The organism is Caldicellulosiruptor acetigenus (genome assembly GCF_026914305.1).
Classification (GTDB): domain Bacteria; phylum Bacillota; class Thermoanaerobacteria; order Caldicellulosiruptorales; family Caldicellulosiruptoraceae; genus Caldicellulosiruptor; species Caldicellulosiruptor acetigenus.
Genome location: NZ_CP113866.1, coordinates 1807228 through 1864898, shown reverse-complemented (window position 1 = coordinate 1864898; position 57671 = coordinate 1807228). Strand labels below are relative to the sequence as shown.

The window sequence follows — 57671 nt, the reverse complement described above, 5'->3', positions numbered from 1 at the left end:
TTGCCGATGCTTTCAAACATTTTGGGAATTATCATATTTTCAAGTGATTGAAAAATCATTCCAAGGACACTGGCTGTGGCAAGCGGCACAGATACTTTGAATATATTAGAGGAAATCTGCACAATCTCAGAAAGCTTAATCGAAAATCGAATATTTTTGTATTTGAGCTTGTATGATATCCAAAGGAAACTCAGACTTGAAAGTTCTCCTATAAGAATTCCTAAGAAAGACAAAAATAGCTTTGTGTCAAGCGAAGATGACTTTGCTACTGTCAAAAAAATAGGACAGGTGACAGAAAGTCTGACAATATTTTCAAACACCTCTGCCAAGGCAGGGGGAGTAGGATTTTGAATGCCATAAAAAAAGCCTTTCAAAATAGCTGACTGGGTGACAACCACAATACACACAATAAGAGGGTAGACCATGTGTTTGAGATGTGGAGTAGAAAATACAATATCACAGAAAAATGGGTTTAATGTCAAAAACAATATGGAAATTATAACGCTCCAGAAAAAGAGTATCCTGCTCATCACAAAGACAACTTTTTCTTTTAGCCCAGCTGAATAGCAGTTTTCAGCAATATATTTTGAAATGGCTGTCAAAATCCCACCGCTTGATATGCTGTAGAATAGATAATAAAGTGTCATGCCAAATGTATAAAGTCCCATGCCAACAGAACCAATTCTGCGCGATATGAATACTCTATAAAAGAAAAATAGGCTATATGTTAATATATTACAAAGTGTAAGTATTACGATTTGCTTTAAAATCTTTTTATTCATCTTTCTTTCATCACAAGCTAATCTTTGTTCATTATTAAATCTTATGTACCAATTTCATTTGACATTAGCTTTAAATCTAATTTATAATTCCATATTGAGCACAATAGCAGTTTAAAAAGTAGGGGGAAGTAAGAATATGGCTGGACATTCAAAGTGGGCGAATATAAAACACAAAAAAGAAAAGACAGACGCACAGAAAGGGAAACTTTTTACAAAACTTGGTAGAGAGCTTATGGTTGTAGCAAAGATGTACGGCCCTGACCCTGAGACAAACCCGAAGCTCAGGGATGTAATCGCAAAAGCTAAGGCAAACAACATGCCCATGGATAAGATAATGGGGTTTATAAAGAGGGCAGCTGGTGAGATTGACACAACAGGGTACGAAGACATTACGTACGAGGGCTATGGACCTGGTGGAGTTGCAGTTATTGTTGAGGCAATGACAAACAACAGAAATAGAACTGCAGGTGAACTTAGACACATTTTTGACAAAAATGGTGGAAATCTTGGTCAAACAGGCTGTGTTTCATGGATGTTCAGCAGAAAAGGTGTCATAGTTATTGAAAAAGAAAGTTTTCCAAATGAAGACTTTGTGATGGAAAAGGCGTTAGAGTATGGTGCTGAGGATTTTACCTCAGAAAATGGTATATATGAAATAATTACATCACCTGAGGATTTTTCAAAGGTCAGAGAAGGTCTTGAGAAGGAAGGTTTTACATTTATAAGAGCTCAGATAGAGATGATTCCTCAGACAACTGTAAAGCTTTCAAGTGAAGATGCCCAGAAAATGAGAAGACTTATTGACATGCTTGAAGATAACGATGATGTAAAAGAGGTTTATCACAACTGGGAAGAAGATGAAGAGTAAACTTTATGTATAGCAGTGGGTTTGGCAGGGAATAATAGTAAAAAAAGTTTGAGTACTAATGGGGGCTACAAGAAAATGAAACTGTATTTTAAAACTGCCACGCTCACTGCTATTATTATTTTCCTGTTTATAGTGTCGTTTGCAGTGGGGTTTACTATAACATTAGAAAGAGGAAAAGTAAAGTCCGAAAAGGATATAAAAGGTAAGAATGTAACACAGATTGCATATATAAACAAGGATATAGAAGGCAGAATAGCTGATAATACTTTGTTTGTTGTAAGAAAATATTTTAAAGGATGTGGACACGTCATCGAAGAGAAAAAGTTAGTACCAAAAGAATATGTAGGGATGTCAAAACAGGACTTTAAAAATATGTTTGCAGAATGGGAAATAGATGCATTTAGCTCTAAGTATGTGGTGATAAGCCGAGTATTTGACGGCTTTTGTCCCAACCATTTTATAATTTCTATAAAAGACGGAAGAGTAGCTATATTTTATTCGCAACCTGTAGATGGTGATACTCTAAAGCTCATTACTCCAATTAGTATTGAGAACTTACCAGAACAAGAGGTCAATGATTTAAAAAAAGGAATCGTGGTCAACTCGTTTGAAGATGCAATAAAGATAATTGAGGATTTTGGAAGTTAAAAAATTTTATGTAACACAGTTTACCCATAATTCATATTATGTTAATGGAAGAAGACATAATATGAATTATGGGAGGTAAGAAGGTATGTCAGAAGAACTGGATTTGAGGTATGAAGGTCACGAACATCACTGCCACGACATCTGTGAACACATGAAAAGATATTTAGGAGAAACAGTTACAGTGTTCACAGAAAGCGGAGGAGAAAGCGGACAGGGATTTACAGGTGTTTTGGCACTTGTCACACCAAGGTTTATAAGGCTTATTGTAACTATAGGGACACCACCAGATGACCCCTTCTGGTACAGAGGCTATGACTCAAGAGAAGAGTTTGGTGAACATCATCGAAGAGAAAGATGTTGCCCGCCACGCAGAAGATTTTGTGGCCTTGGTTCAATAGTTGACATTCCATGCAGAAAGATAGTTGCATTTGTTCACAATGCTGTATAAAAAGTCTTGAGAGGCTGGCACAATTAAAACTGCCAGCCTTTATTTTACATAATTAATAAGCTTTCCAATCCCCTCAATTTCAACTTCAACAACATCTCCTTTTTTCATACTTCCAATGCCAGAAGGTGTTCCTGTAATTATCACATCAAAAGGTTTTAAAGTCATTATAGAGCTTATATAACTTACAAGCTCCTGCACGGTGAAGATGAAATTGCTTGTATTGGAATTTTGAACAAGTTTGCCGTTAAGATAAGTTTTGATTGGACTGTTGTTTGGGTCAATTTCATCTGTTATAATAGGACCAAGTGGCAAAAAAGTATCAAAAGATTTTGCTACAGTCCACTGACCGTTTTTTGGCTGAAGATCCCTTGCTGTCACATCATTTGCGCACGTGTAGCCAAGTATGTACTCATCTGCCTCTTGTGGTTTTACATTGCGACACTCTTTTTTTATAACCACCGCAAGCTCTCCTTCATAGTCCACCTGGCTACTCATGTGCTGCGGATAAATTATACTGTCGTTGTGACCAATCACACATGTCGGAGGTTTTAGGAACAGCACGGGACTTTCTGGAAGTTCAAGTCCAAGTTCTTTCGCATGGTCTTTGTAGTTAAGACCCACACATACAATCTTTGAAGGCTTGACAGGCGGCAAAATTTTCAACTCCTCTATGGGATAAGATTGGTCGCTTATTTTAAGTGGGTCAAGACTTTTCAAAACCTTCACTGAGCTACCTTCAACAAGTCCGAAAAATGTTTTGTTTGCATAAAAAAATCTTCCAAGCTTCATCTGCCTTTAGCACCTCTCAATAGTGTGAAATATAACTTAGTTAAGATTATATAATATCATGCCCAAAAACACAAATAATAAATTGCAAGTAGCCTATTGTAAACTTTCATTTTGGATGATATAATAAGATTGTTAAATTTTAAACGAAATTTGGACTTTGGGTGATTAAAGGTCTACTATTTTGGGTATTAATTAAAATAGTATTTTTAGAGGATTATAATTTGGGAAGTTTTAAAATATGATTTTACAGGTGGTGATTTAATTGCCAAAGGTTCTTCGAGCTGATAACATGAACAAGTGCCTTGGATGCTTTACATGTATGCTTACATGTGCAGCGGTGAACCATAACAATCACAACCTTGCAAAAAGCTCAATAAAAGTTAAGACAAGAGGAGGACTTCAGAGCAAGTTCGCAGCAACAATTTGTGTTGCGTGCAAAGAGCCAGCGTGTGCAGAGGCTTGTCCTACAAATGCGCTTGTAAAAAGGCCTGGTGGCGGTGTTAAGCTAATCGAAGAAAAATGTATTGCATGCGAAAAGTGTGTAGCAGCATGCATAGTTGGCTCAATTCACATGGACTATGACAGGAAAATTCCAATTGTTTGCAAGCACTGTGGAGCATGTGTGAGAATGTGTCCACACAATTGTCTTTCAATGGAAGAGGTGAGTGAGTAAGATGATAGGCAAAGACTTTATAAGAGTGCTTTATATAGACCTTACAAACAAAAAAGCAGACATTCAAGAAAGGAAGGATCTTTATAAATACTTAGGCGGAGCAGGTGTTGCAGCAAAGCTTTTAGAGGAAAATATGAAAAAAGGTGTTGACCCTTTGCATGAAAGCCAGCCGATCATCATTTCAATCGGGCCTCTTTCAACAATCTTTCCTGTTGTGACAAAAGCTGTAGCAACCTTTATTTCACCTCACACAGGCGAATATGGTGAAAGCCATGCAGGTGGAAGACTTGCAATGGCTATAAGAAATGCAGGATATGATGCAATAGTTATAACAGGAAAAGCTCAAAAGCCCACATACCTTGTCATTACAGATAAAAATATTGAATTTAAAGATGCAAGAGCTATGTGGGGACTTGACATAGAAGAGACAGGAAGGGTTATAAGAGAAAGAGAGCCAGGTCCAGGAAAAAGAAGCATAATCAGAATTGGCAAGGCAGGGGAAAACCTTGTAACATACTCTTGTGTCAATGTTGACACCTACAGGCATTTTGGAAGGCTTGGGATTGGTGCGGTCTTTGGCAGCAAGAACCTCAAAGCTATGATGATAATGGGAGAAGAGGACTTGCCAATTGCCAACCTTAAAGAGTACTTTAAGACTTATCAGGAGATATACAAAAAAGTTACACAGACAGATGCGATGGCCAAGTATCACGAGCTTGGAACACCTATGAATATCAAAGTGCTAAATAGCATAAGTTCTCTTCCAACTAAGAATTTACTTCAGTCTACATTTGAGCATGCGGACGATATCTCAGGTGAGACATTTGCCGAAAAGAACTTGGTCAGAAAGGTTTCGTGTGTAGGCTGTCCCATTGGATGCATCCATATAGGACAGTTCAGACGCGAGTTTGACAAGGGATATGAGTATGAGTCCATTTCTGTCTCATATGACCATGAACTTATATACGCACTTGGAAGCCTTTTGGGGATAAAGACAACAGACGAGGTTTTGCAGATTATAGAAGAGGTTGAACTTGCAGGACTTGATGCTATAACAACAGGTGTTGTATTGGCATGGGCAACAGAAGCACTCAAAAAAGGGCTTATCTCAAGAGAAGACACTCTTGCTGACCTTGAGTTTGGCAACACCATGGAGTATGTTAAAGCAATTGATAATATTGCAGAAAGAGTCAACGAGTTTTACTACACAATTGGCAAAGGTTTGAAAGAAGCTGTGAAAAAATATGGTGGAGAAGAATTTGCACTTTTGTATGGTGGAAATGAGATGGCAGGATATCATACAGGCTATGCATTTGCGCTTGGTCAAACAGTTGGTGCAAGGCATTCTCATTTAGACAATGCAGGTTACTCTTATGACCAGAGTGCAAAAGAATTAAAAGATGATGAAATAATAAATTATGTAATTAATGAAGAAAAAGAAAGGGCAGTGCTCACATCACTATGCATATGTCTGTTTGCCCGAAAGGTGTATGACAGGCCAACCATCTTGAAAGCGTTAAATGCTGTTGGTATAAACTGGACAGACGATGACCTCACACGACTTGCGAATGATGTATTTTTCACAAAACTGAAAATCAAAAAAGAGCTTGGATATTCACTTGAAAATTATAAGTTTCCAAAGAGAATATTTGAAACACCGACAATGTGGGGTAAGATGGATGAAGAGAGGTTAAATAGGCTTTTGAAAATGTATATCGAGAGGGTGGAAAAGGAATATGAAGATTGGAGTAGAGGTAAATAGTTTTTTTGGAAGGTACGGCAGCAAAATAGGGAAAATGGAAGTTGAGATTGACCCGAACACAAATGTAGAAAAGCTTCTTGAAAACTTAAACATTCCAAAAGACAAGGTTGGGTTTGTGATTGTCAATCAAAAAAGAGTTGACTTTGACTATGTATTGTCGGAAAATGATAGTGTGTATATAACTCCATTTGCAACTGGAGGCTAATTTGAGTATGCAAAAAAGATATTTAAAAAACTTGAGTGCCTTGACAGAAGAAGGGCAAAGAAAACTTCTTTCAACAACAGTTGCAGTTGTTGGAGTGGGTGGAATAGGTGGTTTTTTGATTGAAGGACTTGCGCGGCTTGGTGTGAAAAAGATTATAGCAGTTGATATGGACTCTTTTGATGAGACAAACTTAAACAGGCAGATAATTTCTAATGTAAACAACCTTGGAAAGTACAAAGTATTTGAAGCAGAGAAAAGAGTAAAAGAGATAAACCCTGCCGTTTCTTTTGAACCTATAAAGGAAAAGGCTTATTTAGAAAATCTTGATATATTTTTGATGGAAGCAAGTTATATATTTGATGCAACTGACAATATAGAAATAAGAAAGAGCCTTTCAAAGTTTGCACAAAAGATGGGGAAAATATTAATTCACGGCGGGTGTGCTGGCTGGTACGCCCAGATTGCCATCATCACAAAAGACACACCCGGGATAGAAAAGCTTTTGGGAGAGACAAATATTGAAGGTGCTGAAAAAGACCTTGGCAACCCAATTTTTGCACCAATGCTGACAGCAGCTTTAGAACTTTCTGAGTTTTGTAAGCTGATATCAGCTCAAGGTGAGAACTTAATCGGAAAGTGCATGGTTGTAAATCTTCTGACAAATGAATACAGAGTTTTTGAGTTTTAGAATCTTTCCGAGCCACAGCAGCCTAAAAAGAGGATGGTTTCCTCTTCATGGTGCTGTGGCCGATAGGGTGCAGATTTGGGAAACCACTGCGCCTCCCGCTTTGGAAAGGAAAGATTCTTCTAAAATTTAGCTTTAGAAGGATACTCTTTCCTATTTCAAGTTTCAAAGCGGGGGAGTATCCTTTTTTGTTTTTATAACATAAAAATTTTATGGAAAGGGAGAAAAAGCGCATGAAAACACAAAGATATTTAAAAAATGTCGTTGCATTTTTTGTTTTGATTTGTGTGTTTGGAGTTAGTATTTTCTCTGGGACTGCTTCTGTTAAATACAAGATAGCTACAACTACAAGTATATATGACAGTGGTTTTTTGGACTTTGTTACACCTGCATTTGAAAAGAAAAATAATGTGAAGTTCAATTTTATTTCAGTGGGAAGCGGTCAGGCGGTGAAAATTTTCAAAAATGGTGACGCTGATGGGATAATAATACATGAAAAGTCGTTTTTGAATGAGCTTAAAAAAGAGAAGCTGATAAATGGTTATACTGCGTTTGTTTCGAACTATTTTATACTTGTTGGGCCAAAAGATAAAAAAGATTTATTTAAAAAGGTAAAAAGTGTTCAAGAAGCTTTTGCACTGATAAGAAAAAATAACTTTAAATTTGTCTCGCGTGCAGACAACTCGGCAACTTATATAAGAGAGCTTGGGATATGGAAGTTAGCAAAGGTTCAGCCAGATTTTGGAGGCTATATAAAGTCAGGGCAGGGTATGGGAATGAGTCTAAATCTTGCAAATGAAAAGAAAGCTTTTATTCTCACAGATGAAGCAACCTTTTACAAGATGAAAGATAAATTAGAGAGCTTGGATGTAATTTATCAAAATCCGAAGGAGCAGGTGCTTACAAATATTTATTACTTTGCTTACTCACCTAAAAAAGCGGAGCTTTCTAAATTTGCTTCTTACTTAAAAAGCAAGGAATTTAAAAATCTTGTAAGTTCTTTTAACCAAAAATTCTTCAAAAAAGAAATCTACAGAATAGTAAAATGAGCGGTCAAGAGGTATAAAGATGCTGGCAAATGTAGTTCTTTCAACCCTGGTTGTATGTATTCCTTCGACATTCTTGGCAGTTTTGATAGGTGTTCCTGCAGGGTATTTTCTTAAAATCAAAAGATTTAAATACAGAAAGATGATAGTTAGAATAGTTTATACTTTATCGGGGCTCCCGCCAGTCTTGGCGGGGCTTCTGGTTTACATATTACTTTCCAGAAAAGGTCCTTTTGGTTTTTTGGATATACTTTTTACCAAATGGGCTATGATAATTACCCAGGTAATATTAATTGTTCCTATAGTGATGCTTTATACCCTGTCTGGACTTAAAAACATAGATAGGGTTCTTGAAAACTTGGATTATTTGAGTGTGAAAGGACGCAAGAGATATACAGCCATTGTGAGGGAATATTCAAAAGAGATAATATATGCTATTGTTTTAGGGCTTTCAAGAGCAATCTCTGAGGTTGGTGGAGTTTTGATAGTGGGAGGTAACATAGAGGGAAGCACACGGATTTTGACAACAGCCATAATTTTTGAAATTACTAAAGGTGAGTTTTCAAACGCTCTTATGCTCGGGCTAGTGCTGCTTGCCATCTCATTTACTTTTAATACAATTTTGCAAATATTGCAGGGTGATGTCTTTGATTGAAGTGGTAAATGTAAAAAAGAGTTTTGAAAACAGAGAATTGTTTGAGTGCAAAAATCTCACATTCGAAAAGAGGGGGCTTTATATTGTAAAAGGACCAAACGGTTGCGGGAAGACCACATTTTTGAAAATGCTGTTTGGAAAAGACAAAGAATATTCAGGGCGGATACACAATCTGTTTAAGAAAAACATTATGCTTCCGCAGCAGCCATATTTTTTTAAAGGGTCTGTTGAATATAATCTTGCAGTTGCTCTTTCGCATGAGAAGTTAAAGACTTCCCAGCAGGTTTTAAAGATGTTTGGTGTTCCTATTAAAGCCAACATAAATCAGCTCTCAGCTGGGCAAAGACAGCTGGTAAGTTTCTTAAGAGCGTTTTATGTACCTTCTGATGTACTTTTTTTAGATGAGCCTGATTCTTTTCTTGACAAAGATGTAAAAGAGTTTGTGTACAAACTTATAGAAGATGAAGCACAAAAAAGGTGTATAATAGTTGTAACACATCATCAAGGTGCAGCTTTGAAGGGCAATGTGATACGTTTTGAAAATGGTCAGATTATTAAAGAAGGGGAGCTCTACAAATGAAGGTATTAAAAACGTATTTTGAGGTTTTTGAGATACTCAAAAATGAGTTTTGTGATTTTAATCTTGAGTCAGAAAAGGTTTCTATCCAAGAAGCAGTTTTTAGAATTGTAGCTCAAAACATTGTATCAGGAATAGATGTTCCTCACTTTGATAAGTCCACAGTTGATGGGTATGCCTTGAGGTGTGAAGAGACATTTGAAGCAAATGATGAAAACCCGGCAGTGTTTGAAATAGTGGGCGAGGTGAAAACGGGTGAGGTACCAGACCTTCAAATACAAAAAGGACAGGCTGCAAGGATATTCACAGGAGGGTATGTACCGCAAAATGCCAATGCCATTGTGATGCTTGAAAATACCATTGAAGAGGATGGAAAACTCTATGTTTTCAAGCCAGCAAAGCCTGGCGAGAATATACTTAGAAAAGGTGAGGATATAAAAAAAGATAGCATTGTCATCAAGAAATATCAAAAACTTGAGCCTGCTCAAATTGGTGTGCTGGCTGCAATAGGGAAAAAGGATGTGGAGGTTTTTAAAAAAATAAGAGTGGGTATCATCTCAACCGGAGATGAGATAATATCGCAGGATGAAAAACTCGATAGTGCAAAGATTTATGATGTGAACTCATTTACATTGTACACATCATGCTACAAGGAATATGCTCTTCCAAAAATGTACGGGATTGTAAAAGATGATTTTGAAGCTTTAAAAGATGCCCTCTTTAAAGCTTTGCAGGAAAATGACATTGTTCTTATTTCAGGTGGAAGTTCTGTTGGCACATACGACAACACTTTAAAGGCTATTGAGAGCCTAAAAGATTCCAAGGTGCTTGTTGACGGTGTTTCAATAAAACCTGGCAAGCCAACAATAATAGCAAAGGTTGGAACAAGGGCAGTTTTTGGACTTCCTGGCCATCCTGTGTCTTGCCTTTTTATATTCAACTTTTTTGTTAAAAGGCTCATTGACATCATATTACATCAGCAGGACACTTCAAGAAAAGTTCTTGCTAAGATGAAGACAAGCATCGCAACTTCATCCGGCAGAACAGAGTTTGTATTTGTAAAGCTTCATTTTGGTGATGAGATTTTAGCTGAGCCTCTTTATGGAAAATCAGGTTCGATAAATCTTTTGAATAATGCAAGTGGATATATAAGAGTTGATGCAACAAAGACCGGTATCAAGGCAGGAGATATTGTTGAGGTGATATTGATATGAAAGATTATCATTTTTCTGCTGTGCTTCCCCAGCATGCAAGAGCTTGTATCCAGGAAATTCTAAAGAAATATCTGGTATTAGAAGAAGAAGAGATTTCATTGTATGATGCGAAAAATAGATTTGTTGCAGAGGATTACAAAGCTATTCACACATCTCCACCTGCAGATGTTGCTGCAATGGATGGATATGCTGTGATGGCTGAAGAGACATTTGACGCGTATGATACAAATCCAAAATATCTTGAAAATTTCAAAACTGTCCAAACAGGGGAAAGTGTTGAGAATTTCAATGCGGTTATTCCTTTTGAAGATGTCCAAGTTGAAGGCGGTAAAATAAAAATTTTTCAAAGCTACTATCCGCGTCAAAACGTTCGTTCACAGGGCGAGGATATAAAAGAAGGTGAGATGATAATCAAAAAAGGTGAGCTTTTGACATTTTTTGACAAGGTATATTTAAAAGCTGGTGGGTGGCTTGACGTCAGGGTTTACAAAATGCCAAAAGTTGCTTTTGTGCCAACTGGGGATGAGCTTGTTGATAGAATTGAAAAAGTTGGACAGCTTGTTGAGTTCAATTCGGTGATTTTTAGTGAACTTCTTTCCCAGTATGGCTTTGAAATTACCATTTTTAGACCGGTTGCCAACAATTTAAATGTTCTTAAAGAAACTTTGAAAAAACTTTTAGACGAGTTTGATATTGTGTTTGTAAATGCTGGGTCATCTAAAGGTGACAAGGATTTGACACATGAGGCAATTCAAAGTCTTGGTAAAGTCACTGTCCATGGTATAGCTATAAAGCCTGGAAAGCCAACAGTCATAGGTGAGGTAAATGGAAAGCTTGTAATGGGACTTCCTGGTTTTCCTGTCTCCATGTTTTTTGTTCTCAAAGAGATTTTTTTAAAGGCTTTCTTTGAGGCATATTTGCTAAATCCAAAAGAAAAAAGCTACTTTGCTGTACTGGAAAGAAGGATTGGGTCGGACGTTGGAGCTGAAGAGTATATAAGAGTACAGGTTGAAAACAAGGATGGCAAAAACCACGCAAGAGTTTTAAAAAGAGGAGCAAGCGTGATTTCAAGTTTGATACGGGCAGATGGATATATAGTTGTGCCAGTAAATGTGGATGTTGTGGAAGAGGGAAGTTTGGTTGAGGTAAAGATGATTTGAAAAAGGTGATGAAAATGTTTGATGGTTTTTCAAGGAAAATAGACTATTTAAGACTTTCGGTGACTGATAGATGCAACTTTTTTTGCATGTATTGCCGAACAAAGGATTTATGCTCTGAAAGCTCAAGTCAGCTATCAGAAGAAGAGATATTTAGAATAATCTCTGCATTTAAAAAGCTTGGGATACAAAAGCTTCGTATCACTGGCGGTGAACCTTTTTTGCGAGATGACATCTTTGGGATAATTGAGTTTGCAAACAAGATTGGTATAGAAAATATAAATATAACAACAAATGGTTGGTTAGATAGCGAAAAGATTAAAAAGATTATTAAAAGTCCGCTCAAATCAATAAATATTTCTCTTGATACATTAGATAGAGGAAAATACAAGTTTGTAACGGGAATTGACGGCTTGGATAAGGTTTTAGAGACTATAGAAGAGCTCAAAGAACACAAAAAAGTGAAGATAAACACTGTGCTCATTCGCTCTGTGAACCTTGATGAGATAAAAGATTTGATTTCCTTTGCAAAAAAGAATAATATTATTATTCGCTTTATTGAACTTATGCCAATTGGCGTTGCCAACCAAATCTTTAAAGACGAATTTGTGAGCAAAGATGATGTTATTAAAAGGTTTAAAAGGATAAAAGAAATAGGGACAGAGGAAGTTTCGGCTGCTAAATATTACTATATTGAAGATTTCGACTACACGGTAGGATTTATAAGCTCTGTGTCAGACCATTTTTGCAAAACGTGCAATAAAGTCAGAGTCTCATCAACTGGCGTGCTTTACAACTGCCTGTTTGATAAAACTGGCTTGAGTTTAAGAGATTTTCTGAATGATGAAGCTCTCCTGCTCAAAAAGATAGAGGATTTTGTCAAAAAGAAAAAGTTGATAAGAAGCTTAGAATCAGATATGCCGATGTTCAGAATAGGAGGGTAGATTGAAGATGGAATTTACGCATATTGACAAAGATGGTCTTCCTAAGATGGTAGATGTTACGTCAAAAGAGCCAAGTTTTAGGGTTGCGAGGGCAAGTGGGAAAATCTTTGTAGGAAAGGATGTTATTGAAGCAATTGAAAATGGGCTTTTACCAAAAGGGGATGTGTTTGCAACTGCCAAGATTGCAGCTATAAATGCTGCTAAAAAGACATCCGAACTGATACCTCTTTGCCACAACATATTTTTGTCTTTTGTTGATGTTTCGTATAAGATAAACAGAGAAGAAGGGTACATTGAAGCGGTATCAGAAGTAAAAACTGAGGCAAAAACAGGTGCTGAGATGGAAGCAATCACAGCCGTTGTCATTTTTTTAGAGACAGTGTATGACATGTGCAAAGCGGTAAAAAAAGATATGGTAATTACTGATATAAGGCTTATAGAAAAATCTGGAGGGAAATCTGGACATTACATTTTTGAGAGTGAAAATAAAACTGCAAAGGTTGTGTCAATCAACATCAGCAGACAAAAAGGGACTCCAAAAGAACCAGTAAGTGAAGCCATTTTGATTGAAGACTATGGGATTGAAGGAGATGCCCATGCAGGGTCTTCTCATCGTCAGGTAAGTCTTCTTGATATCTCAAGCATAAAGAAGATGCAGCAGTACGGTCTCAAAGGCCTTTGTTTTGGAAAGTTTGCAGAGAACATTACAACAGAAAATTTGGATTTTCAAAAAATTTCACTTGGGACAAAACTTAAAATAGGAGATAATGTGTTACTTGAAATAAGCCAAATAGGGAAAAAGTGTCACGGCAGTGGCTGCGAAATTGCAAAGTCTGTTGGGGTTTGCATAATGCCAAAAGAGGGTCTTTTTGCAAAAGTATTAAAAGGTGGCAAGATCAAAGCAGGAGATATTATTGAGATTATAAATGAATAAGAAAATTAGTTCTAATTAGCTTTCGCTTCCGCATTCTTTTTCATTTTCTAAAAGAATATTTAGGCCATGCTCTAAAATTGGCAAAACTGCTTCAAGGCACTCTTTTACTGCTTTTGGCGAACCTGGAAGATTTATTATCAAACTGTTTTTATATATTCCTGACACTGCACGGGAAAGGTAGCTTCTCTTGTTTATCTTTCCCGTTTCATATCTTATAAGCTCTGAAATGCCTGGTGTTTGTTTTTCGACAATTTCAAGTGTTGCCTCAGGTGTCACATCTCTTGTGTAAAATCCTGTTCCACCAGTTGTCAAGATTAGATTTGCTCCGCTTTCTTGTGCCTGGACTATGGCTTCTTTTATCATTTCCTTTTCATCGGGAACAATCTTATAAAATACATTTGTAAAACCCTGGGCTGATAATATATCAATTATTACTTTTGCACTCAAATCGTCTCTTTCTCCTCTTGATGCTTTGTCTGAACATGTAATTACTGCGAATGTGAAAGACATCTATTTCATCTCCTTTCTGCAGAGCTTGTGCACAAATTTTTCGGTTAGCATTTCAAACTGGGCATGAATTTGTTATAATTATATAAGATATTTTCTTGTATTAAAAGAGGGAAAATTCAATGATTGAGCTTAAAGAAGTGCCACAGGAAAAACAACAAGAGGTCAAAAACTTTTGTAATCTAAACAATGTACCTTTTGATGAAGCTGCAATTTCTCACATTGTGTTGGATAGTAGCAACATACTTGGAGTTTCCCAGCTCAAAGTTGAAAATGGCATAGCTGAAATCTTGAGCATCTTTGTAAAGGAAGAATTTAGAAACATGGGATTTGGTGATGGGCTTTTAAAAATGCAGATTAATTACTGCTATAGAAATTCAATAAGTTTTATTAAAGTAAAAAAGGGCCTCAATGATAACTTTTTCAAAAGAGCTGGATTTGTAGGAAAAGGAGATTATCTTGTTTTAGGTGTTCAGGCATTTTATGCCAATCTTAAATGTCAGCAATAAAATTTGTAGAAAGAGGGTAAGATATGCAGCTTGATTATGAATGGTTTAAAAAAAAGATTTGGGAGTATGTAGGGATAAATCTTTCGTATTATAAAGAAAAACAAATGAAAAGAAGAATTGAGTCGCTCATGAAAAAAAACGGGTTTGAAACTTTTGCAGATTATTATAATGCGTTGACAAAGGACCAGAAACTTTTCAACGAGTTTATAAATTATTTGACAATCAACGTCTCAGAGTTTTACAGAAACCCTCAACAGTGGGAGATACTCGAAAAAGAAATCATGCCGTATATACTAAAGAGGACAAAGAGACCCAAGATATGGTCTGCTGCCTGTTCCACAGGTGAAGAACCATATTCAATCGTAATGCTTTTGACAAGATTTTTCCCTTTGAGTGAGATAAAAATTTTAGCAACCGATATTGACGATGATGCTATAAGAAAAGCAAAAGAAGGAGTATATATGAAAAAGAGCTTAGAAGGACTGCCTCAGGAATTTGTAAGAAGGTTTTTTAGAGAAAATGGAGAATTATATTACATAAGTGATGAGATAAAAAGATGTGTTGAGTTCAAACACCATGACCTTTTAAAAGACCCATATCCAAAGGACATGGACCTGATTGTATGCCGAAATGTCTTAATATACTTTACTGAAGAAGCGAAGGATATGGTCTACAGAAATTTTAACAAGTCGCTTGTCATGAATGGTATTTTGTTTGTAGGTTCAACCGAACAGATAATAATGCCTCAAAAATATGGGTTAAAACCCATAAAAACCTTCTTTTATGAAAAGGTGATGAATATTTGAGTACGAGGAAAATTACATACGCAGGTATGATGGTGGCACTGACAATAATCTTTTTGATATTTGCTTCAATCTTGCCACGAGCAAATAGCATATTTTATATACTTTGCTCTGTAAGTATCATGATAATGGTTTGGCTCTTTGGAATTAAAGAGGGATTTTTAGTATATATTGCAAGTTCTTTGTTAGGGATATTTTTAATTCCTAACAAGCTTGTAGCAATGGTTTATATTTTAATTTTTGGTCTATATCCTATAATAAAGGCTTTATGTGAAAAAGGCTTTCCCATTTATGTAGAGTTTTTTTTAAAGCTTTTGTATTACAACCTTGCGTTAATTATTTTATATTTTATGTTCAAACTAATTATAAAAGAGATTCCGCATTTCAAATATGGAATACTTCTTACAGTTATTTCTTCAGAAGTTATTTTTATTCTGTATGATTATCTTCTTACGCTGATTTTACAAAAACTAAAGAGCCTCAAAATCTTTGGAGGGACTAACCATGGCTGAGCTTGTGATAAAAGACGCGCTTTCGTTTTTGGTAGCATTTGTCCTTGTAACCATCATCACACCGTATGTGCAGAAAAAATCTATTGAGCTGGGGTTTGTAGACAGACCCAATCCCCGAAAAATTCATTCAACACCTATACCGGTGACAGGCGGTATAGCTCTCTTTTTAGCTTTTTTCATATCCCAGTTTTTGATAAGAGGTTTTAGCAAGGAATTTTTAGGATTTTTTATTGCTTCATGTTTGATTTTAGCAATAGGTCTTTTAGATGACTGGTATAAATCCCAGGGGAAAGACCTCAGTGCCCTGCCAAAATTCATTGTGCAGATTTTGGCATGTTCAATAGTATTCTTTATGGGAATACAGATTGAAGGGATTACAAATCCTTTTACACATAAATTCATAAGCTTTCCTGTTTGGTTCCAGTATATAGCAACAGTTATTTGGCTTTTTGGAGTGACCACTGTTATAAACTTTATTGATGGGATAGACGGACTTGCAGCTGGTATTACCACAATTTCCGGGACAACCCTGTTTTTTGTTGCACTGATGAACCTGAGCATAATATCAACTGCAAGGGTTTCAACATATATGGCAGCAGCTTTAGTGGGTGTGTCTTCTGCGTTTTTGATATTCAATCGTCATCCGGCTAAAATCTTTATGGGCGACAGCGGTGCCACTTTTTTAGGGTTTGTTCTTGGGACAATTGCTGTAGAAGGGACTTTTAAGGTTGCAACGGTAGTATCACTGATAGTACCCATTTTGACACTTGGACTTCCCATTTTTGATAACCTTTTTGTCATATTCAAGAGAATCAAAGAAGGCAAGCCTATTTATCAGGCTGACAGAAGCCAGGTGCATTTTAGGCTTTTGGAAGCAGGTTTGAATCAGAAACAGACAGTCTTGTTTTTATATCTTGTGAGTATTTGTTTTTCATTGACATCGCTGATTATCATGCTTCTTGCCAGAAGATAAGATATCAAAGATTTTTTTAAGTTCTTTTTCTTGTTCTAAGCCGCCCAAAGATTAAATATTCTTCTTAATATGAAAGATTAACATAACTTTTTGAAAGGGTGGTTTAGAATGAGAAAAAGAATTATTTTTTTTGCTGTGCTTTCTTTTTTAATCTTCTTGGCAGGTTGCAGCTGGGAAAGTCTATCTTCCACCTCACAGGAAAGTACTTACGCTAACAAGACCTCTCAAATGGACGATAGTATCAAATTTGAAGTTGTGGAAAGTGATGTTTATTTTTCTCAACAAACTGGACAAAGTGAGAATCTTGCAAGTATTAAAACTATTTTTTGCGATAAAAATTACAATTTGGTGTTGACAGAAGTTTTCTCAACCAAGACACTTGATGTTGCAAAAAGAGGGCTTGAACTTTCCATTTTTTCTGCTTCTCGACAGCGTAATCTCAGAAGTTTTGGGCTTTTTTGTATCTTTCCTGACAGTGTGAAGATAAACTTCTTGAAAATTGAAAATGGCGCTGCAACCATCGACTTGAATAGCGAGTTTTACAAACAAAAGTATTTAGATTTTTACATCAGGGCAATAACTTATTACTTGACATCGTTTGAAAATATAGATAGAGTATACTTTTACAATGAAGGGAAAAGTTATACAAACAAAGCCTTTGAGCGAAAAAAGGCAGGACAGGTTATAATTTTTGTTCCTCAGAAAGTTTTGTCAGAGGTTTTTCTTGTTCCTAAGTGGATAGATATTCCAGAGAAATTCAAAAATATTCCCATGACATTTGCACAAAAAAGTTTAATCAATAGTCTTAGCTATAGATTTTCTAAGTTAAATGGGTTAAAATTGAATAATGTAAAGTTAAAAGAAAATACTTTGTATATTGACTTGTCAAAAGAACTTTTGAACCTCAAAGGAAGTAGCGAGGTAGATATCATTCTTTCTTCAATATGCTTTACTGCAAGGGAAATAGATAGAATGCTTAAATTTTTAAAACTATCAGTAGATGGAAAAGAACCTTATCTTGACCAGTACGACTTGAAAGAAAATATAGATATGGACCAGTTCAAGCTTAACAGTTTAAAAATAAGACTGTAAAAGGAAAGGAGCAAAAAGATAATGAGACAAGACCAGAGAGCTTACGATGAACTTCGACCAATAAAAATAACACGAAACTTCATCAAATATGCAGAAGGTTCGTGCCTTATCGAAATGGGCAACACAAAAGTGATTGTCACAGCAACGATTGACGACAAGGTACCACCGTTTAAAAAGGGAAGTGGGGAAGGGTGGATAACAGCTGAATACTCAATGCTACCCCGTGCAACCCAGCAGAGAAATGTAAGAGATATAAATAAACTGAGGCTCAGTGGAAGAAGTCACGAAATTCAAAGACTTATCGGCAGAGCGCTCAGAGCTGGTATAAACTTTAAAGCGCTTGGAGAAAGGGTAATAATCATAGACTGCGATGTAATTCAGGCAGACGGTGGAACACGCACAGCTTCCATCACTGGCGGGTTTATTGCCATGTTTGATGCGTGCAAAAAGCTTTACGATGAAAAGATAATTGAAAACTTTCCTATAACAGACTTTGTTGCGGCTGTATCTGTGGGAATTTGCGACGGTGTTGAAATGCTTGACCTTTGCTTTGAAGAAGACTCTAAAGCTGCAGTTGACATGAATCTTGTCATGAACGATAAAGGTGAGTTTATTGAGATACAGGGAACTGCTGAAGGGGCTCCATTTTCATGGGAGCAGTTCCAGAGACTTTTAGAGCTTGGAAAACAAGGTATACAAAAGATAATAGAAGTACAGAAAGAAGTTTTGGGTGAGGACTGCAATCTTGTTGGGAGTGTGCCGAAAGATGAGAAAACTTCTCGTTGCGACCAAGAATGAGGGAAAAGCAAGAGAGATAAAACAGCTCATTGAAAATTATTTTGACGACGTGGTTACACTAAACGATTTTGATGGCAATATAAACATCATAGAAGATGGCAGCACGTTTGAAGAGAATGCTCTAAAAAAGGCAAAGACTGTGTATTCACTTTACAGGCAGCCCACACTTGCTGATGATTCTGGGCTTGAGGTGGATGCTTTAGGTGGAAGGCCGGGTGTGATGTCTGCAAGGTATGCAGGAGAGAGAGCCACAGATGAGGATAGAATAAAAAAACTTTTGGATGAGCTAAAAGATGTGCCAGAAGACAAAAGAGGTGCGCAGTTTGTATGTGTTCTTGTCTTTATTGACCAGCAAGGTAGGATATATCAGACAAAAGGTATTTGCCGTGGCAAAATTGCATTTGAACCAAGAGGTGAAAATGGTTTTGGTTATGACCCTGTGTTTGTACCTGATGGATTTGACAAGACATTTGCAGAGCTTGACAGCCAAATAAAGAACCAAATATCTCACAGAGCAAAAGCTTTTGAAAACTTAAAAAAGATTCTGGGTGAGATTTACAATGAAGGTACTTGTGATAAGTGATACACATGGGATTGTATATGATGCAGAGAGAATTATAAAAAAGTACGAAAAGAATGTTCAGATGTGCATTCACCTTGGAGATTTGGTAAAAGATGCAATTTATCTACAAAGCAGGTTTCCCAATCTCAAATTTGAGATTGTAAGGGGCAACAATGACTTTACGAAGGATTTTCCGGCTGAGAAGATAATTGAGCTTGGCGGCAAAAAAATACTCATTACCCATGGTCATATGTACTCTGTGAAGTCAACATATGACCTTATTGTAAATCATGCAAAAGCATTTAGAGTGGATGCCTGCTTTTTTGGTCATACTCATCAGCAGGAGGAGTTTTATTCAGACAGCATCCTCTTTTTAAATCCGGGAAGTTTAGCTTTTTCAAGGGATGGTTCAAGGTCGTTTGCAATAGCAGAAGTTACTCCTTACGGGGTTGTAGCATATTTGGAAAAGGTGTGAAAGAAATTGGTAATAGCACAAGGTGAGCTTGTGAATATCAGAGAGGTTAGGTGGGGAGACTTAAAATATCTTCAAAAATGGGCAAATGACCCAGAAGTTGCCTACTGGGCAAGAGCAGAAACAAATATTTCAAATGTTACTATAGGTGAGTTTAGAAGATGGTATTACAGACGTTCATCCTCTTCTGTTAAAAGATTTATTATAGAAACAAAGGAAACAAAAAAACCTATTGGTTCTATTTCCTATAGAGATTATGATTCTGTCAACAAGGTGGTAGTTCTTGGCATACATATTGGAGAAAAGAACTACTGGGGAAAAGGATTTGGCACCGATGCAATTAAAGCGTTTGTGAAATATCTTTTTGATACCCTTGATATCAATAGAATAGAACTTGATACTTTCGATGAGAATGTAAGGGCAATTAAAGCATATCAAAAATGTGGATTTAAGATTGAAGGTATTTTGAGAGAGGCAAGGTTTATTGAGGGAAGATTTCACGATGTTATTATTATGGGAATGACAAGAAAAGATTATTTAAAAATAGCAAACAAAACTCAAATGTGATATAATAAAAACAAACATAAAGTAACCAAAACAGAATAAGGAGGTAAAAAGAAAAGGTGCTTGCGATTGAGCGAAGACAAAAGATTATGGCGATGTTGAATGAAAACAAAAGCGTGCTTGTCCCTGAACTTGCAAAACTTTTCAATGTTACAGAAGAGACAATAAGGCGTGACCTTGAAAAGCTTGAAAAAGAAGGACTTTTGAAAAGAACGTATGGCGGAGCAGTATTGGTTGAGAACTACAATGTTGATATTCCTTTTGAGTTTAGAAATGTTACAAACATAGAGGGTAAAAAGCAGATAGCACTGAGCTTAATAAAATATATTGAAGACGGCGATACTCTTGTGATGGATTCGAGCACATCTGCGCTTCAGGTTGCAAAGCTTTTAAAAACAAAAAAGAAAATTACTGTCATTACAAACTCAGAGCAGATAATCAATGAGCTAAAAGTTTTTGAAGACACAATAAAGGTTATCTCAACTGGAGGAACGCTCAGAAACAAATCTTTGTCGCTTGTTGGACCGATAGCTGAACAGACTTTGCGGTCTTTAAATGCAAACAAAGCAATAATATCCTGTAAAGGTTTTGATATTGAGAAAGGATTTACAGAGTCGAACGAGCTTGAAGCTCAGGTCAAAAAGCTCATGATTGAGATAGCAGATAAAGTCTACATGATAGCAGACCACACAAAGATGAACAAGACAGCTTTAGTGAACATTGCAACACTTGACGATGTTGATTTCATCTTCACAGACAAGATACTGCCGCCAAGCCAGGAAAATGCAATCAGAGAGAAAAATGTGGAGATTGTATATTGCTAAAAAAGGGGCCAACAGCCCCTTTTTTATATCTTTTTTGTTGACGAAAAAAGAATGTCGTAAAAGTTCGGGAAAGAGATTGATGCACACTCTGCATCCAAAATGGTACTCTCGCCCTCGACTGCACACGCCATGATAGATGCTGCCATTGCTATTCTGTGGTCTTTATACGAGTTTACAACTGCACTTTTGAGTTTTTCCCTTGAGCCTATTATCTCAAGTCCGTCTTCAAGTTCATAGCAATCAGCACCGAAACTTTTTAGCATCTGAACTGTTGTCTTTATCCTATCACTCTCTTTTACTCTCAGCTCAGAAGCGTTATCGATTGTGGTTTTACCTTCGGCAAATGCCGCTGCAACTGCCAAAATAGGTATTTCGTCTATAATGCGGGGAATATCATTTTTGTCAACCTTTATACCTTTTAGGTTGCTGCTTCTTGCAATTATTTTTCCCACAAGCTCTCCATTTCTATTTTCTACATCTTCAATTCTAATATCAGCACCCATCTGTTTTAGCACATCAATTATACCTGTTCTTGTTGGGTTTAAAATGCAGTTTTCAATTACCACTGAGCTACCTTCACATATCAGTGCAAGAACAATAAAAAATGCTGCAGATGATATATCTGATGGAATTTTTATCTTTATACTGGAAACTTGACTTGGCAGTATCTCTACTGTATATACCCCATCTTCTTCCCAGCTTTTTATATTTGCTCCCGCATGTTTTAACATCAGTTCTGTGTGGTCTCTTGATTTAGGACTTTCTTTTATGACGCTTTTACCTTCAGCTCTTAAAGACGCAAAAATCAATGCAGATTTTACCTGCGCACTTGGAATAGGTAAGGTATATTCAATCGGTTTTAATTTTTTACTGCCTTTTACCTTAATAGGCAGGAAATCTTCTTTTTCTAAGAACTCAAACTCAGCTCCCATTTGAGAAAGAGGCAGAGTGACCCTTTTCATTGGTCTTTTTTTAAGGGAGCTGTCACCTGTCAAAATGGACTCAAATTCCTGGGTTGATAAAATTCCAAGAAGAAGTCTTGTGGTTGTTCCTGAATTTTGACAGTCTAATATCTGTTTTGGAGCAAAGAGATTAAAGTCATTTCCTTTGACAATTATTTTGTCATTTCGAATTTCTATGTCAGTGCCAAGATTTTTAAAACAATTGATGGTGGCCAAGCAATCATCCGAAAAGAGAAAGTTTTCTATCTCTGTCACACCTTTTGCCAAGCTTCCAATCATGATACTTCTGTGGGATATTGACTTGTCAGAAGGAACAGCTACATTTGAGTTTATTTTTCTTCTTCCGTCTATCTTAACATTCACTTTCCATCACTCACAATCTTATCTCTAATTAATTTTGCTTTTTCAAAATAAGAGTAAATTTCATCATAGTTTTCACTTTGCAAACTTAATTTGAAGTTTTTCAGAAGTTCAATATAAGCCTCAATGAGTTCAAGCAACACGTTCTTGTTGGAGATTGATATATCTGCCCACATTTTTGGACTGGAGGAGGAGATACGGGTTATATCTTTAAACCCTCCTCCAGCAAATTTGCAATATATCTCGCTACTACTTAACATATTCACAAGCCCTGCAGACACGACATGTGGAAGGTGTGAAATAACAGCTGTTATTTTGTCGTGAAGTTCAAAGTCAATCTCCTCAACCTGGCAACCTATTGATTGCAAAAGATTCTTAAGCTTTTCAATATCCTCTTTTCTATTCATCCCAGTTGGAGTTATGAAGTAGTATGCACCATTAAAGAGTGCATCAAATGAATATTCATAGCCTATCTTTTCAGTGCCTGCCATGGGATGTCCACCGATGAAATTGGTAATTTTATGTTCGATGGAATACTTGCAAATCTGAGTTTTTGTACTTCCAACATCTGTTATGATTCCATTTTTGATTTTTGACGATAGTTTGCTAAGAATGGGTATACTTTCTAATACAGGAACGCATATAAAACTAAAGGCATACTCATCCTCTGCCTCATCTAAATCCTCAATCTTCTCTTTTACAATACCTTCACAAATAGCCTTTTCAACTGCACTTTTGTTTACATCGTAAGCATGAATTTCATACCCGCATTTTCTAAAAGCTTTTGCAAGTGAACCGCCAATGAGACCAAGCCCTGCTATGAGTATCCTTTCCCTCACCATTTCCTCTATACACTCTTTCCAATTGATTTTGCTATTAAAGATATCTCTTTTACAAGTTTGTCAAACTCCTCAGGTGTGATTGACTGAGGCCCGTCAGATAGAGCCTTTTGCGGGTTTGGATGGACCTCAATCATAAGCCCATCAGCCCCAGCTGCAATTGCCGCTTTTGAAAGTGCTGGAACATACTTTGCTTTCCCTGCTGCATGGCTTGGGTCAACTATTATTGGAAGATGACTTTTTTCTTTTACAACAGGGATTGCTGAAATGTCCAAAGTGTTTCTTGTTGCTGTCTCAAATGTCCTTATTCCTCTTTCGCACAGAATAACATTTGGATTTCCTTCGCTCAATATATATTCAGCAGCATTCAGCCACTCTTCAATTGTTGCTGCAAGGCCTCTTTTGAGAAGAACAGGCTTGTCTTGTCTTCCCACATATTTTAGTAAATTAAAATTTTGCATATTTCTTGCACCAATTTGGAAAATATCTACATAGTCATACGCTCTGTCAACAGCACTTTCGCTTATTACCTCTGTTATAACTAAAAGGTCGTACTTTTGTGCAGCTTCTTTTAAGATTTTCAATCCTTCTTCCTCAAGGCCCTGGAAAGAATATGGAGATGTTCTTGGCTTGTAAGCTCCGCCACGCAGAATCTTCGCACCGCTTCTTTTAATCTTTTCTGCAACTTCAAACATCTGCTGATAACTTTCAATTGCACAAGGACCACCAATGAGCGTGACTGAATCTCCGCCAATCTCCACATCTTTGATTTTTATAACTGTAGGTTCAGGTTTGAATGTTCTGCTTGCAAGTTTGTAGCTCTCAAGGATTGGTATTATTCTGTCAACACCTGGTAAAAGTTCAATAGGGACATCAGACAGAATTCTCTCATCGCCAATAACGCCAATTACAGTTCTTTCAACGCCCTGTGAAATGTGGGGCCGCAGGCCCAGTGATGTGATAAGCTTTACAACCTCTTCAATATCTGACTCTTTACAGTCCTTTTTCATTACAATAATCATATTCATCGCCTCCATACTACCATTTTTTATTTTACTACAGTTTGCATCCGTTCTACCATTCTTCAAATTTTCTTTTTCTACAGAATTTCTTTCAAAGCCTTTATGAATCCCATATTATCACCTTCCTGCCCTGTTGTAACTCTCAAATATGTTGGCATACCAAATATGTCGCCTGGTCTTACAATTATACCTTTTAAAAGGAGCTTTTTGAACACCTCAACAGCATCCTTCTTTACATCTACCATCACAAAATTTCCATATGATTTTATATAAGGAAGACCCATCTCTTCAAAGCTTTTATAGAAAAATTCGAGAGACTTTTTGTTTAGCTCTTTTGCCTTATTCACATGCTCTTCATCGTCAAGAGCAAAAATAGCTGCAATCTGTGCCAAGTGATTTACATTAAAAGGTGGTCTTACTCTGTTTAATTTTTCAATGATCTCCTCTGATGCTATTGCATATCCAACTCTTAAAGCGGCAAGACCATAGATCTTTGAAAATGTCTGAAGAACAATGAGATTTTCAAATTCATTGAGCCACTCTGTGGCATCTGGGTATTCTGGATCATCGATGTATTCTTTATAAGCCTGGTCAACAACAACCGCAATGTGTGAGGGTACTGACTTTATAAAATCATATAACTCCTTTCTTTTAACAATTGTACCGGTTGGGTTGTTTGGATTGCAAATCCATATTACCTTTGTTCTTTCATTTATATTGTTGTAGAAAGCCTCTAAATCATGGGTAAAATCTTTTAATGGAAGTTCAATTGGCACACCGCCCATCACTTTTGTGACTGTTTCGTATCGTGGAAAAGAAGGTTTTGCCATTATTGCATTGTCACCTGGATTTATGAACACAGCTGCAATAAATTGAGTGATTTCATCAGAACCTGCTCCCAGAAGTATCTGCGATGGTTTTACACCCAGCTTTTTTGAAAGCTTGAGTTTTAATTCTGTGCAATTTCCATCCGGGTAAATACCAAGTTCATCCAAGTTTTGCAACAAAGCTTTTTTCACATTTTGTGATGGTCCTAAAGGATTTTCATTTGAAGCAAGTTTTATTACCTTTTCAAGGCCAAGCTCTCTTTTCACCTCAGAAATAGGCTTGCCAGGGATATAGGGAGAAATTGTATTAATTACTTCTCTGAACAAATTAGCACACCCCTAATTTACGATTTTCAATAATTTTATTATCAACTCTTAGGACTTGTCAAGAAAAAAGTAATGAGCAAAAAATAGAGTGGATTTAGTTTAGCAGAAATGTTTGTGGATTAATTATAAACTTTTAGATTTATCAGGATTTAAAAAAAGTCAATTTTGCGGGGGAAAAATATAAAATTTTTCAGGGTTACATTTCTACAATTTATAGTTATAATTTATTTCAGATTCACAATTTTTAAAGTCTTTTTGCCCTTGGAAATGTCAAAATATACAGTGAGGAGGGTTTGGTATGTCAAAAAAATTAAAATCTTTTGCTTGGTTTGTCTGTTTTGTGTTCATTTTTTCAAGTCTTGTTACATTCCCAAGTTTAAAATCTGATTCTGTGAAAGCGGCTTCAAGCAATCAACCCGTAAAGACATTGACATTTTTCTATGGAGATTCAAATGCAGACCCTCATCCAGACCTGTTTAGCACGCCAATCGGTAAAGAGATTACAAAGCTCACAGGTGTAAAGCTTAAAATCGAATACTTAGCGGGACAGGATGAGGCAACAAAGATTGGTCTTATGTTGGCATCTGGTGATTTGCCAGATTTGATTCACGGGCACCAGGAACATGGAAAATTGATTGAAGCAGGTGTTTTAGTACCACTTGATAACTATATTCAAAAATACGGAAAATATTGCAAACAAATTTACAGTGCAAAAGATTTGAAGAGGCTAAGACAAAAAGATGGAAAAATTTATTTCTTATCACCGTACAGAAACGAAATAACACCAGACCTCAAACCAGATGGGTTCTGGCTACCAATTGACCTTCTTGAAAAAGCAAAGTGGCCAAAGGTAAGGTATTGGGAGGACTATCAGCAGCTCATTAGAGATTATGTAAAGAAAAACCCAACAATAGAAGGAAAGCCAACTATTGGATTTACATTCATTACTGAAAGCTGGAGATTCTTCACACTAACAAATCCACCTTCATATTTGATGGGATATCAAAATGATGGTGATGTGATTGTTGACCCAAAGACATATGAAGCAAAAGTTTATGCAACAATGGGAGGTTCAAAGAGATATTACAAAGATTTGAATAAGATGTGGAAAGAGGGACTTATCGACAAAGAAGTTTTTGTTCAAAACTATGACACATATCTTTCCAAGATTGCTCAGGGTAGGGTTGTAGGATTCTATGACCAGTGGTGGCAATTTGGGTATGATGCAGAGGCTTCTTTGAAAAATGCAAAGAAATACAATAGAATGCATATATCCTTCCCGGTTGTCTACAAAGGTGTTCAAAGAGCAAGATATCTTATGATTCAGCCAATTGGCGCAAGAGATGGTATTAGCATAACAAAGAAGTGTAAAGACCCTGTCACAGCATTTAAGTTCCTTGATACTCTGTGCTCTTTAGAAGCTCAAAAACTTATGTACTGGGGAATAAAAGGTGTTGATTACAGTGTAGACAAAAACGGAAAAATGTACCTAACAGACAAACAGAAAAAACAGAGAGAAGATTCTGTTTACAGAAAGAAACAAGGGCTTGGATACTGGTGGGTATTCCCGCATGCATATTTGAAGCTGCAGGATGGAAATTACAGAGAGCCAGGATTTGATCCAGAGTATGTATACAAGAACTTTACACCAGCTGAGAAGAAAGTTCTTGATGCTTACAAAGCTAAATATTTCATGCAACCTCCATTTACAGACCCACCACTTGAAACACCTTATGGATTTGCATGGGAAATCAATATTCCTGCTGACAAGACACAAGTAACCATTGCGACACAGAAGATGAGTGAAGTTCAGAGAAAATATCTGCCGCAGCTTGTAATGGCTAAAACAGATGCTGACTTTGAAAGAATATGGAAAGAATATGTTCAGGCATTTGAAAAGACAAATTACAAAGTGTATGAGCAGTTCAAGACAGAGATGATTCGCTGGAGAGTAAAGAATTGGAACTAAACTTGGAATAAAATTGTGGTATATTTTATAGGGAAGACCTCCTATTTTAGAGGTCTTCCCTATAAATTTTTGTAGTATAAAAAATAATACCAACAAAGGAGGAGGGTTCTTGTGGACTTATCTAAATTTGATGTAAAAAAATTCTGGGAAGAAAATGATTTTTGTCGGTTGAATTTTGACAAAAAGACAAGGATTCCTATACACTTTTGGCTTGACGACCATTTTTTGTTTGAGCTGGTTGGTCCTTTTTCAACAGTTGATTATTACTCTGACAAATCATACAGGCTTCAAATTCATAAAAAAGCTAATGATATTTTGGAAAAAGAGCTTGGAAGAAAGTTTTATTCAGAAGAAGAGCTTGACCCTCCAGAGCCAACAAGATTTGAGGTTATAATGGGTTCAAAGGTTGTGATATCAGAAGGTGGAACGCCTTGGCTTGAGCCGGCAATTGAAAGTTTAGATGAGGTAAAAAGTTTTATAGAAAAGATGGAGAAGATTGATGTAAAAAAAGTGGTTACACCTGAACTTTTGAAGGAAAAAGAAGATTACGAGAATCTAACTGGCAAGAAACTAATATGGGGACATATGACAAGAGGACCTGCTACAATTGCAACAAGTTTATTAGGGACAACAAATCTTTGTATGCTACTAATGGATGAACCAGAGCTTGTGGATGAGTTTTTTAAAATATTAAAGGAAAAACTTGTGGAGTATATAAAAAATTTAAGAGGTTATTGTGAAGTTGAATATAACGGAATTGCAATTAATGATGATAACTGCTTTTTGTTTTCTCCCAAGCTTTATGAAAGGTACTGTGCACCTATTTTGGAGAGTTTGTTTAAAAACTTCGCACCAAGAAAAGAAGATACGCGCTATCAACATTCAGATAGCAATATGCAGCACCTAATTCCTATTTTAAATGAACTTGGAGTAAACAGCGTTAATTTTGGACCTGAAATTCACCCTGCTACGATAAGAAAGCTCATGCCACATGCGTTGATTTATGGCCAGATGCCACCATTTGTATTGAGAAACGGAAGCGCAGAGGAAATTATTGAATATGTAAAGAGGGATATGCAAGTTTTAAAAGAGGATGGAAACTTTATCGAGACACCTGCAGGTTCTGTTGCTTCAGGTACTCCTCTTGAGAATATCAAAATATATATGTGGGCTGTTCAAGAATTTGGGAAAATATAGTTTTTTGACATATCAATTTTATGGGGGAAATATGTTAGATTTTAAGGGTTGTTTTTATCTAAATACTATGTAAAATGAACAGTAGAGGATGATAATTGTTCATCCTAAATAAAAATTCAAGGAGGGGAGGCGTGTAAATTTGAAATTTATAAGAAAAATCTCTATTGTGGTAGCGCTTGTTTTCATTATCTCTGCAGTGCTGGGTGGGATTGTACCTGTATCTTCCCAGAAGGTTGAAGGTGCATCAAAAAAGATTGTAACATTTACAATGTTTAGTGCAGATGCAACAGTACAATATCACCCAGATATCTTTAGCACTGCTATTGGTCAGGAAATTACTAAAAAGACAGGTGTGAGACTAAAAATCGAACACTTTGTAGGAATGGACCAGGCAACAAAAATATCACTTATGCTTGCATCTGGAGACTTGCCAGACCTTGTGTATGGTAGCGGTGAGCACAAACAGTTTATTCAGAACAAGGCATTGGTTCCTCTGGACAATTATATTGAAAAATATGGTCAGTGGACAAAGAAGGCTTATTCATCTGCTGATTTGAAAAAATTGCGCCAGGCAGATGGACACATTTACTTCTTGAGCTACACAAGAGGTGAAGTTTCACCGAGTGCAAGCGGTGAAGGTCTCTATGTTATGATTGACATGCTGCAAAAGAATAACTGGCCAAGGTTAAAGTACTGGGAAGATTTAGTACCAATGATAAGAAACTATGTCAAGAAATATCCAAAGTATAAAGGTATGCCTGTAATAGGTATGTCAGCAATTACAGAGGGTGCAAGATTTTATGTAATTCAGGACCCAGCAACAGGTTTGAATGGTTTGGTTGCAGATACTGTACAAGTTGATCCAAAAACATATAAAGCAAGCTATGACCCGGCGGGAATAGGAATGTATAAAGCATACAAGGCGCTAAATGCTCTGTGGAATGAAGGTCTTTTTGATAAAGAAGCTTTTGTTCAAACATATGACCAATGGGCAGCGAAAGTTGCTCAAGGTAGAGTTGTAACAAGCTGGGGAAGGTCATGGCATTTTAACACTGCATTCAATACCTTAAGAAAGAACAATGAAGACGATAGAATCCTTGTTCCGTTTGGTATTGTATTCAAAGGAGTTAAAAAATCAAGATATGTCATGCTTCAGTCAATCGGAACTCGAGATGGAGTAAGTATTACTAAAAAATGTAAAGACCCTGTAAGAGCGTTCCAGTTCTTAGACCAGATGTTGAATCCAGAAGTGCAAAAGCTCATGTTCTGGGGTATTAAAGGAAGGGACTATCTTGTTGATAAGAAAGGCAAGATGTACAGAACTCAAGCTATGATTGACAAAGCAAGAGACCCTGTTTATCAGAAACAGGAAGGGCTTGGCTACTGGAACATTTGGCCAAGATGGCAGCTGAAACTTCCAGATGGTAACTATGTAAAACCTGAACTTGACCCGGACATTGCATACATGCAATGGGCACCTGCACAGAAGAAAGTCCTTGATGCTTATAAAGCAAAGACATTTGTTGAACCACCATTTGCAGATGAACCTGAATCTCCACCTTGGGGATATGCTTGGGAAATTAACATTCCACCAGAAAAGCAAAAAGAAATCCAGGTACCACTCAATATTGCTAACGACCTTGCAAGAAAGTATATACCAATGCTTATAATGGCTCCAAAAGGCAAATATGATGAGGTGTGGAACAAGTACAAGGCAGAGGTTAGAGCAAAGATAAATACAAAGCCAATTGAAGAATTCTATACAGAGCAAATGAGACAGAGAATGGCTGATTGGTACGGAATCAAAGTTAAGTAATATTGTGTAAAAATGGATAAGGGAAGAGGTAAAGAAGTTACCTCTTCCCTTATATAAAATTTTTGTTTTTATGTGGTTTAACACTGCTTTTAATGGGTACTTACAATATAGAGGAATGAAAGTTTTCAAAGGAGGTAATTGCTTTGGACGCAGTATATTACACCGACTCGAAAAAAACTTTTTGGCAAAAAGTAAAGGAACAAAAAGAATTAGTTTTGATGATATTCCCGTTTGTACTTTATGTTATACTGTTTCACTACATACCTCTTTGGTGGTGGGTCATTGCATTTAAAGAATACAGGCCTTTCCAGGGTGTGTGGGGTTCAGAATGGGTAGGATTGCAACAGTTTAAAGATTTGTTTAGTGACTCTGGTTTTTGGCTTGCTATGAGAAATACAATTGTTATAAGCTTTTTAAAGCTTGTTACGTCCTTTGCAGCAGCTATCTTACTTGCGTTGATGCTAAACGAAGTTAAGAATATGTTATTTAAAAGAACCATTCAAACAATTTCATATCTTCCTCACTTTGTTTCTTGGGTTGTGGCGGCGAGTATAGTTATAAGTGTGCTTTCACCTGAGTCAGGTATACTCAATCAAATTTTAATGTCACTTAAGATAATAAAACAGCCAATTGTTTGGATGGGCGAAGGACATTATTTCTGGTGGATATTGGCTCTCTCGAATGTTTGGAAGGAAACAGGATGGAATGCTATAGTGTATTTGGCTGCAATGACAAGTATTGACCCGGAACTTTATGATGCTGCAAGTGTGGATGGTTGTGGAAGATTGCAAAAGATAAGGTATGTAACACTGCCAGGGATTGCACCAACAATTAGCATGCTTCTTATTCTCAACGTTGGTTGGCTCTTGAATGCTGGTTTTGAACAGGTTCTTTTGCTCAGAAACCCGCTTGTTCAGGATTACTCTCAAATTCTTGACACATACGTTCTTGACTATGGTATTACAATGTACAGATATTCATATGCTACAGCTGCTGGTATGTTCAAGAGCGTTGTAAGTATTTTGCTTGTTTTGTTTGCAAATAAGGTTGCTGCAAAATTGAATGCATCCACTGTGGTATAGTAAAGTCTTGGCAAGGTTTTTCAACTATATAAACAGGAGGGAATGTTTGAGATGTTTAAGAAAAAAACAGCCGAGGATATTATCGTTGACTTGGTTGTTTATATAAGTCTGATTTTTGTGGGTATTGTTACTTTATATCCTTTCTTGAACGTTCTTGCAATTTCGTTTAATGATGCTCTTGACACAGTTCGTGGTGGGATTTATATCTGGCCAAGAAAATGGACTTTGAAGAATTACGAAATTATTGTTAGTAATCCACAGATTTATAATGCAGCTTTAGTATCTGTTGCAAGAACAGTTCTTGGTACAGTCTTGGGTATTATTTGTACAATGTTTGTTGCTTATCCTCTGTCAAGAAAAGATTTTGTGTTAAGACGTCCGTTTTCTGCAATAATGGTTTTGACTATGTATTTTGGAGCAGGTTTAATTCCAACCTACTTATTGTATAGGTCGCTCGGACTTTTAAACACATTTTGGGTTTATATTGTACCAGCACTTTTAGGAATGTTTAATGTTGTTGTGGTCAGAAGCTATATAGAGTCGCTTCCTTCAAGTTTGATTGAATCTGCTAAGATTGATGGAGCAAGTGAATTTAGAATTTTGTGGCAGATAATCTTTCCACTTACCCTGCCAGCAGTTGCGACAATAGCACTCTTTATAGGCGTTGGACATTGGAATTCGTGGTTTGATGTATATATCTTTAACTCACAAAGACCTGACCTGAGTACCCTTCAGTATGAGCTTCAAAAAATTCTGGCATCTGTAAGCATGCAGGTTGGAAGAAATCCTGACTATCAAATGGGAGCAATGGCTGAAACTCAGCAGGTTACTCCAAACTCAGTAAGAGCAAGTATGACAATTGTTGCAACAGCTCCGATTATTATGGTATATCCATTCTTACAGAGATATTTTGTAAAGGGTCTTACTCTTGGCAGTGTGAAAGGAGAATAATTGAAATTGTTTGGAGTGGGTGATTTTCGCCCACTTTGATTTATTTTTTATGGGTAAATAAATACAGTTAATATTATTGCGTATTATGATATAATTAAACTTAGGAGATATAAAGCTTGTGGTGGAACAAAGTGCTAAAAAAATTTTTTAAATTCTCAAAAGAAAGGCTGCTTGATAAATTAGATAATCTTTCTGTCAGAAAAAAGCTGCTTCTTGTATATATCCTCTGTGTTTTAATCCCCACAATAGTGAGCCATTTTATTTTTACCATTTTCATTGTAAAGAATCTTCAGCAGCAGAAAATAAATCAGATAAAAAGTGCATTTAATATCTTAAATACAAATGTGAAAAGGGTTATTGATGAAGCTATATTGTACTCAAATACATTGTATACCGATGATTTACTTAACGATATGCTTGACATTGATTACCATGGTATGGATGATTTTTACTCTAATTATGTTCAATATCTGAGAAATAGGATATATCAGGGTAGAAATGTGTATTCAAATATTGCTCGCGTTACAATATATACAAACAATTCCACAATTTTGAACAGTGACGGTTATAGAAAACTAAATATTCAAGAAGTTAAGGAATGGTATGATAAAGTAATTAATAATCCGCAGGGGATAGTTGTAATACCAACCAGCGACAGTGGAGTAAATGGAGAAGAAGGATATGTGTCGCTGTTAAGAAATCTCAATCAATACGAGCAAAGAAGTACGTCAACAGGGAACAATAGCAAATATACCAAAATAGCTAAAATTGACATTTATCTTTCAAGCTTTTTCAATTCCATAAATTTTGAGGTATTTGGCGGAGAGATTTACTTGCTGGACAGCAGCAACAGAATAATTGCAGCCCATACATACAATAATCTAATCTTCACCAAGCCGTTTGTAAAGTTTGAAACGAGTAAATTTGTGCCAAAAGGGTCGTATGTATTTGTAAATAATCTGGATATAACTCTTTTGAGTGGCTGGAAACTGGTAGGAGTATTTTCACGCTCGTATATGATGGGAGAAATATACAGGGCTATCGAGTTTATATTACTTATTTCGCTTTTAAGCTTGATATTTGCAACCTTTTTGATAAGGGTTATAACTACTTCCTTATCAAATAGATTAGAGCTTTTGGAAAGACACATAAGAAAGGTGAAAAAGCAGCGCTTCGAGATTCTGACATGCAGGGAAGGGAATGATGAGATTGGCAGCCTAATCAGGGAATTTAACAATATGACTGTAAGACTCAAGGAACTAATAGAGAAGGAAATGCTTTCTGAAATTCAAAAGAAGACACTTGAAGTGGAAAAGAAACAGGCAGAGATAAATGCTTTGCAAAGTCAAATAAATCCGCATTTCCTTTTCAACACACTGGATTCTATAAGAATGCGTTCTGTTTTAAAGAATGAACTGGAGACAGCTGAGATAATTAAGTACTTGACAAGGACTTTAAGGAGGCTTATTTATTGGGGAAATGATATAACCACAGTTCAGGAAGAAATCAATTTTGTAGAAGATTTTTTGAAAATACAGCAATACAGATTTGGTGAAAAGTTGACATATGAAATTTTTGTAGAAGAAGATGCTAAAAACTGTTTAATTCCTAAGATGACAATTCAGCCGCTTGTTGAAAATGCATGTATACATGGTATAGAGGAAAAAGAAGACAGTGGCAGAGTAACGGTTAGGGTAAAAAAAGAGGGTGTAAAGTTAATGATAGAAGTTTCTGACAATGGCATAGGGATGGACAAGAAAAAGCTTGAGGAGCTTTATGCTAATCTTAACAATCCATTGTATGATAAAAGTATTGGGCTTAAAAACGTTTACAGAAGATTAATGCTGTACTACAACGACAATGCTGAGTTTTATATTGAAAGTTCTTTTCAGAAAGGCACAAAGGTTATTATCAAACTTCCTTTAGAGTTGCCAGTGTTTGTTCATAAAATATAGTGAGGGTGTGCAAACCATGATAAAAATTCTTTTGGTAGAAGATGAAATTTTCATGAGAAAGGGTATAATTAAACTTATTGATTGGGAAAGGCTTGGATTTGAAATTGCATATGAAGCGGGAAATGGTCAGGAAGCCCTTGATATCCTCAAAAGTGAGAAGGTGGATGTAATAATAACAGATATAAAAATGCCAGTAATGGATGGAATTGAGCTGATAAGAAGAGTCTCAGAGGAGTTTGAAAACAAACCAGCAATAATAATTATCAGTGGGTACAATGAGTTTGAATTTGCAAAGGCAGCTATAAAGTATGGTGTAAATGATTATCTATTAAAACCTATAGATGAGAATGAGCTTATTCAAACCTTAGAGAGGATAAAAACGAGGATATCAAGCGAAAAGGAAGACTATAAAAAGAAAGAATTATTTGAATATGTGAGAAGGAACTCAGCTTTTATAAAAGCTCTTGAGATACAAAATGGTGATTATCTTGTGAGTAGTAGTGAAGATGGAATGAAAAAATATCTTGGAATTTCAAAACAGGAAGCTTTTCAATATGAAGATGATTTGACCATTTATGAGAAATTAATGGAAACAGAAAAAAGTGTAAATACCAAGTATTTGGACAAAGGTATAGAGATTAAATGTTATTGGGATAGTTACTTTAACTTACTTTTTGTAGTAAACACCATTCAAGGGTATAAGAAAAATAGTTTAGTTAAACAGGTTTTTGACGAGATAAGAGACATATTAAATTTGCAGGCAATAATTGTGCAGGAGTATGTTTCTGCGCAGAAAATACATACGTTGTATAAACAGCTTTTGAGAAAATTCAACTTTGCCCAATTTTACGAAAAGAGTGGTGTCATTGAGGCATCAGAGATAGGGGAATTTGAACATTACCTTGAGGATAAAAAACTTTCAAAAGAGCTGATAAGACTAATTGAAGAAAAGCGATTTGAAGATATAAATGTAAAACTTTCAAGGTTTTTTGATGAGTGTCAGAACAATAAAGTATCACCAGAAGTAATAAAAGGTTATATTCTCTTTGCTGTGCTTGAAATAATAGATTACTTTGAAGTATACCAATTATTCGAAACTGATAGTATAAAGTTTATATTTAGGACAGACATACAGAAAAGCAAATTCATTTCCAAAGTCATGGAAATTTTAGACCAGGTGATAAATTGCATTGACCAGAACTCCAAATTTAATGGCTCAAGCTTTATGAAGAAAATAGAGTTGTTTATAAAAGAAAACTACAACAGAGACTTAACAATAAAAAGCATAGCCCAACAGTTTTATATTAATCCCATATATTTAGGAAGGATGTTCAAAAAACATTTTAATATGCCGTTTAATAAATATCTACATTTTGTGCGTATTGAAAATGCAAAAAGATTGCTCTTAAAGACTGATAAGAAGATTTATGAAATAGCAAAGGAAGTGGGTTATAGTGACCCTGACTATTTTGCATTAAAATTTGAAGAGTATGTAGGGAAAAGTCCTTCCAAATTTAGAAATTCTGTTTCTGTCAATGAAGATTAATTTTCTATGGTATTTTAAGAAATCGTTTTCTAAAAATCTGCGGGAGGCTGGGATTTGCTATGATTTTATCAAGCAGCAGTAACCCCAAATATTCTATGTGTTGGCTTTCTTATAAACCTATAGAAAAGAAAGAATATGTCTGGGAAGTTGAAAAATTTTTGGAACATATAGTGTTGTTGGAGAAGAATATATATTTTCAAAATGCAGGAAATGAGCTTAAAATGGCTTTAAGTGTACTGTTTGGGACTGAGCCAAGATTAAACAGTGCTTTGAATCTTTATGTGGACAATGGAATTGTTTTGGGAAAAGTGACAAATGAAAATCTTCAAGCTTTTATAACCGATGTTGAAAAAGAAGCATTAGGTGAGGAAGGGTTTATAATAAAAGTTATAGATGAAAATAAGAAAAAATACATTATTGTTGCGTCAAAAAGTGAAAAAGGGATAATATATGGGATATTCCATTTGATAAACAAATTTAGACTTAAAACAAAATTAAATGAACTCAATTGTATAGAAAATCCAAAGGCACCCCTGCGAATTATTAATCACTGGGATAATATGGATGGAAGTGTTGAGAGAGGATATGCAGGTAAATCAATATTTTTTTCACACGGCAGGATAAAACGCATTTATAAACGTATAGGGGATTATGCAAGGCTTCTTGCCTCAATTGGAATAAATGGTGTTGTGATAAACAATGTAAATGTAAGAGATAAAGCCATATGGTTGATTACACCAAAATACCTAAATGACCTTTCAAAAATAGCAGAAATATTCCGACTCTATGGTATAAAACTTTATCTTAGCATAAACTTTGCAAGTCCAATTTACATTGGAGGTCTTGACACTGCAGACCCGCTTGACAAAAACGTTCAAAAGTGGTGGAAGGACACTGTAAAAACTATTTACAGCTACATACCAGACTTTGGTGGATTTTTGGTAAAAGCTGACTCTGAGTTCAATCCAGGGCCGTATGTATACGGTAGAACACATGCAGATGGAGCAAACATGCTGGCAGAGGCACTTTTGCCTTATGGAGGAGTTGTCATCTGGCGTGCATTTGTTTACAATTGCCTGCAGGATTGGAGAGATACAAAGACAGACAGGGCAAAGGCTGCATATGACAACTTTAAACCACTTGATGGAAGGTTTTCAGAAAATGTCATTTTACAAATAAAGTATGGTCCGATGGATTTTCAGGTAAGGGAACCTGTCTCACCTCTTTTTGGCGCTATGGAAAAGACAAACCAGATGATGGAGTTTCAAATAACACAAGAATATACGGGGCAGCAAATTCACCTTTGCTATTTGGGGACGCTATGGAAAGAGATTTTAGAGTTTGACACCTACTGCAAAGGAAAAGGTTCATATGTAAAGAGAATAGTGGATGGAAGTCTGTTTGGAAGGAAATATGCAGGATTTGCCGGTGTTTCAAACATTGGGGATAGCATAAACTGGACGGGCCATGACCTTGCGCAGGCGAATCTGTGGACGTTTGGAAAACTTGCGTGGGACCCGGACAGAAAGATTGAAGATATAGCAAGAGAGTGGACTATTTTAACATTTGGAGATGACAAAAAGGTAGTTGAAAACATTTTATGGATGCTTATTAATTCTCACGCCATCTACGAAAAATATACAACGCCGCTTGGGCTTGGCTGGATGGTAAATCCAGGTCATCACTATGGTCCAAACCCGGAAGGGTATGAGTATTCAAAGTGGGGGACGTATCACCGGGCAGACACAAAAGCAATTGGGGTTGACAGAACTTCAAGAGGAACAGGTTATACATTGCAGTATCACAAGCCTTGGCAGGAAATATTCGATGATATAAATAAATGTCCTGAAGAACTTCTTCTATTTTTCCACAGAGTGCCGTATGATTTTAGGCTTAAAAATGGAAAGACACTAATACAGTTTATGTATGACTCTCACTTTGAAGGAGCTGAGATGGTAGATAAGCTTATAGAAAAGTGGAAAGAGCTAAAAGGAAAGATTGATGATGAAATTTTCAACAGAGTATATGAGAGATTAAAGATGCAAAAAGAACATGCAATAGAATGGAGAGATGTTATCAACACATATTTTTATAGAAAGACAGGAATACCTGATGAAAAGGGAAGAGTAATATATCCATAAGATAAAATAGAATATTTTTTAAAAGAAAGTGAGGTTGAGAAGTTGAGATGTTTGAGCTAAAGAGAAAAGATATCTCAAAGCAAGATTTATGGCAAAATGCCAATATTGTATTGCCTCAATTTGATATTGAAAAAGTAAAAAGTGCTACTTACCAAGATCCTATCTGGCTTCATTTTGGAGCAGGCAATATTTTTAGAGGATACATTGCAGCAATAGCCCAGGATTTAATCGAAAGAGGAGAGCTTGACAGGGGAGTAATCGCAGCAGAGCTTTTTGACTATGAGATAATAGACAAAATATACAAACCTTATGACAATCTCTGTTTAGTTGTGACATCTGATGCAAAAGGCAATTTAGAAAAAAGAGTAATTGCAAGCATTACAGAAGGGCTAAAGTGTGACAAAAGCTTTGAAGCAGACTGGCAAAGACTTTGCCAAATATTTGAAAGCCCATCTCTTCAGCTGGTGACATTCACAATAACAGAAAAGGGATACAACCTGTTTGACCTCAAAGGAGACTATCTGCCTGCAGTAAAAGAGGATATAGAAAATGGGCCGCAAAGTCCAAAAAATTCGATGGGCAAGGTTGCAGCCCTGGCATATGTTCGATACAAAAGCGGCAGAAAACCAATTGCATATGTGAGCCTTGACAACTGTTCTAAAAATGGTGAAAAGCTGCAAAGCTCGATAGTTCAAATAGCCAAAGAGTGGGCAAAAAGAGGTCTTGTTGAAGAGGATTTTGTTGAATACTTGAACGATTCTTCTGTGGTAAGTTTCCCATGGAGCATGATAGACAAGATTGTCCCAAGACCGTCAGAAAGAATAAAAGAGCTTTTAGAGGAAGATGGACTTGAAAATATGGATATCATTTGCACATCAAAAAATACGTACATTGCACCATTTGTCAATACAGAAAAGGCTCAGTATCTTGTAATAGAAGATAATTTTCCAAATGGAAGACCGCCACTGGAAAGAGCAGGAGTGTTTATGACAGATAGGAAGACAGTAGAAGACTCTGAGCGGATGAAGGTTCAGACATGTTTGAATCCTCTTCACACGGCTTTGGCTATATTTGGCTGTTTGCTTGGGTATAAGACAATTTATGAAGAGGTAAAAGATGAGCATCTAAAAAGGCTTATCGAAAAGATTGGATATGATGAGGGATTGAGGGTTGTTGTTGACCCGAAGATAATAAATCCGAGGGAGTATATAAAGGAAGTAATAGAAGAAAGATTTCCAAACCCATATATACCTGACACACCACAGAGGATTGCAACAGACACGTCACAAAAAATGCCAATTAGATTTGGAGAGACTATAAAAGCGTACGCAGAAAGCCCAGATTTAGATGTGAAAAGCCTCAGATACATCCCTCTTGTAATAGCAGGATGGCTGAGGTATTTGATGTGCATTGATGATGAAGGGAAAACTTTTGAGCCAAGCCCGGACCCACTTATACTTGAGCTTAAAAAACATCTTGAGGGTATAGTGCTTGGTAAAGAGTATGAGGATTTAGAAGAAAGGCTAAGACCAATTCTGGCAAATGAGGTTATTTTCAGGGTTGACTTGTTTAAAGTGGGACTGTCTCAGAAGGTAGTGGAATATTTCAAAGAGATGATACAAGGCATTGGAGCTGTGAGAAAAACCTTGCAAAAGTATGTAAGTTAAAAGATTTTCAAAAAGAAAGGGGTTTAAAAAAATGGGTTTTAAGATGACATTTAGGTGGTTTGGTCCAAAGGACGATAATATTCCTCTTGAGTATATACGCCAGATTCCAGGTATATATGGTGTTGTGACAGCGCTTTTTGATATTCCAGTTGGAGAGGTATGGCCGGAAGATAGGATTTTTGAGCTAAAAAGAATGGTAGAAGATGCAGGGCTGAAGTTTGAGGTAATAGAAAGCGTAAATGTCCATGAGGACATAAAACTTGGTCTTCCAAGTCGAGACAGGTATATAGAAAACTATAAACAGACCATAAGGAACTTGGCAAAAGCGGGTGTAAAGGTAATATGTTATAACTTTATGCCTGTATTTGACTGGCTGAGGACAGACCTTGCAAAAAAGCTCCCTGATGGTTCTGAGGTTATGGAATACAATCATGATATGCTCAAGAATCTCACGCCGGATGAACTTGTAAAAAGCATGGAAAGAGGCTCCCAAGGATTTTCTCTTCCTGGGTGGGAGAGCTACAGGTTAAAACAGCTCCAGAGCCTGTTTGAGATGTACAAGGATGTTGATGAGAATAAGCTTTTGCAGAATCTCATATACTTTTTGGAGAATATAATTCCTGTGTGTGAGCAGTGCGATGTGAAAATGGCAATACATCCAGATGACCCGCCATGGTCACTTTTTGGTCTTCCAAGGGTTGTAACAAACAAGGAAAATATAGAAAAGTTTTTAAAAGCAGTTGACAGTCCGTACAATGGGTTGACTTTGTGCACAGGGTCGCTTGGAGCAAACAGGGAAAACAACATTCCGGAGCTTATAAGATATTTTGGCAAGATGGGAAGAATACATTTTATGCATGTGAGGAATATAAAATTTACGGGAGAGAGGTCTTTTTACGAGACATCACACCTGTCGACAGATGGTTCATTTGACATGTTTGAGATTATGAAGGCTATATACGACATAGGTTTTGACGGGTATTTGCGACCTGACCATGGAAGGATGATTTGGGGCGAAAAAGGAAGACCTGGTTATGGACTTTATGATAGAGCCCTTGGCATTGCGTATTTGAACGGGCTTTGGGAGGCAATTGACAAGATGTCAAGGATGAAATGAAGAGATAAGTTATAACCAAAAAACAGTTGTCCCGAAAACCGCCTGCTGGGGCTGGGAGGCTTTGATATGGCGGACTATAAATACCCCAGCCATCTTGAGCCGCTGCTTTTTTGAAGCGGCTCAAGGTGTTGTTGAGTTTCGAAAATGCAGAAAATAAATTTGGACAGGTCATGGGAATATCTTGAGCTTGGTTTTGTAAATGTATTAAACTTAACAAGTTCAGAATATGAGTGGAAAAAGGTAGATCTGCCGCATGATGCTGTAATTGAGAAGGAAAGAAGTGAGCTCAATCCCTCAGGTGCTGGTGAAGGGTATACTGCGGGATGCAGCTTGTATTACAAAAAAGAATTAATTTTAGATGAGCAATGGCAAGGCAAAAACTTAATACTTGAGTTTGAAGGAGTTATGGGTATAGCCGAGGTTTTTGTAAATGGTAGATTGGTTGCAAAACACTTCAATGGATATACAAGTTTTCTGGTTGATATAACAAAGCATGTCAAGTTTGATGATAAGAACATTATTATTGTGCGTGTAGAAAATACTCATAAGCCAAGCTCAAGATGGTACGCAGGTTGTGGTATATACAGGCATGTGTGGTTACATATTGGTGGCAAGGTGTATATAAAACCGTGGCATTTGCATGTTCAAACCAGAGCAATTGAAAATGAAACTGCGATATTAGAAATAAGAGCTGTGGTTGTCAACAGTGTCAATGAGAAAGTTAAAGGAGTAATAAAATTTGATGTATTTTCAAAAGAGGAAAAACTAATTCTCAGCAGTGAAGAGAGGTTTTTGATTGGTAAAAGTGAAGAAAAGGTAATTGCCAAAACCTTAGAACTAAAACCATTTAAATATTGGGATATAGAAGACCCATATCTTTATAAAATTCAAGCAACTATTGTTTGTGATGAGAGTATCGAAGATAGTGCTTCTACATTGTTTGGAGTTCGGACAATTGAGGTTAATCCCAATGAAGGATTTAAATTAAATGGTAAGCCATTAAAATTAAAAGGCGGCTGTATTCATCATGACAACGGACCGCTTGGAAGTGCGAGTTACGATAGGGCAGAAGAGAGAAAAGTAGAACTTTTAAAAGCTTCTGGGTTCAATGCAGTAAGACTTGCACATAATCCATTTGCTCCAGCTTTTTTGGATGCATGTGATAGATTAGGAATGCTGGTGATAGAAGAATTTTTTGATGTATGGCATGCTGGAAAAGTTAGTTTTGACTACCATCTATTTTTTGACAAGTACTGGGAAGAAGATTTGGAGTCCACCATAATGAGGGACTATAATCATCCTTCGATAATAATGTGGTCAATAGGAAACGAGATTACATGGGGAGTTGGAGTTGATGTTGATGATGATAGCGGCTACTCAATATACTCATGGTGTGAACGATTAGCAAAAAAGGTAAAGAGTTTGGATTCATCAAGGCTGGTAACAGCGGCACTGTGCGCAATTCCGGATGATTATAAAAGACTTTTTGCTATAATTGAAGAAGGTAACTATGTAATTAGAATGCTTAAACAAGAAGCAGATGTTATTGAAGATAAATGGGGCGAGTTTTCAGAAAAGTTTTCGAGGTTTTTGGATGTAGTTGGTTATAACTATAAAGTAGATAGATATGAATATGATAGATACAAATATCCTGACCGGATAATTTGTGGTACAGAAACTTATCCGTATACTCTTTTTAAAAACTGGAAACAAACAATAGAAAATTCAAATGTTATAGGTGATTTTGTGTGGACGGCCATTGATTATTTAGGCGAAGCAGGTCTTGGTAGGGTAAGTATTGAAGCAGATGATCTTAAATCTTTTTGCGGGTCTTATCCATGGTTTTTAGCAAATTGTGGAGATATTGATATTTGTGGTGAAAAACGTCCTCAATCGTATTATAGAGATGTTGTTTGGGGAAACAGAAAAGACCCATATATTGTAATACTTCCACCGCAAGTTTATGGCAAAAAACTATATTTTAAACCTTGGGCATGGGAGCCAGTTGAACGAAGCTACACTTTTCCTGGATGTGAAGGGATGGCAATAGCGATACATGTCTATGCAAATGCAGATGAGGTTGAGCTGTTTGTAAACGGCCGAAGTTTGGGAAGAAAAGAAGCCGGGACTATCACTCAATTTAAAACGGTTTATGACACAATTTATGAACCAGGGGTAGTGGAAGCTGTAGCATATAAAGATGGTAGGGAGATTGGCAGAGACAGGATAGAAACGACAGGTAAGCCCGCAGCCTTAAAATTGTTTGCTGACAGAGAAATTATTTCCTCTTCTTATGGTGATTTATGCTACATAAAAATAATGGCAGTAGATAAGAATGGAAGAGAAGTACCTTACGCAGATAACAGAATAGTTGTAGAAGTTGAAGGCGTCGGTGAACTTGTCGCTTTAGGAAGTAGCAATCCTTTGTCAACAGAACCATTTGTTAGCCGAGAGAGAAGGCTCTACAAAGGACATGCACTTGCAATAGTAAAAAGCATTGGCAAAGAGGGAGAAATCAAATTGGAAGTTTTAGCAGATGGTTTAGATGGGGCACAGACTTTGATAAAGTGCATCTGAGGATATTAAACTCTCAATATCTTTCTAAGTTGCTCAAATGGATGTTTTTAGGGTAAACTATCTTTCCACAGAAACTATTGCTCAGTAATCGCGTTGTATGGTAAAATTAAAAACAGCGATGCAAGTGAATGGTGCAAGGTAAATTAAATATTTGAATGAAAGCCCACGAAGGGTTAAAGTAAACAGCTTTTCGTGGGCTTTTTTATTTTTTCACAAATACTTTAAAAAAAGGAGGAAAAGTACAAATGCACATTCCTGATGGTTATTTGAGTCCGCAAACTTGTGCTACATTTTATGCTGCATCTGTGGCAGCAGTTAGCATTGCATTTACAAAGTTTAAAAAATCAGTTGACGAAAAGACCTTTGTTCATCTTTCAGTGGCATCGGCATTTACATTTATTGTTATGATGTTCAACTTTCCGGTAGTGGGTGGCAGTTCTGCTCACATAACTGGAATACCACTTATAACCTATCTGTTCGGGCCGTTTGCTTCAATTATAGCATCGGCAGTGGTCTTGATAATCCAGGCTCTTTTGTTCAGAGATGGAGGAATTTTGGCACTTGGAACAAATGTGTTTAACATGGCTGTTGCTATTCCGCTGGTTACTGTTTTTGTCGACAGCCTTTTGAAAATGGCTAATCTCAAGAATGAAAAGGTTAGAATGTTTATAAGCACATACATTTCAACAAATGCAGCTGCACTTTTGACAGCAGTTGAGCTTGGACTTCAACCAATTTTATTTACAAAAGCAGGGAAACCGTTGTATTTTATGTACGACCTGAAAACAACCATTCCTGCTATGATGGTTCCACACCTTTTGATTGTTGGGGTGGTTGAAGCAGTTTTGACAGTTTTGCTATATTCACCTTTAAAAAATTTTGCTAAAATAAAAAAGTAACTTAAAGGGGTGGTTTATGTTATGAAAAAGGGAGTTGGTAATAACTTTAAAACGGTATTAATAACTCTGTTTGCCCTTGCTATTTTGACCCCGCTTGGGCTTTTGACACAAAACCCGGCGTTTGGCGAGTGGAGTCAGGAAGAAATAAAAAAGATGCTGGGGTTTGTGCCTGAGGGGTTAAAAAAGTATGCTGAGGTTTATAAATTTGACCTTTTTGATGACTATTCAGTTAAGTTCATTCACAACCAGTATATTGGCTATATTTTATCAGCACTGATTGGAATGGCAGTGATATTCGCCATATTTTTCTTATTAAAACGTTTAATGACTGAAAGGAAGTAAGCTAAAGTGCTGCCAGATTTTTTGAAAGAAGAAGATAACGCAAAAGTCAAAGTTGCAAAAGAGGGATATGTGGAAAAGAGTCTTTCTGGTTACTTAAAAATTTCTCAGTGGTTTTTCAAAAGAAACAAAAGTTTATTTACAAGGATTGACGAATGGGCAAAGCTTTTGTTTTTAATATGGTTTAGTTTACTGGTAAGCCTTTCTGATAGTATTTTGTTTTTAGCAGTTGCTTTTACTTTTGTATTGGTAGCTGCAGCAATATCAAAAGCTGATATCAAGGCATTGATTGTTTCATCTTGGGCGTTTGTGCCGCTTGGTACATTTATCATAAGCATCCCTTATATGCTTATAACAAAGAATATTATTCCCGCTATTATGCAGGTTTTAAAGACGGGCATCATTATAATGACAGGTGAGGTTGTAATATATAACTCAAGAATTGACAGGCTTTTTAAGCCTTTTTCTTTTTTTGGGGGAATTAGAGAATTTATGTGGCTTGTTGAGCTCACGATAAGGAACATCTTTGTACTTTTGCACACAATTACAGATATTTTGTTCGCAAAGAAGATAAGGACAGTGGGTGTATCAAGGAATAGATTAGATTTTGTAAAATCTATGATAAGAGCCATTGCTCAAAAGACCATATATATTTCAGAGGCTACTTATATTTCTATGAAAACGCGCGGCTTTTCATCTCGCAATATTAAATTAGTGTATAGATTCAAACTTACCATCCCAGAACTTTTGGTAGTATTTTTCCTAATTATTATGAGCATTTTGGAGAGGATTTTAAGATGAGCGCAGTGTTTAGAGGGAAAAATATAACATACAGGGTAAACAACAAAACCATTCTTGAAGTAGCAAGCTTTGAGATTGAGAAAGGAAAGGCTTTTGCGCTTGTAGGTTGCAACGGAAGTGGTAAAACTACACTAATGAAAATACTTTCTGGAATCATACTTGATTTTGAAGGAGAGCTTTATTTTTACGATAAAAAAATTGATAAAACCTCTTTTGATGAGCTTTTCAAAAACGGATTTTACAAAAAGGTAGGTTATATGTTTCAGGAGACAGAACTTCAGCTTTTTAATCTCACTGTGTTTGATGAGATTGCTTTTGGGCCAAGACAGTTTATGAGTGATGAAAGCAAAATCCAAAAAAGAGTTTTGGAAGTAGCGAAGTTTCTGGGGATTGATAATTTACTTGAAAATGATATACTGACATTGAGCGGTGGGGAGAAAAAAAGGGTAGCGCTTGCTTCAATACTTGCAAACAACCCAGAGGTTTTAATACTTGATGAGCCGACAAACGACCTTGACCCCAAAAGCATAAGGTTTTTTGCAAAGATTTTAAAACAGCTCAAAGATGTTGGAAAAACTCTAATTGTTTCTACACACCACTTTGACTTGCTTTTTCGCTTGGCTGACTACACAATTTTGCTTTCACCAGACCACAGAATACTTAAGATTGGCACCACAAAAGAGATTTTAGAGGATAAAAATCTTTTGATTGAAGCTGAGGTCATAGATGAAGAATTTGAGGTTTGAGATGTTATGGCTACTAAAACAAAAATTTTTAAAGGAAGGGAGCAGAGCCTATGAGGATTAGTAGACTTGATGATATTGAAAAATTCAAAGTTGAAGATGAAAGATTATTTTTTTCTGCCCAACATGAAGAGATTAAAATGGGTTTGACTACAGATATATACTTTATAAAAACACTTGAAGTTTTGAAGTATCTTAAAAGAGAGGATGCCTATGTTAAAGCTGAAATTTTTGCAAGAAGAGAAGGAATATTTTGTGGTCTTCCAGAGGTTTTAAATCTTTTAAAAGATGTTGATTGCAACGTGTATTCTCTTGAAGAAGGGGAAAACTTTTCTGCAAAAGAGGTTGTAATGAGAATTGAAGGAAGATATGTAGACTTTGGAATTTATGAAACACCTATTCTTGGTATACTTGCAAGTTCATCAGCATGGGCAACAGCAGCCAGAAGATGCAAAGAGGCAGCGGGACAAAAGCCCATTTTATGTTTTGGTGCAAGGCATATACACCCGTCTGTTGCGCCTGTGATGGAAAGGGCAGCAAAAGTGGGCGGCGCTGATGGGGTAAGCTGCATATTGGCAGCAAAAATATTGGGAATTTCCCCATCGGGAACAATTCCTCATGCTGCAATATTGATTGCGGGGTCTACAGAGGAGGTTGCAATTGCGTACGATAAGGTAATTCCTGAAGATTCACCATGTATCATTCTTGTTGATACTTTTAAGGACGAAGCTCAAGAAGCTTTAGATGTTGCAAAATTGCTAAAAGAAAAGTTGTATGGTATAAGACTTGATACGCCAAGTGAAAGAGGCGGGGTTACACCTGAGCTTGTCTATGAGGTAAGAAAAAGGCTTGATTTAGAAGGCTTTGATCATGTCAAGATTTTTGTGTCCGGCGGACTTGATCCTGAAAAAATAAAAATACTTTCAGAAGCAGGGGCAGATGCTTTTGGTGTTGGAAGCTATATTTCTGGTGCACCTCCAATTGACATGACGATGGATATAAAAGAGGTTGACGGCAAGCCTGTTGCCAAAAGGGGAAGAATTCCTGGTGTTACTGTGAATACAAGGTTGAAGAGGGTAAAGTGATGTATGTCTTTATTTCCTTGCGGGAAGCGATATTATGGTAGATGTTAAAATTGAAAAAATAATCCGCTCAAATAGAAAAACCATAGCTTTGCAAATGACAGAAAATAGCACACTCATAGTCAAAGCTCCATTTCATGTGGATGAAAAAACAATATGGGATGTTATTCAAAAACATAGAAAGTGGATTGACAAGAGAAAGAAAGAGATAGAAGCAAGAGATCCCAAAACCTTGCCAAAGGAATTTGTCAGCGAAGAAGAGTTTTTATACCTAGGCATGTATTATAAACTGCACATAGTGGAAGACCAAGATGTACCACTCAAATTTGAAAATGGGTTTTATCTCTCAAGAAGCGCTTTGCCAGAAGCTAAGAAAGTATTCATAGATTGGTATAAAAAAGCTGCCTATGAGAAGATTCTTGAGAGAGTAAACTGGTGGGCTCAAAAAAGAGGTTTTAAATACAACAAAGTACATATAACAAATGCACAAAGAAGATGGGGTTCTTGTTCTGCAAAGGGTAACTTGAACTTTTCTTGGCGGCTTATTATGGCACCGCTGTCTGTAATAGACTATGTTGTTGTCCATGAGCTTGTGCATCTTGAAGAGAAAAATCATGGAAAGAATTTTTGGACAAAGGTAAAACTTCTCATGCCTGATTACAAAAAATATGAAGATTGGCTGAAGAAAAACGGGTATTTACTGAATATATAAAGAATGCCAAATTTAAGTTATGATAAACCACTCCATATAATGTGATGAAAAATAGAGGGTTGTCAGTTAACTCATATTTTCTGGCAACCCTATTACTACTTTCCTATGAAAAACTTAAAGAAGTTTAGTCAGCATAACATAGTCCTATTAATGCATCTCGCGCATCCATATTATTATCAACAAGAAAAGAGAAATCTTTTAAAAGAAGCCATCCTTTTTTGCCAGTAGATGTTTCAATCAAGCACCATTTTTTATTATCACAGCCAACTATATTTATGATTTGTCCTTGCTTAAGAGTGAAACACTTACTTTTTTCGCTTCTTGTGGTGTGAAGTTTAATATCTTTTTTTACAAAAACGTAGAAGTTTGTTTTATAAATATCTTGAGGAATTGGTTCAAGTTTATGATTTTTCAAAATATATTTTTCATTAAAATACCATGTTTGAAGAAGTTTTGCACGGATCAATCCTTCAACAATACCGTTACCATAAATATGAAGTCCAATGTTGTAAATTCCACCTACACTTCCTATTTCTGTAATTTTGTTATTGTAAAATTGGTAAAAAATTGATGTGTAATCATTACTTGGACCTTCGTCAAAAATAACAATTTCTTTGTAATTATCAGACTTGTCAATATCAACAATTGCAAACTTATTTTGTAGATTTGTATAAAGTTCGTTTGTTGTTGATTGATTATTTATTTGTAGAGAAAAACCTTTATTAGAAGGTTTATAAATGATAGATTCATTTATACCGTCATTATTAAGATCATAATATACTTTTTTATTTGCCGGAAAAAAGAGTATTTTGTCTTTGTAGTTTTTCTCAATGAATAATTTGCTTTTATAATAGTATTTTTCGAAATATGAAATTAGAATTACATTGTATTTTTCTATGCTATTGAGTTGGGCAAAAGACACTTTTTGGATAGGTTTGTACCGCTTTTTGGATAGAAAATAATTTCTTAACTCTCTGTTTTCAAAAATATGACCATGTCTTGCAAAAATTTCATTTCGCGCAATATGCAATTTGTTATATACCTCGGGATTAAAGAAAACGTCTTCAGATAGTTTTTTAATATGGCTTTGGGGAAAAATAAAATCATCATTTGCAATTGATTTAATTGGCCAGCTTAGCAGAAAAATAAAAATTAACAAAAAAGCAAAAGTATGTTTTTTAAACATATTATACCTCCTTTCAACAACGTCATCATAGATATCCAAAATACATCATTGTTGTAAAGTATTTATTTAATAAATATATACCACTCACATAGAAAAGTCAATGTATAATAAAAAACACTGCAAATAATACATTTATAAATAACCCTCACTTAATAAAAAGATTTTACAAAGTCTTTTGTAATCAATCTGCCTATAAAGTTTCAATTATGATATCTTAAATTAGGGAATATCGAAAGAAAGGAAAAAGATTTTTATAAAGATTTTTCAGAAAAGACTAAAAAGAGTTAATGGTGCGCCCGAGAGGACTCGAACCTCCGGCACATGGTTTAGGAAACCATTGCTCTATCCTACTGAGCTACGGGCGCACAACATTTTTGCAAACAATATAATACAACATTTTAAAGCTATTGTAAAGACTCTTGAGACAAAAATCAAAGTAGCTTGAGAAAAGGCACAAAAAATATTTACAACCTCTGAAAATACTGATATGATAAAATGTATACAGTTTGTCAATTTTCTTTGCTAAAAAATTACAATTACAAAGGAGAGGCGAGTGTAATGCTTGATTTAAAATATATAAGGGCAAACCCAGAAAAGGTCCAAGAAGGGCTTTCTAAGAGAAACAAAGACATTTCAATTGCGCCCATTTTAGAGCTTGATGAAAAGAGAAGAAAGCTTTTGGCGGAGGTTGAAAGCCTGAAAGCTTTGCAGAATCAAAAATCAAAAGAGGTTCCAAAGCTCAAAAAGGAAGGAAAAGATGTCACAGAGCTTATGAATGAGCTAAAAGAGCTATCTGATAAAATTAAAGAATTAGATAGCAGGGTCAAAGAGGTTGAAGATGAGATAGAAAAGATTTTACTCACAATCCCAAACATTCCTCATGAGTCTGTACCGGTTGGCAAAGATGATACAGAAAATGTTGAAGTAAGGCGCTGGGGTGATGTAAAGGTTCCTGATTTTGAGGTAAAACCGCACTGGGAGATTGGGATGAGTCTTGGAATTTTGGACTTTGAAAGAGCATCAAAGGTGTCGGGTAGCCGTTTTACATTTTACAGAGGACTTGGTGCAAGGTTAGAGAGAGCTTTAATCAACTTCATGCTTGACCTTCACATTGAAAAGCATGGATATACCGAGATATTTCCACCTTTTTTAGTTGCGAGAAAATCTATGATAGGCACAGGACAGCTTCCAAAATTTGAAGAGGATGCTTTTAAGACAACAGATGATTACTTTTTGATACCAACAGCAGAAGTTCCTGTTACAAATTACCATAGAGAAGAGATACTCAAAGAAGAAGATTTGCCAATAAAATATGTTGCCTACTCAGCATGTTTTAGGGCAGAAGCTGGTGCTGCTGGCAAAGACACAAGAGGGCTTATCAGACAGCATCAATTTAACAAGGTTGAGCTTGTGAAATTTGCAAAGCCAGAAGAGTCTTATGATGAGCTTGAAAAGCTCACAGCTGATGCAGAGGATGTTTTAAAGGAATTAGGACTTCCTTACAGGGTTGTGCTCCTTTGTTCGGGTGATTTAGGATTTTCTTCTGCAAAGACATATGATATTGAAGTTTGGATGCCAAGCTATGGAAGATATGTTGAGATTTCCTCTTGTTCAAACTTTGAAAGCTATCAGGCACGAAGAGCAAACATCAGATTCAGAAGGAAAGACGGAAAACTTGACTATGTTCATACGCTCAACGGCTCAGGCCTTGCTGTTGGCAGAACCTTAGCAGCAATACTTGAAAACTTCCAGCAAAAAGATGGAACTGTAGTTGTGCCGGAGGTTTTGAGAAAGTATATGGGTACAGATGTGATAAAGTAAAAATAGGGAAGAACAAAGGTAGCAGCAGTACATCATTTAAAGATTGCTGCTACCTTTTTTGTGCACACAATTATGAATGGTTTTTATGATTTTGTCTCTGTATACCACACCCAAGACAAACAAAATAGCAGCTGCAGCAGAAACTACAATTGCCATTGTGTAGTTTTTTTCTTCAAGGCTGCTTCCAATGTATGATGAAAAAAATATTCCTGGCAGTCTTGCAACGGCTACAATTGCAAAAAATCTTAGTGGTTTTATTGGCGAAAGTCCAGCAATGTATGTCAGAATGTCTTTTGGAAGTCCTGGAATTAAAAAGAGTAAGAATATGGCTATATCTCCTTTTGGTGAATTAATAAGCGAGTAAAATTTTCTGAGCTTTTCCTCGGAGACAATTTTCCTCACAAGACCAAATCCCAAAAGCCTTGTTATATAAAATACACACACAGAGCCTATCATAATGCCAATTAGCGAATATACTGTGCCAAGCAGCGTACCATAAAGGTATCCGCCAGAGATTTGCACAGCTTCACCTGGAATAGCAGAAATAATAACCTGAAGAATTTGAGTGAGGATGAAGACAAGTACACCAAGATGACCAAAAGACAAAACCCAGCTTTTAAATTTCTGCGGATTTGAGACAATATTTACAAGAAAATGAGAGTATCGTATGGCTACTGCCGTTGCCAGTAAAATAAATCCTGCAATTGCAATGATATTTAAGACAATTGAAAGATTTTTCCTCTTCACTTTTGCCCTCCAATGTCGTACTTAAGATGTTTTATAATATAACTCTCGCCATATTACTATAACCTACTTACAGATTCTTTGCAATCCCTAATCCAAATATATACAATTATGGTGTATTCAAAAATATGTTGATTTTTTAACATTCAAAATATATAATAAAAAGGTAAGTAGCCTTATAGTGATGAGTTTATCTTTTTCAAATAAAGTTTTCAAATGTTTTTTTGAGGGAGGTTTGAACATGGGCAAGATGATTGAAATAAGATGGCATGGTCGAGGTGGCCAGGGTGCAAAGACAGCTTCACTTCTTTTAGCTGAAGCTGCTTTCAACACAGGCAAATACGTTCAAGGTTTTCCTGAGTATGGTCCAGAGCGAATGGGTGCTCCTATAACAGCTTACAACAGAATAAGCGATGAGAAGATCACCATTCACAGCAACATTTATGAACCTGACTATGTAGTTGTTGTTGATGAAACATTAATCGGAAGTGTTGATGTAACAAAAGGGCTCAAAAAAGATGGTGCGATAATTGTCAACACTTCAAAGTCTCCTGAAGAAGTAAAGAAGATGCTTGGAAGCTTTGATGGAAAAGTTTACACAATTGATGCAAGAAAGATTTCAATGGAGTGTTTGGGCAAGTACTTCCCGAATATCCCTGTTCTTGGTGCAGTTATAAAGGTAACAGGAATTATTCCTGAAGAAGAAGCAATAAAGGATATGGAAGGGTCGCTCAAGCACAAGTTTGCAACAAAGCCAGATGTGATTGAGGGTAACCTCAAAGCGTTTGTTAGAGGAATGCAGGAGGTGCAAGGATAATGAGAAAGATGAAAATAACAGAAGATGTTACATGGAAGGAAATAACACCAGCAGGTGTAATTATTGACCCGGGTAATGCAGAGGACTTTAAAACAGGCGACTGGAGAACAATGAGACCTGTATGGCATGAAGATAAGTGCAAGCAGTGTCTGTTCTGCTTCTATGTATGTCCAGATTCATCAATAAAGGTCGAAAATGGGAAGATGGTAGGAGTTGACTATGACCACTGCAAAGGTTGCGGGGTTTGCACAGAGGTTTGTCCATTTAAAGCTTTTGATTTTGTAGAGGAGAAGAAATAAGAATTTTTGAATTTTAAGGAGGGGAAACTACAGATGGCTATTCGTGATAGACTTTCTGGTAACGAAGCGATAGCTTTTGCAATGAAACAGATAAACCCTGATGTTGTTGCCGCTTTCCCAATTACACCTTCAACTGAGGTGCCACAATATTTTTCTCAATATGTTGCAAACGGTGAGGTAGACACTGAGTTTGTTGCTGTTGAGTCTGAGCACAGCGCAATGAGCGCATGTATTGGTGCATCAGCTGCGGGAGCTCGAACTATGACAGCAACATCCTCACAAGGTTTGGCACTCATGTGGGAGATGCTCTACATTGCAGCGTCAATGAGACTTCCAATTGTTATGGCAGTTATAAACAGAGCTCTTTCTGGTCCTATTAATATTCACAACGACCATTCAGACTCAATGGGTGCAAGAGACAGTGGCTGGATTCAGATTTACTGCGAAAACAACCAGGAAGCTTACGACTCTTTGATTCAGGCAATAAGAATTGCTGAGCACAAGGATGTAAGACTTCCTGTGATGGTGTGCTATGACGGATTCATCACAAGCCATGCTGTTGAGAATATAGAGCTTTTGGAAGATGAACTTGTAAAGAAGTTTGTAGGTGAATACAATCCAGAGTTTTATCTTTTGAACGAGCAAAACCCAATTTCAATGGGTCCGTTAGATTTGCCACCGTACTACTTTGAGCACAAAAGACAGCAGGCTGAAGCTATGAGAAACGCTAAAAAGGTAGTACTTGAGATTGCAGAAGAGTTTGCTGCTTTGACTGGCAGAAAGTATGGTCTTTTTGAGGCATACAAGCTTGACGATGCAGAGGTTGCAATAGTTGTAATGAACTCAACAGCAGGAACTGCAAAGGCTGTTGTTGACGAGTACAGAAGCAAAGGATACAAGGTAGGTCTTTTAAAGCCAAGACTTTTCAGACCATTTCCTGTTGATGAGATTGTAGGGGCACTCAAGCACTTAAAAGCAGTTGCTATAATGGACAAGTCAGATGGATTTAACGCAGCTGGCGGTCCACTTTTCACTGAGATTACAAGTGCTCTTTATGGGAGAGCAGATGGTATAAAGGCTATTAACTACATCTATGGTCTTGGCGGAAGAGATGTCAAGACAGATGACATCGCAAAGGTTTATGACAGACTTCTTGACATTGTCAAGACAGGAAATGTTGGTGAAGTTTACAACTACATTGGTGTGAGAGAATAAGGAGGTGCAAAATAAAGATGGCATACAATATAAAAGAGCTTGCAGCAAGACCTGAAAGGTTTACAGGCGGGCACAGGATGTGTGCAGGGTGCGGTGCACCTGTTGCTGTAAGAGCAGTACTGCGCGCACTCAAACCAGAAGATAGGGCTGTTGTTGGTGTTGCAACAGGATGTTTGGAGGTTTCAAGCTGTATCTATCCATACACAGCATGGAAAGACTCATTCATCCACAGTGCGTTTGAGAACGCTGCTGCAACAGTTGCCGGTGCTGAGGCTGCATACAAGGTTTTGAAGAAAAAAGGAAAAGTCCAGGGCGAGTTTAAGTTCATCGCGTTTGGTGGCGACGGTGGAACATACGATATTGGTCTTCAGTCTCTTTCTGGTGCAATGGAAAGAGGACACAACATGGTATATGTCTGCTATGACAACGGTGCTTATATGAACACAGGTATCCAGAGATCTTCTGCTACACCGCTTTATGCTGATACAACAACATCTCCACAGGGAAAAGTGATTCCAGGTAAGATGCAGTGGAGAAAAGATTTAACAGAAATAATGGTTGCGCATGGAATTCCGTATGTTGCACAGACAGCTTTCATCACACCAAACCTCAAAGACTTAATTGAAAAGGCTGAAAAGGCACTTTATACAGATGGACCAGCATTTTTAAATGTTTTGGCTCCATGTCCAAGAGGTTGGAGGTATGAGACATCAAAGCTCATTGAAATTTCAAAGCTTGCAGTTGATACATGTTTCTGGCCACTTTATGAGGTTGTAAATGGTCAGTACAGGCTCACATACAAGCCAAAAGAAAAGCTTCCTGTTGTTGAGTTTTTAAAGACTCAAGGAAGGTTCAGACATCTGTTCAAAAAGGGAAATGAACACTTAATTGAGCAGATTCAGCAGGAAGTTGACAGAAGATGGGAAAGACTTTTAGAACTTTGTGGTGAAAAATAAGCGATATAATGTATAGCAAAAGCAAAAAGGCTCTCTGCCTGAAAAGTTTAAAGTAAATTTTAGGCGGGGAGCCTTTTTGATATGTTTGTCTTTTATACTTTCACAATCAATGTTAAAATATATAAAAAGCAGGTTATGAGGTGAAAAGGTGAAGGTTGCATATTTAGGTCCTATTGGTTCATATTCATATGAAGCTGCAAGAAGATTTTTTGGCAAAGAAAGAGAAAAACTTATCGCATGCGAGACTATAGATGATGTGTTTGAGACCATTGAAGAAAATAGAGCTGAGTTTGGAGTTGTTCCTGTTGAAAACTCCATTGAAGGAAGCGTCTCAACAACCCTTGATTATCTGTTAAAATCCCAGGTTTATATAGTAAAAGAGATAGTTTTGAAAGTAGAGCATTATCTTTGCGCAAGAGAAGAGAAAGAACAAATTTTAACAATTGCCTCACATCCGCAGGCGTTTTCTCAGTGCCATGACTATTTGAGAAAGAATTTTAAACAGGCAAAACTGATACAAGTTAGCAGTACATCATATGCTGCAAGGATGTGTGCAGAAGGTGAAGTAGACGCTGCAATTTGTTCATCTTTTGCAGCACGGCAAAATAATCTTAAAATCTTGGCTGGGCCAATAAACCACGATAACAATTACACAAGGTTTTTTATTATAAACAAGAATGCTAACTTTGAAAAGGGCGAGAAAAATAAGACATCAATTATCTTCTCAACCTATGATAAGCCAGGAAGTCTTTACAAGATTTTGGCTATTTTTAATCTTTATGACTTAAATTTGACAAAGATAGAGTCACGACCGGCAAAGACCAATCTTGGTGAGTATGTGTTTTTTGTTGATATAGATGGATTTGTGGATGAAGAAGATGTGAGTGATGCACTAAAGGTGGTTCAACGAAAATCTACATTTTTTAAGCTTTTAGGTTCCTATTCTGTTGTTTGTCCAGATAAATGAGATGATAATAAATTGAGGATGGATGTGAAAGATAGATGAACAATAAACTTTTAAAAGAAGGGTTTATTTTAATTGCTTTTGGAGTTTTTCAAGTTATTTTATTTTTACTTCAGTTTAATCCCATTTTGGCTTTGGTAGGTTTTCCTCTTTATGTTGTAGCAGTAAAAGAGGATTTTATAAAAAGGATGGTTATATCATATGCCATTTCTGTTCTAATTCTTATGATTATTGGTAAATCTCCAATTAATTTTCTTTTTCTCTTAATTACATTTATCTTGCCCATATGCGTATTTTTGCTTTTGCAAATTTCAAAGACCACTGTTATGGATTTTGCAACGCTGACAGCAGGATTTTTGCTCTACCAGGTGCTTGTTATAAAAGCTATAAAGGTTCTTTATAAGAAAGATGAAGTTGCCCAAGTTCTTTCTCTTTTAAAGGGGATGTTTGAAAGTTATTTTAGAGTAATTGGTGACGACAATCTCTCAGATAGGTTAGTTGAATTTTTTAAACTCATGATGCCTGGATTTGTAATTGTTGAAGCAATCGTATTTGCGCTTTTTGGATATTATATTGCTAAATTTGTTGCAAACAAAGTTGGAATTCAGAAGGAGTTTTTACCTTTTTCAAAGCTATTTATGCCCAAAGAAGTTACAGTTGGAGTTGTAGTATTCTTTATTCTTTCTCTATTTCCAACAACCGTTGGTGCTTTTTATGTTGTTGTGAGCAATATGATAATAATCCTTTTATTGCTTTTGTTTATTCAGTCACTTTCTTTGATATATGCGGTGATAGAAGAAAAGATTAATTCACAATTTATTAGAGGCTGGCTTTTTACAGTTTTAATCATATTCGGTATGCAATTTTTAATTTTAATGATATTTATAGGTTTTCTGGACCTTATACTTGATTTTAAAAAACGCAAACCAAAGAGGGTGGAATTGTGAAAGATAAAAAGTCTCACTTAAGATTTGACTTTTCTGTCTCCCAGGCAGGTTTTATACTTTCTTTACTTTTTGATTTTATAATCCTATATTTTGATATCAAGATTGGCTTAATTTGTCTTTCACTGATTGTTCTACTTGCCATTTACAATTTGAGGCTCAACAGAAAAAAGAACAAACAGCTTTTAGAATATATAGAAACTCTCACTCTTAACATAGACACAGCATCAAAAGATACACTCTTGAAGTTTCCATTTCCGATTCTTATTTCAGAGTACAATGGGGATATAATATGGTACAATCATAAATTTCTAAATACAGTAAAGAACAAAAAATTGATAGGCAAAAATCTCAAAGATGAGCTTCCTGAGCTTTATTCAGCCGTTTTGGAGGGAAAAAATAAGATTGAAAAGTTTGAATATGAAAGTGCTTTCTTTGATGTTTTGGTAACCATTGTTGAGGTGGAGGAAGGGAAGAACGAGAAGAGGTTTTTGAACCTATTTTACTTTGTTGATGTTACTGATTTTGTTCTTCTTCAAAAGAAATATGAAATACAAAATGTTGTTTTTGGTTATTTGACCATTGACAACTATGAAGATGTTCTGAATTCAGCACCGGAGGTATCTAAATCTTCTATTGTTTCTGAGATAGAAAAACGTATCACTGATTGGTTTTACAATCAAATAAGGTCAGATGTGTTTTTAATGAAGTATGAACGGGACAAGTACTTTTTTATATGCAATAAAGAAGCCTTTTACAAGATGCAGGAAAGAAGATTTAATATTTTGGAG

58 protein-coding genes, 1 tRNA gene and 1 riboswitch (2 of these 60 only partly in view) are annotated in these 57671 nt (G+C 36.3%); of the genes, 49 read left to right on the top strand and 10 right to left on the bottom strand.

The genetic code is table 11. The features are described 5' to 3' along the window. Nucleotides 1–782: the 5' portion of an oligosaccharide flippase family protein gene (locus tag OTK01_RS09310; RefSeq protein WP_029228762.1), read on the bottom strand. It extends 706 nt beyond the left edge of the window; the window shows 782 of its 1488 coding nt (coding positions 1–782); the start codon lies at nt 780–782; its stop codon lies beyond the left edge, outside the window. A gap of 136 nt (nt 783–918) precedes the next feature. Here OTK01_RS09310 and OTK01_RS09305 point away from each other — a divergent pair, with 136 nt between their 5' ends. The 3 genes from OTK01_RS09305 (at nt 919) to OTK01_RS09295 (ending at nt 2746) form a co-directional block, all read left to right on the top strand. Beyond that, nucleotides 919–1650, top strand: coding sequence for a YebC/PmpR family DNA-binding transcriptional regulator (locus OTK01_RS09305; protein ID WP_029228761.1), 732 nt, complete (start codon nt 919–921; stop codon nt 1648–1650). 75 nt (nt 1651–1725) lie between these two features. Continuing rightward, nucleotides 1726–2298 (top strand): BofC C-terminal domain-containing protein, encoded by a 573-nt coding sequence (locus OTK01_RS09300; RefSeq protein WP_029228760.1) that lies wholly within the window; start codon nt 1726–1728, stop codon nt 2296–2298. 85 nt (nt 2299–2383) lie between these two features. Then, entirely contained in the window at nt 2384–2746 is a 363-nt protein-coding gene (locus OTK01_RS09295; protein ID WP_029228759.1) for a hypothetical protein, read from the top strand. A 39-nt stretch (nt 2747–2785) separates the two neighbouring features. Here the strand turns inward: OTK01_RS09295 and OTK01_RS09290 are convergent, their stop codons facing one another. Further along, nucleotides 2786–3535, bottom strand: a complete 750-nt coding sequence (locus tag OTK01_RS09290) for a fumarylacetoacetate hydrolase family protein (RefSeq protein WP_013433103.1) — start codon at nt 3533–3535, stop codon at nt 2786–2788. 262 nt (nt 3536–3797) lie between these two features. Here OTK01_RS09290 and OTK01_RS09285 point away from each other — a divergent pair, with 262 nt between their 5' ends. The 11 genes from OTK01_RS09285 to OTK01_RS09235 all read left to right on the top strand — a co-directional run bounded on the left by OTK01_RS09285 (nt 3798) and on the right by OTK01_RS09235 (nt 13387). After that, nucleotides 3798–4208, top strand: a complete 411-nt coding sequence (locus OTK01_RS09285) for a 4Fe-4S binding protein (RefSeq protein WP_029228758.1) — start codon at nt 3798–3800, stop codon at nt 4206–4208. Nucleotide 4209: 1 nt separating this feature from the next. Continuing rightward, nucleotides 4210–5970 (top strand): aldehyde ferredoxin oxidoreductase N-terminal domain-containing protein, encoded by a 1761-nt coding sequence (locus OTK01_RS09280; protein ID WP_014042619.1) that lies wholly within the window; start codon nt 4210–4212, stop codon nt 5968–5970. Further along, a complete protein-coding gene (locus OTK01_RS09275) occupies nt 5945–6175 on the top strand; it encodes a MoaD/ThiS family protein (RefSeq protein ID WP_014042618.1) in 231 nt (76 codons plus the stop codon). The genes OTK01_RS09280 and OTK01_RS09275 overlap by 26 nt, the downstream gene beginning before the upstream one ends. Before the next feature lie 7 nt (nt 6176–6182). Then, complete coding sequence (locus OTK01_RS09270; RefSeq protein WP_013433099.1) at nt 6183–6863, top strand: HesA/MoeB/ThiF family protein; 681 nt, start codon at nt 6183–6185, stop codon at nt 6861–6863. Continuing rightward, nucleotides 6857–6990: riboswitch (molybdenum cofactor riboswitch) on the top strand. It overlaps the preceding gene by 7 nt. Nucleotides 6991–7093: 103 nt before the next feature. Next, complete coding sequence (locus tag OTK01_RS09265) at nt 7094–7909, top strand: ABC transporter substrate-binding protein (RefSeq protein ID WP_029228756.1); 816 nt, start codon at nt 7094–7096, stop codon at nt 7907–7909. A gap of 19 nt (nt 7910–7928) precedes the next feature. Next, nucleotides 7929–8561: an ABC transporter permease gene (locus OTK01_RS09260; protein ID WP_029228755.1), complete on the top strand. Its 633-nt coding sequence runs from the start codon at nt 7929–7931 to the stop codon at nt 8559–8561. Next, nucleotides 8554–9141 (top strand): ATP-binding cassette domain-containing protein, encoded by a 588-nt coding sequence (locus OTK01_RS09255; protein ID WP_029228754.1) that lies wholly within the window; start codon nt 8554–8556, stop codon nt 9139–9141. Before OTK01_RS09260 ends, OTK01_RS09255 begins: the two co-directional genes overlap by 8 nt. Continuing rightward, complete coding sequence (locus OTK01_RS09250; RefSeq protein ID WP_029228753.1) at nt 9138–10352, top strand: molybdopterin molybdotransferase MoeA; 1215 nt, start codon at nt 9138–9140, stop codon at nt 10350–10352. The genes OTK01_RS09255 and OTK01_RS09250 overlap by 4 nt, the downstream gene beginning before the upstream one ends. Next, nucleotides 10349–11512 (top strand): molybdopterin molybdotransferase MoeA, encoded by a 1164-nt coding sequence (locus OTK01_RS09245; RefSeq protein WP_029228752.1) that lies wholly within the window; start codon nt 10349–10351, stop codon nt 11510–11512. Before OTK01_RS09250 ends, OTK01_RS09245 begins: the two co-directional genes overlap by 4 nt. An 8-nt stretch (nt 11513–11520) precedes the next feature. Then, a complete protein-coding gene (moaA, locus tag OTK01_RS09240; protein ID WP_269011804.1) occupies nt 11521–12453 on the top strand; it encodes a GTP 3',8-cyclase MoaA in 933 nt (310 codons plus the stop codon). A 7-nt stretch (nt 12454–12460) separates the two neighbouring features. After that, nucleotides 12461–13387: a cyclic pyranopterin monophosphate synthase MoaC/MOSC-domain-containing protein gene (locus tag OTK01_RS09235; protein ID WP_029228751.1), complete on the top strand. Its 927-nt coding sequence runs from the start codon at nt 12461–12463 to the stop codon at nt 13385–13387. A gap of 15 nt (nt 13388–13402) precedes the next feature. On the opposite strand, the gene OTK01_RS09230 is transcribed toward OTK01_RS09235, so the two are convergent. Then, nucleotides 13403–13897: a MogA/MoaB family molybdenum cofactor biosynthesis protein gene (locus OTK01_RS09230; protein WP_014042610.1), complete on the bottom strand. Its 495-nt coding sequence runs from the start codon at nt 13895–13897 to the stop codon at nt 13403–13405. Nucleotides 13898–14016: 119 nt separating this feature from the next. Between OTK01_RS09230 and OTK01_RS09225 the strand changes: the two genes are divergently transcribed. From OTK01_RS09225 to OTK01_RS09180, 10 genes are all read left to right on the top strand, one after another. Continuing rightward, nucleotides 14017–14403: a GNAT family N-acetyltransferase gene (locus OTK01_RS09225; protein ID WP_029228750.1), complete on the top strand. Its 387-nt coding sequence runs from the start codon at nt 14017–14019 to the stop codon at nt 14401–14403. 23 nt (nt 14404–14426) lie between these two features. Further along, entirely contained in the window at nt 14427–15209 is a 783-nt protein-coding gene (locus OTK01_RS09220; protein ID WP_014042608.1) for a CheR family methyltransferase, read from the top strand. After that, complete coding sequence (locus OTK01_RS09215; protein WP_029228749.1) at nt 15206–15718, top strand: ECF transporter S component; 513 nt, start codon at nt 15206–15208, stop codon at nt 15716–15718. The genes OTK01_RS09220 and OTK01_RS09215 overlap by 4 nt, the downstream gene beginning before the upstream one ends. Further along, entirely contained in the window at nt 15711–16691 is a 981-nt protein-coding gene (locus OTK01_RS09210; RefSeq protein ID WP_013433087.1) for an MraY family glycosyltransferase, read from the top strand. Before OTK01_RS09215 ends, OTK01_RS09210 begins: the two co-directional genes overlap by 8 nt. A gap of 108 nt (nt 16692–16799) precedes the next feature. Further along, nucleotides 16800–17783 carry a GerMN domain-containing protein gene (locus OTK01_RS09205; protein ID WP_029228748.1) on the top strand — a complete coding sequence of 328 codons (984 nt, stop codon included), beginning with the start codon at nt 16800–16802 and terminating at the stop codon, nt 17781–17783. Nucleotides 17784–17804: 21 nt separating this feature from the next. Next, nucleotides 17805–18581, top strand: coding sequence for a ribonuclease PH (gene rph / locus OTK01_RS09200; protein WP_029228747.1), 777 nt, complete (start codon nt 17805–17807; stop codon nt 18579–18581). Then, nucleotides 18550–19164, top strand: coding sequence for an XTP/dITP diphosphatase (locus OTK01_RS09195; RefSeq protein WP_029228746.1), 615 nt, complete (start codon nt 18550–18552; stop codon nt 19162–19164). Before rph ends, OTK01_RS09195 begins: the two co-directional genes overlap by 32 nt. Next, nucleotides 19142–19618, top strand: a complete 477-nt coding sequence (locus OTK01_RS09190) for a metallophosphoesterase (protein WP_029228745.1) — start codon at nt 19142–19144, stop codon at nt 19616–19618. Before OTK01_RS09195 ends, OTK01_RS09190 begins: the two co-directional genes overlap by 23 nt. A 6-nt stretch (nt 19619–19624) precedes the next feature. Further along, on the top strand, nt 19625–20182 hold the full coding sequence (locus OTK01_RS09185) for a GNAT family N-acetyltransferase (protein WP_029228744.1): 558 nt from the start codon (nt 19625–19627) through the stop codon (nt 20180–20182). Between the two features lie 56 nt (nt 20183–20238). Then, nucleotides 20239–21003 (top strand): DeoR/GlpR family DNA-binding transcription regulator, encoded by a 765-nt coding sequence (locus OTK01_RS09180; RefSeq protein ID WP_015907385.1) that lies wholly within the window; start codon nt 20239–20241, stop codon nt 21001–21003. A gap of 23 nt (nt 21004–21026) precedes the next feature. Here OTK01_RS09180 and aroA read toward each other — a convergent pair whose 3' ends face one another. The 4 genes from aroA to hisC all read right to left on the bottom strand — a co-directional run bounded on the left by aroA (nt 21027) and on the right by hisC (nt 25340). Further along, nucleotides 21027–22328 (bottom strand): 3-phosphoshikimate 1-carboxyvinyltransferase, encoded by a 1302-nt coding sequence (gene aroA, locus OTK01_RS09175; RefSeq protein WP_029228743.1) that lies wholly within the window; start codon nt 22326–22328, stop codon nt 21027–21029. Beyond that, complete coding sequence (locus OTK01_RS09170) at nt 22325–23167, bottom strand: prephenate dehydrogenase (RefSeq protein WP_014042600.1); 843 nt, start codon at nt 23165–23167, stop codon at nt 22325–22327. The genes aroA and OTK01_RS09170 overlap by 4 nt, the downstream gene beginning before the upstream one ends. Before the next feature lie 5 nt (nt 23168–23172). After that, a complete protein-coding gene (gene aroF, locus OTK01_RS09165; protein ID WP_029228742.1) occupies nt 23173–24186 on the bottom strand; it encodes a 3-deoxy-7-phosphoheptulonate synthase in 1014 nt (337 codons plus the stop codon). A gap of 77 nt (nt 24187–24263) precedes the next feature. After that, nucleotides 24264–25340 (bottom strand): histidinol-phosphate transaminase, encoded by a 1077-nt coding sequence (gene hisC, locus OTK01_RS09160; RefSeq protein WP_029228741.1) that lies wholly within the window; start codon nt 25338–25340, stop codon nt 24264–24266. A gap of 298 nt (nt 25341–25638) precedes the next feature. Here hisC and OTK01_RS09155 point away from each other — a divergent pair, with 298 nt between their 5' ends. The 17 genes from OTK01_RS09155 to OTK01_RS09075 all read left to right on the top strand — a co-directional run bounded on the left by OTK01_RS09155 (nt 25639) and on the right by OTK01_RS09075 (nt 47934). Beyond that, complete coding sequence (locus OTK01_RS09155) at nt 25639–27309, top strand: ABC transporter substrate-binding protein (protein ID WP_029228740.1); 1671 nt, start codon at nt 25639–25641, stop codon at nt 27307–27309. Nucleotides 27310–27420: 111 nt separating this feature from the next. Beyond that, the gene (locus OTK01_RS09150) at nt 27421–28506 is read left to right on the top strand and encodes a uroporphyrinogen decarboxylase family protein (RefSeq protein WP_029228739.1); all 1086 of its coding nucleotides are present in this window, start codon (nt 27421–27423) and stop codon (nt 28504–28506) included. A gap of 139 nt (nt 28507–28645) precedes the next feature. Then, on the top strand, nt 28646–30322 hold the full coding sequence (locus OTK01_RS09145; protein WP_029228738.1) for an ABC transporter substrate-binding protein: 1677 nt from the start codon (nt 28646–28648) through the stop codon (nt 30320–30322). Nucleotides 30323–30465: 143 nt separating this feature from the next. After that, nucleotides 30466–31404, top strand: a complete 939-nt coding sequence (locus tag OTK01_RS09140; protein ID WP_013433073.1) for an ABC transporter permease — start codon at nt 30466–30468, stop codon at nt 31402–31404. 51 nt (nt 31405–31455) lie between these two features. After that, on the top strand, nt 31456–32355 hold the full coding sequence (locus tag OTK01_RS09135; RefSeq protein ID WP_013403698.1) for a carbohydrate ABC transporter permease: 900 nt from the start codon (nt 31456–31458) through the stop codon (nt 32353–32355). Nucleotides 32356–32471: 116 nt separating this feature from the next. Further along, nucleotides 32472–34310, top strand: a complete 1839-nt coding sequence (locus OTK01_RS09130) for a sensor histidine kinase (RefSeq protein WP_029228737.1) — start codon at nt 32472–32474, stop codon at nt 34308–34310. Nucleotides 34311–34326: 16 nt separating this feature from the next. Then, on the top strand, nt 34327–35856 hold the full coding sequence (locus tag OTK01_RS09125; protein ID WP_029228736.1) for a response regulator transcription factor: 1530 nt from the start codon (nt 34327–34329) through the stop codon (nt 35854–35856). 59 nt (nt 35857–35915) lie between these two features. Then, entirely contained in the window at nt 35916–37997 is a 2082-nt protein-coding gene (locus tag OTK01_RS09120; protein ID WP_029228735.1) for an alpha-glucuronidase family glycosyl hydrolase, read from the top strand. Between the two features lie 47 nt (nt 37998–38044). Continuing rightward, entirely contained in the window at nt 38045–39664 is a 1620-nt protein-coding gene (locus OTK01_RS09115; RefSeq protein WP_029228734.1) for a mannitol dehydrogenase family protein, read from the top strand. A 31-nt stretch (nt 39665–39695) separates the two neighbouring features. Then, nucleotides 39696–40781 (top strand): mannonate dehydratase, encoded by a 1086-nt coding sequence (uxuA, locus tag OTK01_RS09110; protein WP_029228733.1) that lies wholly within the window; start codon nt 39696–39698, stop codon nt 40779–40781. A gap of 144 nt (nt 40782–40925) precedes the next feature. Further along, the gene (locus OTK01_RS09105; protein WP_029228732.1) at nt 40926–43358 is read left to right on the top strand and encodes a glycoside hydrolase family 2 TIM barrel-domain containing protein; all 2433 of its coding nucleotides are present in this window, start codon (nt 40926–40928) and stop codon (nt 43356–43358) included. Nucleotides 43359–43603: 245 nt separating this feature from the next. Then, nucleotides 43604–44257, top strand: a complete 654-nt coding sequence (cbiM, locus tag OTK01_RS09100; protein ID WP_014042913.1) for a cobalt transporter CbiM — start codon at nt 43604–43606, stop codon at nt 44255–44257. A 21-nt stretch (nt 44258–44278) separates the two neighbouring features. Then, nucleotides 44279–44599: a PDGLE domain-containing protein gene (locus OTK01_RS09095; protein WP_014042912.1), complete on the top strand. Its 321-nt coding sequence runs from the start codon at nt 44279–44281 to the stop codon at nt 44597–44599. Between the two features lie 6 nt (nt 44600–44605). Then, nucleotides 44606–45397, top strand: coding sequence for an energy-coupling factor transporter transmembrane component T family protein (locus OTK01_RS09090; protein ID WP_029228731.1), 792 nt, complete (start codon nt 44606–44608; stop codon nt 45395–45397). Continuing rightward, complete coding sequence (locus OTK01_RS09085) at nt 45394–46143, top strand: energy-coupling factor ABC transporter ATP-binding protein (RefSeq protein ID WP_029228730.1); 750 nt, start codon at nt 45394–45396, stop codon at nt 46141–46143. The genes OTK01_RS09090 and OTK01_RS09085 overlap by 4 nt, the downstream gene beginning before the upstream one ends. Before the next feature lie 50 nt (nt 46144–46193). Beyond that, entirely contained in the window at nt 46194–47225 is a 1032-nt protein-coding gene (locus tag OTK01_RS09080; protein WP_029228729.1) for a nicotinate phosphoribosyltransferase, read from the top strand. 34 nt (nt 47226–47259) lie between these two features. Next, nucleotides 47260–47934 (top strand): M48 family metallopeptidase, encoded by a 675-nt coding sequence (locus OTK01_RS09075; RefSeq protein WP_029228728.1) that lies wholly within the window; start codon nt 47260–47262, stop codon nt 47932–47934. Nucleotides 47935–48058: 124 nt separating this feature from the next. Here OTK01_RS09075 and OTK01_RS09070 read toward each other — a convergent pair whose 3' ends face one another. Together OTK01_RS09070 and OTK01_RS09065 are read right to left on the bottom strand one after the other, a co-directional pair. Further along, the gene (locus OTK01_RS09070; RefSeq protein ID WP_029228727.1) at nt 48059–49120 is read right to left on the bottom strand and encodes a YARHG domain-containing protein; all 1062 of its coding nucleotides are present in this window, start codon (nt 49118–49120) and stop codon (nt 48059–48061) included. A gap of 288 nt (nt 49121–49408) precedes the next feature. Further along, nucleotides 49409–49485, bottom strand: a tRNA-Arg gene (locus tag OTK01_RS09065). Nucleotides 49486–49678: 193 nt separating this feature from the next. Between OTK01_RS09065 and serS the strand changes: the two genes are divergently transcribed. Continuing rightward, nucleotides 49679–50941, top strand: coding sequence for a serine--tRNA ligase (serS, locus tag OTK01_RS09060; protein ID WP_029228726.1), 1263 nt, complete (start codon nt 49679–49681; stop codon nt 50939–50941). 36 nt (nt 50942–50977) lie between these two features. Here the strand turns inward: serS and OTK01_RS09055 are convergent, their stop codons facing one another. Then, nucleotides 50978–51688, bottom strand: a complete 711-nt coding sequence (locus OTK01_RS09055) for a TVP38/TMEM64 family protein (RefSeq protein ID WP_029228725.1) — start codon at nt 51686–51688, stop codon at nt 50978–50980. A 238-nt stretch (nt 51689–51926) separates the two neighbouring features. Here OTK01_RS09055 and OTK01_RS09050 point away from each other — a divergent pair, with 238 nt between their 5' ends. From OTK01_RS09050 to OTK01_RS09020, 7 genes are all read left to right on the top strand, one after another. Then, nucleotides 51927–52502: a 2-oxoacid:acceptor oxidoreductase family protein gene (locus OTK01_RS09050; protein ID WP_013432013.1), complete on the top strand. Its 576-nt coding sequence runs from the start codon at nt 51927–51929 to the stop codon at nt 52500–52502. After that, nucleotides 52502–52801 carry a 4Fe-4S binding protein gene (locus tag OTK01_RS09045; RefSeq protein ID WP_013290123.1) on the top strand — a complete coding sequence of 100 codons (300 nt, stop codon included), beginning with the start codon at nt 52502–52504 and terminating at the stop codon, nt 52799–52801. Before OTK01_RS09050 ends, OTK01_RS09045 begins: the two co-directional genes overlap by 1 nt. Nucleotides 52802–52834: 33 nt before the next feature. Continuing rightward, nucleotides 52835–54016, top strand: a complete 1182-nt coding sequence (porA, locus tag OTK01_RS09040; protein WP_013432014.1) for a 2-ketoisovalerate ferredoxin oxidoreductase subunit alpha — start codon at nt 52835–52837, stop codon at nt 54014–54016. A 17-nt stretch (nt 54017–54033) separates the two neighbouring features. Next, the gene (locus OTK01_RS09035) at nt 54034–54972 is read left to right on the top strand and encodes a thiamine pyrophosphate-dependent enzyme (RefSeq protein WP_029228724.1); all 939 of its coding nucleotides are present in this window, start codon (nt 54034–54036) and stop codon (nt 54970–54972) included. A 148-nt stretch (nt 54973–55120) separates the two neighbouring features. Further along, the gene (gene pheA / locus OTK01_RS09030; RefSeq protein ID WP_029228723.1) at nt 55121–55939 is read left to right on the top strand and encodes a prephenate dehydratase; all 819 of its coding nucleotides are present in this window, start codon (nt 55121–55123) and stop codon (nt 55937–55939) included. A gap of 35 nt (nt 55940–55974) precedes the next feature. Beyond that, nucleotides 55975–56883, top strand: coding sequence for a DUF2232 domain-containing protein (locus OTK01_RS09025; protein ID WP_029228722.1), 909 nt, complete (start codon nt 55975–55977; stop codon nt 56881–56883). Further along, nucleotides 56880–57671, top strand: the beginning of a protein-coding gene (locus OTK01_RS09020) for a DHH family phosphoesterase (RefSeq protein ID WP_029228721.1). 1212 nt of this gene lie beyond the right edge of the window; 792 of the gene's 2004 nt are visible here — the first part of the coding sequence; the start codon lies at nt 56880–56882; its stop codon lies off the right edge, out of view. Before OTK01_RS09025 ends, OTK01_RS09020 begins: the two co-directional genes overlap by 4 nt.

Excerpts from the sequence above, each read along its gene's own strand:
- OTK01_RS09305 (WP_029228761.1), top strand. The coding sequence starts at position 919 with ATGGCTGGACATTCAAAGTGGGCGAATATAAAACACAAAAAAGAAAAG.
- OTK01_RS09300 (WP_029228760.1), top strand. The coding sequence starts at position 1,726 with ATGAAACTGTATTTTAAAACTGCCACGCTCACTGCTATTATTATTTTC.
- OTK01_RS09295 (WP_029228759.1), top strand. The coding sequence starts at position 2,384 with ATGTCAGAAGAACTGGATTTGAGGTATGAAGGTCACGAACATCACTGC.
- OTK01_RS09290 (WP_013433103.1), bottom strand. The coding sequence starts at position 3,535 with ATGAAGCTTGGAAGATTTTTTTATGCAAACAAAACATTTTTCGGACTT.
- OTK01_RS09280 (WP_014042619.1), top strand. The coding sequence starts at position 4,210 with ATGATAGGCAAAGACTTTATAAGAGTGCTTTATATAGACCTTACAAAC.
- OTK01_RS09275 (WP_014042618.1), top strand. The coding sequence starts at position 5,945 with ATGAAGATTGGAGTAGAGGTAAATAGTTTTTTTGGAAGGTACGGCAGC.
- OTK01_RS09270 (WP_013433099.1), top strand. The coding sequence starts at position 6,183 with ATGCAAAAAAGATATTTAAAAAACTTGAGTGCCTTGACAGAAGAAGGG.
- OTK01_RS09265 (WP_029228756.1), top strand. The coding sequence starts at position 7,094 with ATGAAAACACAAAGATATTTAAAAAATGTCGTTGCATTTTTTGTTTTG.
- OTK01_RS09260 (WP_029228755.1), top strand. The coding sequence starts at position 7,929 with ATGCTGGCAAATGTAGTTCTTTCAACCCTGGTTGTATGTATTCCTTCG.
- OTK01_RS09250 (WP_029228753.1), top strand. The coding sequence starts at position 9,138 with ATGAAGGTATTAAAAACGTATTTTGAGGTTTTTGAGATACTCAAAAAT.
- OTK01_RS09245 (WP_029228752.1), top strand. The coding sequence starts at position 10,349 with ATGAAAGATTATCATTTTTCTGCTGTGCTTCCCCAGCATGCAAGAGCT.
- moaA (WP_269011804.1), top strand. The coding sequence starts at position 11,521 with ATGAAAATGTTTGATGGTTTTTCAAGGAAAATAGACTATTTAAGACTT.
- OTK01_RS09235 (WP_029228751.1), top strand. The coding sequence starts at position 12,461 with ATGGAATTTACGCATATTGACAAAGATGGTCTTCCTAAGATGGTAGAT.
- OTK01_RS09230 (WP_014042610.1), bottom strand. The coding sequence starts at position 13,897 with ATGTCTTTCACATTCGCAGTAATTACATGTTCAGACAAAGCATCAAGA.
- OTK01_RS09225 (WP_029228750.1), top strand. The coding sequence starts at position 14,017 with ATGATTGAGCTTAAAGAAGTGCCACAGGAAAAACAACAAGAGGTCAAA.
- OTK01_RS09220 (WP_014042608.1), top strand. The coding sequence starts at position 14,427 with ATGCAGCTTGATTATGAATGGTTTAAAAAAAAGATTTGGGAGTATGTA.
- OTK01_RS09210 (WP_013433087.1), top strand. The coding sequence starts at position 15,711 with ATGGCTGAGCTTGTGATAAAAGACGCGCTTTCGTTTTTGGTAGCATTT.
- OTK01_RS09205 (WP_029228748.1), top strand. The coding sequence starts at position 16,800 with ATGAGAAAAAGAATTATTTTTTTTGCTGTGCTTTCTTTTTTAATCTTC.
- rph (WP_029228747.1), top strand. The coding sequence starts at position 17,805 with ATGAGACAAGACCAGAGAGCTTACGATGAACTTCGACCAATAAAAATA.
- OTK01_RS09195 (WP_029228746.1), top strand. The coding sequence starts at position 18,550 with ATGAGAAAACTTCTCGTTGCGACCAAGAATGAGGGAAAAGCAAGAGAG.
- OTK01_RS09190 (WP_029228745.1), top strand. The coding sequence starts at position 19,142 with ATGAAGGTACTTGTGATAAGTGATACACATGGGATTGTATATGATGCA.
- OTK01_RS09170 (WP_014042600.1), bottom strand. The coding sequence starts at position 23,167 with ATGGTGAGGGAAAGGATACTCATAGCAGGGCTTGGTCTCATTGGCGGT.
- aroF (WP_029228742.1), bottom strand. The coding sequence starts at position 24,186 with ATGATTATTGTAATGAAAAAGGACTGTAAAGAGTCAGATATTGAAGAG.
- OTK01_RS09155 (WP_029228740.1), top strand. The coding sequence starts at position 25,639 with ATGTCAAAAAAATTAAAATCTTTTGCTTGGTTTGTCTGTTTTGTGTTC.
- OTK01_RS09135 (WP_013403698.1), top strand. The coding sequence starts at position 31,456 with ATGTTTAAGAAAAAAACAGCCGAGGATATTATCGTTGACTTGGTTGTT.
- OTK01_RS09125 (WP_029228736.1), top strand. The coding sequence starts at position 34,327 with ATGATAAAAATTCTTTTGGTAGAAGATGAAATTTTCATGAGAAAGGGT.
- OTK01_RS09120 (WP_029228735.1), top strand. The coding sequence starts at position 35,916 with ATGATTTTATCAAGCAGCAGTAACCCCAAATATTCTATGTGTTGGCTT.
- OTK01_RS09115 (WP_029228734.1), top strand. The coding sequence starts at position 38,045 with ATGTTTGAGCTAAAGAGAAAAGATATCTCAAAGCAAGATTTATGGCAA.
- uxuA (WP_029228733.1), top strand. The coding sequence starts at position 39,696 with ATGGGTTTTAAGATGACATTTAGGTGGTTTGGTCCAAAGGACGATAAT.
- OTK01_RS09105 (WP_029228732.1), top strand. The coding sequence starts at position 40,926 with ATGCAGAAAATAAATTTGGACAGGTCATGGGAATATCTTGAGCTTGGT.
- cbiM (WP_014042913.1), top strand. The coding sequence starts at position 43,604 with ATGCACATTCCTGATGGTTATTTGAGTCCGCAAACTTGTGCTACATTT.
- OTK01_RS09095 (WP_014042912.1), top strand. The coding sequence starts at position 44,279 with ATGAAAAAGGGAGTTGGTAATAACTTTAAAACGGTATTAATAACTCTG.
- OTK01_RS09085 (WP_029228730.1), top strand. The coding sequence starts at position 45,394 with ATGAGCGCAGTGTTTAGAGGGAAAAATATAACATACAGGGTAAACAAC.
- OTK01_RS09080 (WP_029228729.1), top strand. The coding sequence starts at position 46,194 with ATGAGGATTAGTAGACTTGATGATATTGAAAAATTCAAAGTTGAAGAT.
- OTK01_RS09075 (WP_029228728.1), top strand. The coding sequence starts at position 47,260 with ATGGTAGATGTTAAAATTGAAAAAATAATCCGCTCAAATAGAAAAACC.
- OTK01_RS09070 (WP_029228727.1), bottom strand. The coding sequence starts at position 49,120 with ATGTTTAAAAAACATACTTTTGCTTTTTTGTTAATTTTTATTTTTCTG.
- serS (WP_029228726.1), top strand. The coding sequence starts at position 49,679 with ATGCTTGATTTAAAATATATAAGGGCAAACCCAGAAAAGGTCCAAGAA.
- OTK01_RS09050 (WP_013432013.1), top strand. The coding sequence starts at position 51,927 with ATGGGCAAGATGATTGAAATAAGATGGCATGGTCGAGGTGGCCAGGGT.
- OTK01_RS09045 (WP_013290123.1), top strand. The coding sequence starts at position 52,502 with ATGAGAAAGATGAAAATAACAGAAGATGTTACATGGAAGGAAATAACA.
- porA (WP_013432014.1), top strand. The coding sequence starts at position 52,835 with ATGGCTATTCGTGATAGACTTTCTGGTAACGAAGCGATAGCTTTTGCA.
- OTK01_RS09035 (WP_029228724.1), top strand. The coding sequence starts at position 54,034 with ATGGCATACAATATAAAAGAGCTTGCAGCAAGACCTGAAAGGTTTACA.
- OTK01_RS09025 (WP_029228722.1), top strand. The coding sequence starts at position 55,975 with ATGAACAATAAACTTTTAAAAGAAGGGTTTATTTTAATTGCTTTTGGA.